This is a genomic window from Oscillibacter sp. MSJ-31 (assembly GCF_018918025.1).
Lineage (GTDB): Bacteria > Bacillota > Clostridia > Oscillospirales > Oscillospiraceae > Hominicoprocola.
In genome coordinates this window covers 110554-167177 of record NZ_JAHLPT010000002.1, presented here as the reverse complement: position 1 = coordinate 167177, position 56624 = coordinate 110554, and the positions used below count along the sequence as shown (strand labels likewise).

The 56624-nt window shown below is 48.5% G+C and carries 61 protein-coding genes (2 of these 61 only partly in view); 17 read left to right on the top strand and 44 right to left on the bottom strand.

The genetic code is table 11. From position 1 onward, the window contains the following. From KQI17_RS02660 to KQI17_RS02635, 6 genes are all read right to left on the bottom strand, one after another. Positions 1 to 1601, bottom strand: partial view of an AAA family ATPase gene (locus KQI17_RS02660; protein WP_216494685.1) — the 5' portion only. It extends 214 nt beyond the left edge of the window; the window shows 1601 of its 1815 coding nt (coding positions 1-1601); the start codon lies at positions 1599 to 1601; the stop codon falls past the left edge of the window. Between the two features lie 22 nt (positions 1602 to 1623). Further along, positions 1624 to 2451 (bottom strand): hypothetical protein, encoded by an 828-nt coding sequence (locus KQI17_RS02655; protein WP_216494684.1) that lies wholly within the window; start codon positions 2449 to 2451, stop codon positions 1624 to 1626. A 100-nt stretch (positions 2452 to 2551) separates the two neighbouring features. Next, the gene (locus tag KQI17_RS02650) at positions 2552 to 2968 is read right to left on the bottom strand and encodes a single-stranded DNA-binding protein (RefSeq protein ID WP_216494683.1); all 417 of its coding nucleotides are present in this window, start codon (positions 2966 to 2968) and stop codon (positions 2552 to 2554) included. Between the two features lie 770 nt (positions 2969 to 3738). After that, positions 3739 to 4422 carry a hypothetical protein gene (locus KQI17_RS02645; protein WP_216494682.1) on the bottom strand — a complete coding sequence of 228 codons (684 nt, stop codon included), beginning with the start codon at positions 4420 to 4422 and terminating at the stop codon, positions 3739 to 3741. Between the two features lie 65 nt (positions 4423 to 4487). Beyond that, positions 4488 to 5051: a sigma-70 family RNA polymerase sigma factor gene (locus tag KQI17_RS02640; protein ID WP_216494681.1), complete on the bottom strand. Its 564-nt coding sequence runs from the start codon at positions 5049 to 5051 to the stop codon at positions 4488 to 4490. 15 nt (positions 5052 to 5066) lie between these two features. Next, positions 5067 to 5489, bottom strand: a complete 423-nt coding sequence (locus KQI17_RS02635) for a zinc-finger-containing protein (RefSeq protein WP_216494680.1) — start codon at positions 5487 to 5489, stop codon at positions 5067 to 5069. A gap of 287 nt (positions 5490 to 5776) precedes the next feature. Here KQI17_RS02635 and KQI17_RS02630 point away from each other — a divergent pair, with 287 nt between their 5' ends. Further along, positions 5777 to 6724 carry a helix-turn-helix transcriptional regulator gene (locus KQI17_RS02630; RefSeq protein WP_371821940.1) on the top strand — a complete coding sequence of 316 codons (948 nt, stop codon included), beginning with the start codon at positions 5777 to 5779 and terminating at the stop codon, positions 6722 to 6724. A 116-nt stretch (positions 6725 to 6840) separates the two neighbouring features. Continuing rightward, positions 6841 to 7653: an SWIM zinc finger domain-containing protein gene (locus KQI17_RS02625; RefSeq protein ID WP_216494678.1), complete on the top strand. Its 813-nt coding sequence runs from the start codon at positions 6841 to 6843 to the stop codon at positions 7651 to 7653. A 101-nt stretch (positions 7654 to 7754) separates the two neighbouring features. Here KQI17_RS02625 and KQI17_RS02620 read toward each other — a convergent pair whose 3' ends face one another. Further along, the gene (locus KQI17_RS02620; protein ID WP_216494677.1) at positions 7755 to 9425 is read right to left on the bottom strand and encodes an exonuclease domain-containing protein; all 1671 of its coding nucleotides are present in this window, start codon (positions 9423 to 9425) and stop codon (positions 7755 to 7757) included. Positions 9426 to 9637: 212 nt separating this feature from the next. Between KQI17_RS02620 and KQI17_RS02615 the strand changes: the two genes are divergently transcribed. Next, positions 9638 to 10039, top strand: a complete 402-nt coding sequence (locus KQI17_RS02615) for a CFI-box-CTERM domain-containing protein (protein ID WP_216494676.1) — start codon at positions 9638 to 9640, stop codon at positions 10037 to 10039. 132 nt (positions 10040 to 10171) lie between these two features. On the opposite strand, the gene KQI17_RS02610 is transcribed toward KQI17_RS02615, so the two are convergent. Beyond that, positions 10172 to 14110: a SpaA isopeptide-forming pilin-related protein gene (locus KQI17_RS02610; protein WP_216494675.1), complete on the bottom strand. Its 3939-nt coding sequence runs from the start codon at positions 14108 to 14110 to the stop codon at positions 10172 to 10174. A 159-nt stretch (positions 14111 to 14269) separates the two neighbouring features. Between KQI17_RS02610 and KQI17_RS02605 the strand changes: the two genes are divergently transcribed. Continuing rightward, positions 14270 to 14809 (top strand): hypothetical protein, encoded by a 540-nt coding sequence (locus KQI17_RS02605; RefSeq protein WP_216494674.1) that lies wholly within the window; start codon positions 14270 to 14272, stop codon positions 14807 to 14809. 134 nt (positions 14810 to 14943) lie between these two features. On the opposite strand, the gene KQI17_RS02600 is transcribed toward KQI17_RS02605, so the two are convergent. From KQI17_RS02600 to KQI17_RS02520, 17 genes are all read right to left on the bottom strand, one after another. After that, positions 14944 to 15723, bottom strand: a complete 780-nt coding sequence (locus tag KQI17_RS02600; protein WP_216494673.1) for a CAP domain-containing protein — start codon at positions 15721 to 15723, stop codon at positions 14944 to 14946. A gap of 58 nt (positions 15724 to 15781) precedes the next feature. Next, complete coding sequence (locus KQI17_RS02595) at positions 15782 to 15970, bottom strand: hypothetical protein (RefSeq protein ID WP_216494672.1); 189 nt, start codon at positions 15968 to 15970, stop codon at positions 15782 to 15784. 13 nt (positions 15971 to 15983) lie between these two features. Beyond that, positions 15984 to 16763: a class D sortase gene (locus tag KQI17_RS02590; RefSeq protein ID WP_216494671.1), complete on the bottom strand. Its 780-nt coding sequence runs from the start codon at positions 16761 to 16763 to the stop codon at positions 15984 to 15986. Between the two features lies 1 nt (position 16764). Then, positions 16765 to 17898 carry a hypothetical protein gene (locus KQI17_RS02585; protein ID WP_216494670.1) on the bottom strand — a complete coding sequence of 378 codons (1134 nt, stop codon included), beginning with the start codon at positions 17896 to 17898 and terminating at the stop codon, positions 16765 to 16767. Positions 17899 to 17964: 66 nt separating this feature from the next. Further along, on the bottom strand, positions 17965 to 18396 hold the full coding sequence (locus KQI17_RS02580) for a hypothetical protein (protein WP_216494669.1): 432 nt from the start codon (positions 18394 to 18396) through the stop codon (positions 17965 to 17967). A gap of 5 nt (positions 18397 to 18401) precedes the next feature. Continuing rightward, positions 18402 to 19427 carry a hypothetical protein gene (locus KQI17_RS02575; RefSeq protein ID WP_216494668.1) on the bottom strand — a complete coding sequence of 342 codons (1026 nt, stop codon included), beginning with the start codon at positions 19425 to 19427 and terminating at the stop codon, positions 18402 to 18404. Continuing rightward, positions 19414 to 21363 (bottom strand): VirD4-like conjugal transfer protein, CD1115 family, encoded by a 1950-nt coding sequence (locus KQI17_RS02570; protein ID WP_216494667.1) that lies wholly within the window; start codon positions 21361 to 21363, stop codon positions 19414 to 19416. The genes KQI17_RS02575 and KQI17_RS02570 overlap by 14 nt, the downstream gene beginning before the upstream one ends. Further along, positions 21329 to 22462 carry a hypothetical protein gene (locus tag KQI17_RS02565; protein WP_216494666.1) on the bottom strand — a complete coding sequence of 378 codons (1134 nt, stop codon included), beginning with the start codon at positions 22460 to 22462 and terminating at the stop codon, positions 21329 to 21331. Before KQI17_RS02565 ends, KQI17_RS02570 begins: the two co-directional genes overlap by 35 nt. Positions 22463 to 22680: 218 nt before the next feature. Then, complete coding sequence (locus tag KQI17_RS02560; RefSeq protein WP_216494665.1) at positions 22681 to 23313, bottom strand: DUF6100 family protein; 633 nt, start codon at positions 23311 to 23313, stop codon at positions 22681 to 22683. A 7-nt stretch (positions 23314 to 23320) separates the two neighbouring features. Beyond that, positions 23321 to 23851 (bottom strand): DUF5697 family protein, encoded by a 531-nt coding sequence (locus KQI17_RS02555; protein WP_216494664.1) that lies wholly within the window; start codon positions 23849 to 23851, stop codon positions 23321 to 23323. Positions 23852 to 23975: 124 nt separating this feature from the next. Further along, a complete protein-coding gene (locus KQI17_RS02550; protein WP_216494663.1) occupies positions 23976 to 26870 on the bottom strand; it encodes a VirB4 family type IV secretion system protein in 2895 nt (964 codons plus the stop codon). A 13-nt stretch (positions 26871 to 26883) separates the two neighbouring features. Beyond that, on the bottom strand, positions 26884 to 28230 hold the full coding sequence (locus tag KQI17_RS13515) for a C39 family peptidase (protein WP_253285651.1): 1347 nt from the start codon (positions 28228 to 28230) through the stop codon (positions 26884 to 26886). Between the two features lie 81 nt (positions 28231 to 28311). Continuing rightward, positions 28312 to 29397: a hypothetical protein gene (locus KQI17_RS02540; RefSeq protein ID WP_216494662.1), complete on the bottom strand. Its 1086-nt coding sequence runs from the start codon at positions 29395 to 29397 to the stop codon at positions 28312 to 28314. A 26-nt stretch (positions 29398 to 29423) separates the two neighbouring features. Beyond that, positions 29424 to 30134: a conjugal transfer protein TrbL family protein gene (locus KQI17_RS02535; protein WP_216494661.1), complete on the bottom strand. Its 711-nt coding sequence runs from the start codon at positions 30132 to 30134 to the stop codon at positions 29424 to 29426. A 157-nt stretch (positions 30135 to 30291) separates the two neighbouring features. Continuing rightward, the gene (locus tag KQI17_RS02530; protein ID WP_253285662.1) at positions 30292 to 30582 is read right to left on the bottom strand and encodes a hypothetical protein; all 291 of its coding nucleotides are present in this window, start codon (positions 30580 to 30582) and stop codon (positions 30292 to 30294) included. A 321-nt stretch (positions 30583 to 30903) separates the two neighbouring features. Further along, complete coding sequence (locus tag KQI17_RS02525) at positions 30904 to 31530, bottom strand: hypothetical protein (protein WP_216494659.1); 627 nt, start codon at positions 31528 to 31530, stop codon at positions 30904 to 30906. After that, on the bottom strand, positions 31530 to 32480 hold the full coding sequence (locus KQI17_RS02520) for a helix-turn-helix domain-containing protein (RefSeq protein ID WP_216494658.1): 951 nt from the start codon (positions 32478 to 32480) through the stop codon (positions 31530 to 31532). Before KQI17_RS02520 ends, KQI17_RS02525 begins: the two co-directional genes overlap by 1 nt. A gap of 771 nt (positions 32481 to 33251) precedes the next feature. Here KQI17_RS02520 and KQI17_RS02515 point away from each other — a divergent pair. The 3 genes from KQI17_RS02515 to KQI17_RS02505 are packed head-to-tail and all read left to right on the top strand — an operon-like array spanning position 33252 to position 36140. Then, positions 33252 to 33470, top strand: coding sequence for a helix-turn-helix domain-containing protein (locus tag KQI17_RS02515; protein ID WP_216494657.1), 219 nt, complete (start codon positions 33252 to 33254; stop codon positions 33468 to 33470). Positions 33471 to 33522: 52 nt separating this feature from the next. Further along, on the top strand, positions 33523 to 34770 hold the full coding sequence (locus KQI17_RS02510) for a site-specific integrase (protein WP_216494656.1): 1248 nt from the start codon (positions 33523 to 33525) through the stop codon (positions 34768 to 34770). Continuing rightward, positions 34695 to 36140, top strand: a complete 1446-nt coding sequence (locus KQI17_RS02505; protein ID WP_216494655.1) for a site-specific integrase — start codon at positions 34695 to 34697, stop codon at positions 36138 to 36140. Before KQI17_RS02510 ends, KQI17_RS02505 begins: the two co-directional genes overlap by 76 nt. Before the next feature lie 35 nt (positions 36141 to 36175). Here KQI17_RS02505 and KQI17_RS02500 read toward each other — a convergent pair whose 3' ends face one another. Continuing rightward, positions 36176 to 36493 (bottom strand): helix-turn-helix domain-containing protein, encoded by a 318-nt coding sequence (locus KQI17_RS02500; RefSeq protein WP_371821939.1) that lies wholly within the window; start codon positions 36491 to 36493, stop codon positions 36176 to 36178. 173 nt (positions 36494 to 36666) lie between these two features. Between KQI17_RS02500 and KQI17_RS02495 the strand changes: the two genes are divergently transcribed. From KQI17_RS02495 to KQI17_RS02450, 10 genes are all read left to right on the top strand, one after another. After that, positions 36667 to 36966, top strand: coding sequence for a helix-turn-helix domain-containing protein (locus KQI17_RS02495; protein ID WP_216494653.1), 300 nt, complete (start codon positions 36667 to 36669; stop codon positions 36964 to 36966). Between the two features lie 225 nt (positions 36967 to 37191). After that, positions 37192 to 38220 carry an AAA family ATPase gene (locus tag KQI17_RS02490; RefSeq protein WP_216494652.1) on the top strand — a complete coding sequence of 343 codons (1029 nt, stop codon included), beginning with the start codon at positions 37192 to 37194 and terminating at the stop codon, positions 38218 to 38220. Between the two features lie 67 nt (positions 38221 to 38287). After that, on the top strand, positions 38288 to 38578 hold the full coding sequence (locus KQI17_RS02485) for a hypothetical protein (protein WP_216494651.1): 291 nt from the start codon (positions 38288 to 38290) through the stop codon (positions 38576 to 38578). Then, on the top strand, positions 38575 to 39090 hold the full coding sequence (locus KQI17_RS02480) for a recombinase family protein (protein ID WP_216494650.1): 516 nt from the start codon (positions 38575 to 38577) through the stop codon (positions 39088 to 39090). Before KQI17_RS02485 ends, KQI17_RS02480 begins: the two co-directional genes overlap by 4 nt. Then, on the top strand, positions 39080 to 41041 hold the full coding sequence (locus KQI17_RS02475; protein ID WP_216494649.1) for a recombinase family protein: 1962 nt from the start codon (positions 39080 to 39082) through the stop codon (positions 41039 to 41041). The genes KQI17_RS02480 and KQI17_RS02475 overlap by 11 nt, the downstream gene beginning before the upstream one ends. 12 nt (positions 41042 to 41053) lie before the next feature. Beyond that, entirely contained in the window at positions 41054 to 41893 is an 840-nt protein-coding gene (locus tag KQI17_RS02470) for a hypothetical protein (protein WP_216494648.1), read from the top strand. Beyond that, entirely contained in the window at positions 41877 to 42278 is a 402-nt protein-coding gene (locus KQI17_RS02465; RefSeq protein WP_216494647.1) for a hypothetical protein, read from the top strand. The genes KQI17_RS02470 and KQI17_RS02465 overlap by 17 nt, the downstream gene beginning before the upstream one ends. Beyond that, positions 42275 to 42538, top strand: a complete 264-nt coding sequence (locus KQI17_RS02460) for a hypothetical protein (protein WP_216494646.1) — start codon at positions 42275 to 42277, stop codon at positions 42536 to 42538. The genes KQI17_RS02465 and KQI17_RS02460 overlap by 4 nt, the downstream gene beginning before the upstream one ends. A 6-nt stretch (positions 42539 to 42544) precedes the next feature. Beyond that, positions 42545 to 43294, top strand: a complete 750-nt coding sequence (locus KQI17_RS02455; RefSeq protein WP_216494645.1) for a metallophosphoesterase — start codon at positions 42545 to 42547, stop codon at positions 43292 to 43294. A 74-nt stretch (positions 43295 to 43368) separates the two neighbouring features. Beyond that, the gene (locus KQI17_RS02450) at positions 43369 to 43689 is read left to right on the top strand and encodes a helix-turn-helix domain-containing protein (RefSeq protein WP_216494644.1); all 321 of its coding nucleotides are present in this window, start codon (positions 43369 to 43371) and stop codon (positions 43687 to 43689) included. Positions 43690 to 44129: 440 nt separating this feature from the next. On the opposite strand, the gene KQI17_RS02445 is transcribed toward KQI17_RS02450, so the two are convergent. The 18 genes from KQI17_RS02445 to KQI17_RS02360 form a co-directional block, all read right to left on the bottom strand. Continuing rightward, positions 44130 to 44768, bottom strand: coding sequence for a helix-turn-helix domain-containing protein (locus tag KQI17_RS02445; protein WP_216494643.1), 639 nt, complete (start codon positions 44766 to 44768; stop codon positions 44130 to 44132). Then, positions 44734 to 45426 carry a DUF3990 domain-containing protein gene (locus KQI17_RS02440; RefSeq protein WP_216494642.1) on the bottom strand — a complete coding sequence of 231 codons (693 nt, stop codon included), beginning with the start codon at positions 45424 to 45426 and terminating at the stop codon, positions 44734 to 44736. The genes KQI17_RS02445 and KQI17_RS02440 overlap by 35 nt, the downstream gene beginning before the upstream one ends. Before the next feature lie 165 nt (positions 45427 to 45591). Then, positions 45592 to 46137 (bottom strand): GNAT family N-acetyltransferase, encoded by a 546-nt coding sequence (locus tag KQI17_RS02435; RefSeq protein ID WP_216494641.1) that lies wholly within the window; start codon positions 46135 to 46137, stop codon positions 45592 to 45594. A 36-nt stretch (positions 46138 to 46173) separates the two neighbouring features. Next, positions 46174 to 47007, bottom strand: a complete 834-nt coding sequence (locus KQI17_RS02430) for a hypothetical protein (protein WP_216494640.1) — start codon at positions 47005 to 47007, stop codon at positions 46174 to 46176. Between the two features lie 29 nt (positions 47008 to 47036). Beyond that, a complete protein-coding gene (locus KQI17_RS02425; protein ID WP_216494639.1) occupies positions 47037 to 48638 on the bottom strand; it encodes a hypothetical protein in 1602 nt (533 codons plus the stop codon). Continuing rightward, positions 48632 to 49345, bottom strand: coding sequence for an ABC transporter ATP-binding protein (locus tag KQI17_RS02420; RefSeq protein ID WP_216494638.1), 714 nt, complete (start codon positions 49343 to 49345; stop codon positions 48632 to 48634). Before KQI17_RS02420 ends, KQI17_RS02425 begins: the two co-directional genes overlap by 7 nt. 67 nt (positions 49346 to 49412) lie before the next feature. After that, positions 49413 to 49913: a hypothetical protein gene (locus KQI17_RS02415; RefSeq protein WP_216494637.1), complete on the bottom strand. Its 501-nt coding sequence runs from the start codon at positions 49911 to 49913 to the stop codon at positions 49413 to 49415. 23 nt (positions 49914 to 49936) lie between these two features. After that, the gene (locus KQI17_RS02410; RefSeq protein WP_216494636.1) at positions 49937 to 50536 is read right to left on the bottom strand and encodes an isoprenylcysteine carboxylmethyltransferase family protein; all 600 of its coding nucleotides are present in this window, start codon (positions 50534 to 50536) and stop codon (positions 49937 to 49939) included. After that, on the bottom strand, positions 50533 to 51060 hold the full coding sequence (locus KQI17_RS02405; RefSeq protein ID WP_253285650.1) for a hypothetical protein: 528 nt from the start codon (positions 51058 to 51060) through the stop codon (positions 50533 to 50535). Before KQI17_RS02405 ends, KQI17_RS02410 begins: the two co-directional genes overlap by 4 nt. Beyond that, positions 51053 to 51412 carry a DUF3795 domain-containing protein gene (locus tag KQI17_RS02400; RefSeq protein ID WP_216494635.1) on the bottom strand — a complete coding sequence of 120 codons (360 nt, stop codon included), beginning with the start codon at positions 51410 to 51412 and terminating at the stop codon, positions 51053 to 51055. Before KQI17_RS02400 ends, KQI17_RS02405 begins: the two co-directional genes overlap by 8 nt. A gap of 22 nt (positions 51413 to 51434) precedes the next feature. Next, a complete protein-coding gene (locus KQI17_RS02395; RefSeq protein ID WP_216494634.1) occupies positions 51435 to 52037 on the bottom strand; it encodes an alpha/beta fold hydrolase in 603 nt (200 codons plus the stop codon). A gap of 42 nt (positions 52038 to 52079) precedes the next feature. Continuing rightward, a complete protein-coding gene (locus tag KQI17_RS02390; protein WP_216494633.1) occupies positions 52080 to 52493 on the bottom strand; it encodes a YjdF family protein in 414 nt (137 codons plus the stop codon). A gap of 215 nt (positions 52494 to 52708) precedes the next feature. Next, entirely contained in the window at positions 52709 to 53632 is a 924-nt protein-coding gene (locus KQI17_RS02385; RefSeq protein WP_253285648.1) for a class I SAM-dependent methyltransferase, read from the bottom strand. Continuing rightward, positions 53610 to 54509, bottom strand: a complete 900-nt coding sequence (locus tag KQI17_RS02380; RefSeq protein ID WP_216494632.1) for a hypothetical protein — start codon at positions 54507 to 54509, stop codon at positions 53610 to 53612. Before KQI17_RS02380 ends, KQI17_RS02385 begins: the two co-directional genes overlap by 23 nt. Positions 54510 to 54529: 20 nt before the next feature. Next, positions 54530 to 55273 (bottom strand): CPBP family intramembrane glutamic endopeptidase, encoded by a 744-nt coding sequence (locus KQI17_RS02375; protein ID WP_216494631.1) that lies wholly within the window; start codon positions 55271 to 55273, stop codon positions 54530 to 54532. Positions 55274 to 55312: 39 nt separating this feature from the next. Continuing rightward, positions 55313 to 55579, bottom strand: a complete 267-nt coding sequence (locus tag KQI17_RS02370; protein ID WP_216494630.1) for a hypothetical protein — start codon at positions 55577 to 55579, stop codon at positions 55313 to 55315. A 173-nt stretch (positions 55580 to 55752) separates the two neighbouring features. After that, entirely contained in the window at positions 55753 to 56247 is a 495-nt protein-coding gene (locus KQI17_RS02365; RefSeq protein ID WP_216494629.1) for a cysteine hydrolase family protein, read from the bottom strand. Between the two features lie 258 nt (positions 56248 to 56505). Further along, on the bottom strand, positions 56506 to 56624 hold the end of the coding sequence (locus KQI17_RS02360) for a hypothetical protein (RefSeq protein ID WP_253285647.1). Its footprint extends 427 nt past the window's final position; only the last 119 of its 546 coding nucleotides appear in the window; the start codon falls outside the window, past its right edge; its stop codon occupies positions 56506 to 56508.

Genomic DNA, 56624 nt, shown 5'->3' with positions numbered 1-56624 from the left:
ACAACCATGGCCATCTTCGTGGTCTCCTGCTCATCTGTGCAGCCGGTGACATTCATTACTCGTTTAACCATCGTGCAGAGGTCAGGAGAATTGATATCGTAGATCAGATCCATACGGGAAATGATGCTTTGATTCATGTCACGGCATCCAGCATAGTCGGAGTTAGTTGTTACGACGATGACGGCATCGGGATGACGTTGTACGCGTTCTCCGGTCGGCAGCGTGATGGCCTGACAGTTATCAAGCAGGGAGTTCAGGCCGACGAGAACGCCGGGATTTGCGATACAACTCGGTTCCTGTAGCTCACAGACATATCCATGTCGAATGGCCTCGATCAGAGGCGTATCCACATATCGGATATGCTGGCCGCGCTGTTCTTCCTTTACTGCAAGACGGCCGACGGCGATTTCAACGAGCTTCTGAAGAACATCGTCCTCTGTTTTGCTGTCATCATACTCGCCCGTGAGTGCCATATAGACAGAAGGCGGATGCATGATGATGTCAGAAATTCTGGGGAGTTCCTCATCAGCGAAGACATGGCCTGACTCACCCTGATCAGCATCGGGAATGAATTGCCCGATCAGATCTGAGATTTCTGTATTGGCGCTGCAAGTCATCAGAGTGTAGGGTAGATGGAGCCCTGCAGCGATGGCTTGTGCACCCATGGTCTTGCCAGTGCCAGCTTCACCGCGAAACAAGAAGTTACGCATGGGTTGGCTGCTGGTAGTTGTCAACTTTGCGTGCTCGCAGACACGAACAACTTCCTTGGGAATGATGTACCAGTCAGGGAGCTTAGGCACCATAGCCTCCTCGCGCGCTGAAAGAGTGCGCTGAGAGAGGGTGAACTGTGCCACGAAGTCTCCGAGGCTATATACCTTCGCCTGTGCTGTGCTTCGAGCGCCAACCTTCAAAATTGAGAAGTCACCGTAAACTGATCCGGTAGGAGCATAACTGCCGTTATCGATCGCCAGTTTCGACAGGTTACTGATGTTACCGGAAGCGGGGATTGCTACCTTGATGCCGGCTTGACCGACATTTACTGCATTCTCAATCCTGCGATACATGTTGTCGCAGAGCGTGAGTGCCGTTTCAAAGGCAGAGTCCATATTTGGCCAGCCCTGACGGAAGGCATCCTTGAAGTCGGAGAGACAATCGCGGAATTCAGTGTCTTCTTCAAAAAGAGGCATTAAGGCGAACAGCAAAGCTGAACCGGAGCAGTTTCCAATTCCCAGTGTGTAAGGCGTAGAATGATCCGATCCATTTGGAAAGCGGCCGGAGATGAATTTGCCGGTTCCGGGATTGAAGACAACGCAATCCGTCTTATTGGCGGAGATGTATTCAGCAATGCGATAAGTGCTGTCTTGATGTCCGATGGCTCCAAGGCCGGTGGTGTCATTACCGGCTTCCGTTTCTGAAACCAACTTTGCATAAGCCAGTAAAGCACGCAGAGATGGCGCGTGCAGTGACGCCTTTTTCACAGATCCGACAGCATTGTATTTAGAGTGGCCGAAATCCTTTCCACCGGAGTATTTCGGGTCATCGAACGGCTTTGGCAGCTCCATCTTGAAGGACCAGCTTTCAAAGAGTTTGCTTTTACCCATATCGGTTTTCCTCCATTTTCAGTTACCAGGCCAGAATTAACCCTTCCGGCCCAATTGATGCTTTGATGTCATCCTCGTAAAGCAACTGGCAAAAATCATCCCAAGTTATTCGCGGTGGAAAACCAACAATGGATTCCACGACTTGCTCTGCGCCGGAAGCTGTGATTGCAACGCTTCCGTCATCTTTTATGAGCAGTTGTTTGTGACCTTGAGAATTGAGATCATCAATAATCTCAGCAATGATTTTTTCGCCTTGATCGAGATACCAGGTCTTAGCGTCTGTGCGATCCATCAGTTCTTCATCCAGAAGATCATCTGGCTCACCTTTCAAAATAACCTTGGTTTCCGATGCTTCAGAGAGCGGCACTGCTTGAAGCAAAGTGATTGACAGTTTCCCACTTTTATCAATTTCTACATCACCGTAATTGAACGGATCCGCATTTGAAATGCGAATACGCCAAGTACCACCTTGGCTCAACTCCTCAAGTTGCGGTCTTGGATACCAGATCCAAGCAACCATGGGATAAGAGACCTTGAGATGCTCAGTGATCCGACAATTGAGTTGGCGAATGAGAAATAGATCCTGCGGGGATAGAGGTGATACTGATAGGCCTTGTGGCCTTGTTTCCTGGGAGGACTTCTCTTTAGAGACAGAAGGCTCCTTCCGCTGTGGCTTTTTCCAATGGTGGCTTTGCATTGCAGAAGCAATTGTGAAAACCAGCCACAGGACAGCGATTATGACTGCGAGCCATTGAAAGACAGGCTTGCGAATCGTAATGCTAAGGAGAAGCGTTGGAGTCAAAAGAAGTTGTAAGAGCGTTGTAAGTTTTCTTCGGCGCATAACCGCCATATCCATTCATCCTTTCATTTTGTGATTTCAGTGCAAAGAAAAATGGGACTGTAAGTACGCTCACACTTACAGTCCCAAGGGGGAAAAACACATCTTTGCATCAAATGGGGAGTTCGTCGTCATCACCAATGTACTCCTCGTCGTGGACTACGCCGGGCTTGTTGGTACTCTGACTGGCAGGAGGAGCTTCTTCACTCTTCGGCTTACTGCCTACGAAATGCCAATCGAGGATGCCGACATCTGCGGACATGCAGGTGATGCCATCCCGATTCTTGTATTCGCGGAGAGTCAGATTACCGTTGATGTGGATCATGCGACCTTTGCCCAGACCGGCCTTGCGGATACGCTGTGCCATGGCCTCGCCACCGGTGCAGTTAAAGAACGAAGCAACTTCCTGCGCTCCGAATTGCTGATTTACAGCAACGCGGAAAGTACAGAACTCATTGTTGTTCTTTCCTGTTTTGAACTCCGGCTCGTTGACAATGCGACCTTCCAGGTTCAGATTTGCGAATGACATATGATTCATCCTTTCTGTCTGATATACAGACACTAAAATATTCCAAACGCCGTTACCAGCGTATTGGTCTGACTTATGCCTTCACTGGCATAAAAAAGCAGCCTCATCATGCCGGCTGAGAGCCAGCAATATGAAGCTGCAAATAGCCTGAGTCGTTTGCTCAAGGCTGACTGCTTAATAACTCCCACAGGGAGATCAAAGTACTCTAATAAAGACATAGTCAGAGTACCATGAGGCAATGATCGCTTCCACGCCACCCAAATCTATGCAAGTGACTGCGTAGAAATCCGTTCGTAGCCCAGCAGGATACAAGATGGTTTCATTGAATTCGGGAGAGATTGTGAGTACTGTTCATGCACATTCTTCCGCACATACAATCGGTACTCGCTCCCTTGCCTGAGATTGCTTCTTCCATCGAGTAGGAGATGAACTGTTTCTCCCTCGGAGGTTGTGAGGCACAACTCATGACGCTTTCGGAGGGGAATGGCTCGATAGAGAGAAATGGTGCCTTCATACACCACGAAATGACCTGCAGCAGCAACACTGTAAAGCGAAACTGCTTTCAATATGCCGGCGGCAAGTAAAGCGAGTGAGAGCATTAAAATGGTACGGTCTTTCGTTGCGATTGTCCAAACGACCCCGAATACACTCAGCACACTGATGCAACCGACGAACGTCCAAATTCTCCTCGTTATGGGCTCTGGAATCTTGTGAATCATGATTACCTCCAAAATAGTAGGCGCCCACGAATCGTGAGCGCCTAAGTTAGTTCATGCTAGCTCCAGCAGGACTCTGCGCTGGAGATACAGGTTGGATATGGCCTCCAGAACGGCGTCGCGATGCTTGTCATTCTTTTGAGCATTTGCGATGCTCTCCTGATCATCACTTTCTGCAGCATAAATGCCGGAAATGACTTTGTCAGCGGTACTGACATCTTGCAGATTCTTTGCAAAGCAGCAGATGATCTCTGACGTGCTCAGCGGGGTCTGCTCAATAAGATTGATTACACGAGCTTCATCTTCGGTGGTTTTAGGCGACTTCAGTAGGCGGTGAGCATCGGTGATCGTGATGCTGCCTTTTACCCAGAGCTTTAATACACTCCATGCTTTTCGTCCGCCGGCTATATGATAGGGGATTACAAAGGCGTCAGAGAGCATGTTGTAAAGAGCGTCTGAACCCGAGTATCCCAGACCGCAGGCAATGAGTTTCCGTTTCTTCAACATATTAAGCAGCATGTCGAAGTCTGGCGCAGGTCCATTGAAATGTTCCATTTGCTTCTCAAAGAGATTCTTCAGCTCCCGATAAGTCATAACCTCCCAAAGCAGTGTAGTCCAGATGACAAATTCAGGAATTGAAATCGGGTGCAGGCGGCCGAGCTTTTGAATATAGGGAACCAGACGGCCATCTTCCTTTCGAATGCGATAACTACCAACTGCAGCGTAAAAAGTCATCATAATCCTGACCTCCTATTCAGTCTTTCTATTTCCCTTTACGCCATCCCCATGAAAGCAACAACAAATCACAGAGCAAATCTCATGATTTCAGGGTTATCCATCAGCTTGGAGCGTGCACGAGAGATCCATGCATTCACGTTATTGACGGTGGTATCGTATTTGTTTGCAATTTCTCGGGTAGTGTAACCGAGACTCTTGAGTTCAATTGCTTCAATACCGCGACGTGCAATGCCGGAGTATTGTTCCTTACACGCGCTGAATGCCTCATTTAGATCCCGCAGGTAAAGGCCGTCATCAAAATCGACGAACTGCCCGAAATAGTCCAATGCATAGAAATCGTTGTCAGAGTCGGAAATGTGGTCATGCCTATGTGAAGAGTGATTGTTCTGCTTTCTACAGTGATCAATCAGGGCGTTGTAGACATACCGGCTTCCGAAAGGTGCGAAGTTACCTATTTCTGCATTGTAGTCCATGGCTGCCCGACACAAGGCTTCGCATCCAATTTGGTAGAAGTCCTCATAGGATTGTAGGGCTAGTCCATTTACCTTGATTCTTGTTTTAATCGTTCGCTCTACAATATCTAAATTCTGAGCAACCAATTCGCGCTGATAATCCGTCATTTTCTTCATAGTTAAACTACCTCCTTAGCTGACAGCACTCTGACTCTGGGCCAATAGACTGTCACATTTTTTGATGAGTTCGTTGCAGCGGTACTCGGAGAACATTCCAATGTGTGCATCTCTCTGGGGAATGCAGAAGAAATCTGCCATCCAGCGGTATGCTTCCTGCCGTTTCATGAGTCCGGACTGCCAGAGGCGGTCGAACTTGCGATGTGCCCGAATTCGTAGATTTCGAAGATCGCCATTGGCCAGCGGGCCCATGGGGATTTTGGTGCCGGGATAAATCCCTACGTAGGACTTGCAGCAAGGATAGTTCCGACAGACATAGAGCTCGTCCGTTCGCCGTGGATCTTGGTAGATCTCCGCTGCCGGTCGGATATCGGCAACCGCTCCGCAGTAGGGGCAACGTATCGCGCGCTGCGTTCGCTTTGCTCTTTTCTTTTGCATCGTCAAAGCCTCCTTTTTGAGCTTTCTCACTTCGAGTACACATAGAAAACAAGGGGGTACCCCCCATTTTCATTTATGAACATTTTGTAAACAATCTCGATAAAGAAAAGCAGCTGCCGATTATTGGCAACTGCTTATTCACAAAGCTGTGTTTTTCTGATATAGTTGTCCTGTTAATAGGACAGGTTCTGAGGTAGAGTGAATACAATGACTGATATGCCACAGGCGGAAAGGGATGTGTTGCTATGCCGCGCTCATTTAATCAGAAGCTGAAACCGTTCTATGTGATGAACTATCTGCTTGAAAATACAGATGAAGAACACACTGTATCTGTGAACCAGATCATTGCGCATCTGGAGGCGCAGGGTATTTCTGCTGAGCGAAAGAGCATCTATAGCGATATAGAATCGCTGCAGGTGCTTGGTGTCGATATTGAGCGCGTGGACAGCGGAAACTATGTCGGCTACTATGTTGCGAGCCGTACCTTTGAGCTGCCGGAGCTGAAGCTCTTGGTGGACAGCGTTCAGTCGTCTAAATTCATCACGCATAAGAAGACCGCATCACTCATCAAGAAGATTGAGAAGCTTGCCAGCATCCATGAGGCACAGCTCCTCAATCGCCAGGTTTTCGTGAAGAACCGGATCAAAACGATGAATGAGTCCATCTACTACAATGTCGATGAGATCCACAACGGCATTTCGAAGAATAAGAGGATTCAGTTTCTCTATTTTGAGGAAACAGTATCCGGTGAGCGCAATTACCGGCACGGCGGCGCGTACTATTTGGTGAGCCCCTTCGCCCTGACATGGGACGATGAGAACTACTACATGGTGGCTTACGATTCTGACGCCCGGATGATAAAACACTATCGCGTTGACAAGATGGAGAAGATCTCGGTAACGGATGAAACGAGGGACGGCTTAGAGGCCTACAACGCGCTCGATATGGCGGTGTATGCCAAGAAAACCTTCGGCATGTTCACCGGGCACGAGGTCAATGTCACAATGCGCTTTGATAACCACTTAGTCGGTGCGGTTCGTGACCGACTGGGAAGAGATGTCTTCATCGTTGCGGATGGGCCGGATCATTTCACCGTTCGCGCGGATGTGGTGGTGAGTCCCCAGTTCTTTGCATGGGTCTGTGGCTTCGGCGCGCAGGCGGTCATCACAGGGCCGAGCGAAGTGGTCGAGCAGATGAAGAAACATGTGGATGCCATTGCTGCACAGTACAAATAAGAAAGAGGCGCTTCGCTCGAAGCGCCTCTTTTCTGTTGGGAGGTTTATGGGACAGCTCCCTATGTAGAATGTGTAATGTAAGGAACAATACACATTGGCAAGGGAGGCTTCTAACTATGTATAAGATCGGATTTACAGACTTCTCGGAAGAGTATCGAAAGGCCACAGAGGAGGAGCACTTCGGCTGCCATGAGATCGCGCCGAGAAAGTCTGTCGTTTGCGTCTATTTCCCGAGTCGGAACATGAAGTTGTCTTACTACAACGACTCTTTTGACCTCAAGCGCGGAGATCTCGTTTTTGTCGAAGGTAAGCTGGAAGGTCTGCGCGGCCGCGTGGTGGATGTCACCTATAACTTCAAGATCAAACTCTCTGATTATAAGCGCGTCATCAGTGTCGCCGACACGAATGTGAGGGGTGAGTTCTTCTTTGCTGGTTCGCATTTCGTCACATTCGACCGCAGCACCCTTCCGTATGATAAGGTCGTTACTTGGTTCAAGGCACCTGAGAAGGAGGATGAAGTGTTCGTTTCCGGCAACGACGACAGCGGCTTTCCGCTGAGCAATCTCGGTGCCATGAAGATCAGCAGGAATGCTGCGGATCGCGGCCACGATTATTACAGGGAAAATCGGGTGCGATACCTCTCCTTGGACGGAACTCATGTGCGTGGTATTGTTGAAGGGTCACGGCCTTATGAGGTAGAGTGCGATTACATCGACGGCGAGATCAGAAATCTGGTTTGCGACTGCTTCTGCAGTGAGCCGTGCAAGCATGGGTTCGCGGTCATGCTGCAATTGAAGGAAACGCTGGAGCTCATCGAAAAGCACTATCCGGAACGCTTTGAAGAAATGCGGTACTTCGCATCCGTCTGCAAGGGAACGCTGCTGGACTTTGCGATGGAAGGCAAGGAAACGGGGAGCATTGTGTTCTGAGGCACAGAAGTTACGGCCTTTGCAAGTGATATCAAGTTGCCGACGATAGAATACAAAAAGGCACTCGCTCATTGTGTGAGCGGGTGCCTTTATTCGTTCCTTCAGCCGGTTGCCTCGTTGGGTTCTGAATACTTTACGCCCTGGGAATCATACAGCTTCCTGTCATGGCGCAGGATGTAGTCGAAAGTGTCCAGCAAGGAGAGAAACAGCCGAGGCTGACGATGGTAATTCCAGTCGTTGTGGGGCGTGTGGAGCAGGTTGATGTGGTAGACGATGTACGGCGTAGAACTTAAATCTATCTTCCACTTTCCAGCAGGGGTGGAGAAACAGAAGAACTGACCGTCCTGCTCATATGGGTAACCCTGGTCGTGACACAGAACTTCAAGATCGTGGATCGACTCGCCGGTTCGCTTTTTGTTGGTGATGGGGATGGCGCAATCGATATCAAACTTGGCTGTCGGTTTGCAGAATTTGCAGGGCGTATGGCCGCTGCGGATCGCATCCTTATATCGGGAAAAGCCCGTGATATGGCTGAGGCCACGGAGCTTCTGGCAGCTACGCTTGTGGAAGGTCTGATACCCGGACGCGCTGAAGAATGCAAAACGCGGCTGTGTCAGCGTGTAGAAATCATCCTTTTCGGTATTGGACGTGAATTCCTCAGTTTCGGCCGCAAATCGCTCGGTTCGCGCCTGCACATAGCGGTCATAGGCGTGTTGCTCTTTGGCATTCATGGTTCTGTCAGGGATGCTTACCTTTAATTCCGTGGCCTTTCGCTTCGCAGTGTGCTTCTGTGTCGCGCTGAGCCAGGTGCCGGGCGTGGGACAGCAGAGCTTACAGGGTCGGCGGCCGGTGGAGGCACAGCCGTCATAATAAACCGAGCCTTTGATCGCCTCAGAAGTGCTGAGAATGGCGGAGCAGCCGCGCCGGTGGAATACGCGGGAGGAGTCGATATAGAGGTATTGATACTGTGTGCGATTGATCTGGTCGATGTTGTGATCACGAATCGCCTTGCGAATGTCCGCTTTCAAACAGTGTGGACAGGCGGTCAGCTTTTTTCGGAAGAAATACTTCAGGTCCGGATGTCCAGTCAAAACGGCGTCGGCAGGGATTTCGCTGCAGCCTGCCTTGTGGTAGAGGCCGGTATTCAAATCAAACTGATACGGGCGCAGCGCATCCGGTGTGCAAGGGGCGGCGGGAGGTGGAGTAACTTCTGGCTTTTTTGCTGCCTCGGCTTTGGGCGGAGAAGCATATAGGGACGCAGCAGGATAGTTGATGCAGCTTAGCGCCTGCTGCATGGCGCGAACGTCATTTTCAGACTGATGCTTAGGGCCTTCTGCGGTTAGACCGTAATTTGCACAGATCTTATATGGGTTGCCGGATTTCATTTCCCGTGCGCTTAGAAACGAATCAACATAGTCGTCTAAGATGACGATGCGCTGGGGCACCTTGCGTTTCAGCACGAGATTGTAAACGGATTTGAGAATGTTCTTGGAGTCCTCGAACCAGAAGCAGATGATATCATCATCACGGAGCCAGTCTTGGAGCTCAGTCAGTACGCGGTAGAGGCTGTTTGCGTAGAGAAAATCTGTGGCTGTGGCACCGGTATACGCCATGTGTTTCCACTTGTGGAACGAGTTGTCTCTGGGGCGGATGCGGGAATAAAATAGGTCAAGACAATGCCATTGCTCATCCACTCTCATGGCAGCAATTTGTGTTGGGCAGATGTGATGGATTCGGTTTTCAATCCACTCAATATCCATCAATACGAACATGAGGAAGCTCCTTTCTATCTGGATTCTACATTCAGCTTAAACCATGAGGTGTCCTATAAAAAGGACAACAGCACAAAGCAGGACGACAAGTTGTCCTGTTTATCGTACAGCATCTGTTGTAAACTTCGAGCATAGACCGCAACCGAATGCATGGCGAAGGCAGTTTCTGCCTTTGTCATACGCGGACTAATACGAAAAGGGAGGCTGCATCTATGTGGGATGATGAAGAGTTCGAGTATGAGGATTTTTGCGAAGACTTCTATGAAGAAGGATATGAGGAAGGATATCGTGACGGCCGCAACACAAGACACAGCAGTTCCCGAACACCGAGCGGTTCTGGCTCCGGCGGCTGCTACGTTGCAACGGCTGTGTATGGCTCGTATGATTGCCCGGAGGTCTGGACACTTCGCAGATTCCGAGACTACTATCTTGCACGGCGATTCTGGGGTCGTTGCTTTATCCGCGCCTATTATGCGGTGAGTCCGACACTGGTTCGCTGGTTTGGTGATACGAGTTGGTTCAAGCATCTCTGGAAGGGAAAGCTCGACCGCATGGTATCGGATCTTCAGCGGCAGGGATATCAGGATACACCGTATGAAGATACCCCGTGGTAATAACGAAAGAGGGACTCCCTGTCGGAGTCCCTCTTATTGGGTTTAAGTTGTTTCGTTCCGGAAGCCGTTTGGGTGATTCTGGGGTTGCTCCCTTGAGTGGGAGAGTAGCAAGAATAGACCGCCCGAGTCGGCTTAATAGCCGGTCTTAGGCAGCTTAGCACTCTGGAAACGGCGAACGGTTGTGATCCAAGTCACCTTGGCCGTCTGCCATTCGTTGAGGTACTTGCCGCCGGCATCCGCGCGGTTGATGATCTGGTAACCATTGCTCACAGTACCCAGAACCTGCACACGCATGGTGGGTTTTGTGACAGATGCAAAGCCACTTGCAACGGTGCCAAACTCGAAGCGGACGTCCGTGACATATTCGCCCTGCACCAAACCCAGAGTAGCAGCATTCAGCGTGAGCGAATAGTTGTTGGAAGTCAGAAGGTTGCTGGCGAGCGTTCGGTAGTCATTCAAGTTGGTCTTGAATGTGACCTTGTAGTATAGTCGCTGATTATAAGTGCCGGTGGAAATGCTCATGCCGCGCACTGCGTCAGTCGGGAGCCGATCGTGCCAGAAGAAGTTGTTGAGGGCAACATTGGAAGTGTTGGCAATTCCGGAGAAATCATAAGTCATGATCTGCCCGGGCTGCACTTCGTAGTTGCCGGTCTTCTTAATGGTCACACCCAGCTTTGCGGGCTTATTGTAGGAGGAGAGCTTGATAATCTGGTTAGGATACTCGATCTCGGCCTCCATTTTCTCACCACTGAGCTGATAGTATGCGGGAGCTTTTACCTCCGAAACATAGTAGCGGCCGAGAGGCAGAGGATCCGACGCAGCGACGCCGCGTGCATCAGTAACGACGTATCCGACAACAGATCCGGAACGCGCCTTCGTAATCTCATAGACGGCACCCTTCAGTGCTGCGCCGGCAATATCACCGGTGACAGGATTATCTTCAGAAGCATACTTGCGTACCTGAATCTGGCCGGTTACAGCGCTATTCTCCCATTCGATCTGCGTGCACTTGCCAGCTTCCACATAAACAGTTTTATACTGCTCATCGCGAATATAGCCATCGGCAGCTTCCAACTCACGGATATAGTATTTGCCGGGAGTGAGTTCATCGCGGACATAGGCGTAGCCGTCTTGGCCCGTTTCTACTTCCATGATTGGGTTCTTACCAGAATCGTAAATGACGAACTTAACGCCATAGATGCCATTTCCAGTGTTTGCATCAACCTTATGGATCATGATAGAACACATGCGCTGATTGGTGATCTCTACCGTTGTGGTCTCGCCATCCTTAACGCAGGCATTGACGGGGGTGGTGTCGAGCGCATAACCGTTTGCCGCTTTGCGTTCAACAATGGTGTACCATCCACTTTCCGCGTTCGGAATACTGATGACGCCATCTCGGTCGGTGGTGTAGGTGCCGATAATCTCACCATTCATCTTGCGGATCTCAAACTTGACATTCCCAATTCGCTCACCAGTGTCTTCGTCGGACTTGATGATTTGCAATCCACCGGAAGGGGCATTGTAGAAGGTCAAGGTTTGGAGGTCGTTGGGGTTGATGACAACAGTCTGACTGCGAGTGTTCTCATCGATGGTGTAGCCAGGGAGCGTCTTGGTTTCTGTAACAACAAAAGTTCCGATCAGTCCGGAGATCAATACCTCTCCATTCTTATCGGTTCTGTAGATGCCGTTGGAGCTGATCTGACCGTTCTTGTCAGGAACAAAGCTGCCGTCAGCATAGGTTACTTTGAATTCGACACCCTCTAACGGCTTATGGGTGATACTATCCAGCTTCACGATGCGAAGTCCGCCCAGCGGCTGGTTTCTGAACTCTACGGTGACAATTTCATTAGACTTGACATTGACCGTCTGAGGCGTGTCATCCAGCAGGTAGCCGTCTCTTGTGCGCGATTCCTTGATGATAAGCGTCGTACCAGGTGCAACATCCATAATCGTGAAAGTACCTGCGCTGTCCGTCACATATTTGCCATTGGCTTTGCCAATGAAGTTTCCATCGGAGTCGGTAACAATGAACTCGACATCGGAGATCGGTTCGTTCGTTGCGGCATCGACCTTTTTCACTAAAACGCCACCCTTGGGCTGATTCCTGAATTCAAGCGTGGTGACTTCGTTGGATTTGACCTTGACGGTCTGCGGGGTATCGTCGAGAATGTAGCCGTCCTTCGCGCGGGTTTCCTTGACAACGAGCGTTGTGCCGGGGGCGATGTCGGTAATCGTGAACGTGCCTGCGCTATCCGTCACGAACTTGCCGTTGGCATTGCCGATGAGATTGCCGTCGGAATCCGTGACAAGGAACTCCACATCGGAGAGGGGAGCGCCGGTCACGGCGTCCACCTTTTTCACGAGCACGCCGCCCTTGGGCTGGTTGCGGAACTCCAGCGTCATGACGGCATTGCGCTTGATCTTGATGCTCTGTGGGGTATCGTCCAGGATGTACCCTTCCTTGGCCCGCACCTCTTTTGCGATGACTGTCATGCCGGGGGTCAGGTCATCAATGCGGACGGTGCCTGCGCTATCGGTCACATACTTTCCGTTGGCGTTGCCGATCACGCTGCCATCCGAATCGGTGATGAAGAACTCCACATCGGAAATGGGCGCGCCGGTCACGGCGTCCTTTTTGATGATCAACAGAGAGCCCATCTTATCATTGCCGAAGGTCACGGTGATGACGTCCTGATCCTTACCGGAGAGATAGACCGTTTCCGTGGCGTCGGTGATCACATACCCGTCCGGAGCAGAAATTTCCTCGCAGACGTAAGTGCCTGCTTTGAGGCCGGTCACAACGATGGTGCCATTGCTCGACGTGCGGTACTCGCCGATAACCGTGCCACCCGTACCGGAGGTGCCGCCAAGGTAGCGGATTCTAAACCATGCACCTTCCAGCGGCTGATCGCTCTCGCTGTCCACCTTGCGGATGATGATGGCGGAAAGGGGAGCGTTTTCAAAGGTCAGGACTTTGCTCTCACCACCGGAGATGAAGCATTCCTGTGTGGCAGGCTCCTTGATGGAGTAGCCGTGCGGTGCTTCCAGTTCCGTCACTTTGTACCAACCATCTTTGACTTCGGGGAGAATGATCTTGCCGCTTTCATCAGAAAAATAGGTACCGAGGTCGTTCAGTTCACCGGTATCGGTGTGGTTGCTGGCATACCAGATCTGGAACTTGGCACCCTTGACGGGATCACCGGTGACGCTATCCACCTTACGGATCTCCAACGTCGGCTTGAGCGCGTTGAAGAAGGTGACGGTAGATGTCTCACCGGGTTTCAGCGCTACTTCTTGCGGGATGGGGCAGAGAATGACATGGTTGGGAACATTGATCTCCGTGACCTTGTAGCTACCCACAGGGATGCTCTCAAGGAAGATGCGGCCGTGGTTATCGGTCGTGGCGCTGGTAGAAAAGCTGCCGTCGATCTGCTCGATGCGGTAGGTCACGCCCTCGATGGGCTCTCCGTTGGCAATATTTTTCTTCAAAATTTCGAGGCCTGGCTTTTCATAGTCAACGAAAGCAACCTCGGAGGTTTTGCCGGGGCGCAGCGCCACGGTCTGCTCCGTATTGCTCACGATGTACGGCTCTGGTACGGATTCTTCCCGTACCACATAAACATCGGCGGGAATGGCCGAGAGAGTGGCGGAGCCATCCACACCAGTTGTGACAGAGGTGGAATAGTTGCCGGTGACGGACTTCACCGAGAACACCGTGCCGGCGATGGGTTTGCCGCTCATGGCGTCCCGTTTGGTGATCTTCATGTCGGGCAGCTTGTGGTTTTCGGCGGTCACGGTGTACTGCTTGTCACCATCGGTGGTATCGACATAGACGCTGATGGGCGTGGAGTCGGCGCAGTAGCCCTCCGGGGCCTCGGTTTCCACGAAGGACCACAGGCCCTTGGTGACGTCCTTTACCTCGATGATGCCGCTGTTTTTGGTCACATCACTGCCGACGATCTGACCGTCGCGATAGATCAGGAAGCGGGCACCATCTAAGCCGCGAGTGGTGCCGGCTGCGACCTTTTTTAAAGTGATGTCCGCATCACCTGCAGGAGGTGTAGGCATGTCCGGAGTGGGAGTATCATTCACCACCAGTTTACGAGGTGCGTAGTAATTGAAGAAGCTCTGACGCCCCTTAACGCTGGATTTCGCGTAGACCGCCCATTTTGCAGCTTCATCTTCTACCACAGTGGCGATGATGCCCTGTTCTGCGTATTCTTCAATTTGGCGCTGAAATTCTGCGTCTTCCTTGGCCTTTTCTTTCAACATCCAATCGATGTAGCCAAGATAGGTTTCATAGGTATCGGCGTTCGCGTAGCCGCCGCCGTCGATGTCACCATCGCCCTCACCCTTGAAGGTTTGGTGATCCCACACATACGTCTGCGCGGCCATAAAAAGGCTGCCTGGGATGTCACCCTTATAGTCCACGATGAATGTCATCATCCATTTGAAGTTTTCAAGCTGCTGGGCATCCAGTTCACCCATGCCACTTTGCGCCAGCGCCGTTTTCAGGACGGCGTCCGCGTCCGCACCGGTGGCAGAGGTATAGGTGTAGCTGTTCAGAAAACTGGCAGTACCCCAGCGGTAGCCATAGCCGCGATCCAGGCAGTAGAGCATTTTGCCTGCCGCCATCGGGGGCTTATAGCTGTAAGGCGTACCGTCATGGAGAAGCCGCGTTGTCCAGTAGTTTGTGTTGCTGGTAGGCTTGATGCCGGTTCCGGTGCTGGAAGCGGCAAGTGCAGAAGTCGGGAGCAGCGTCAATAATGTCATAATGACAAGAAACGCCGCCATGATCCTTGTTCTCAATGTTTTCAAGGTTAGTTCCTCCTTATTGTCATTTAGAAATAATGAAGAAGCAGACCGATTTTCGGCCTGCTTCACGTCGATGTGATTTGATTTTACTTGGCTGTCGGAGCATCTACCCAGCTTACGGAGTAGCCATTCCACAGGAAGAGCTGGACGCAGTACCAGCACGCCTCGCCATTGTCATTGACTCCTCTTGCAAGTCCAACGCCAATTTCAGCGTAGTTCTGTTCAAGGAGATTATCTCGGTGCCCGCTGGAGAGGTTCCACGACCACACGGCGACTTCAGATACCGATTTGCCTTGCAGAGCCCAATCTGCGATGCGGTGAATATTCTCACCTACATACGGGCAATCGGTAACAGAGATGTTTCGGCGTCCATCCGGTCTGGTATGAGAGTAGACACTGCTGGCAGCCATCTCATCGGCGCGGATCTGCGCCGCCTGCATGAGCTTGTCATTGACACGCAGCGCAGCAACGCCATTTTCTTTGCGTAGGGCATTGGTGCGGTCAACAATATCCTGCTTCATAGCATCTACATCGGCAGGGGTTACGGATTCTGGCTGCGATACCGTTTTGTCAGATTCCATCTTTTGGGGTGCGGTACCGGTGTAGGGCTTGTCCGTTTCAATCTGGACGCAGCGCGCATCGTTGTCCCAGTAGACGTTGAATCCGAGCAAGGTGCCAAGGTCGCGAAGCTGGTAGTAGTTGTGGCCGGCAATCAGGTAACCCTGAATGTCCACATACTTACCATTGACGCAAACCGGATGGTTGCTCAAGGTCGCTTGGATCGCTGCGCTAGCAGCGGCACCGGTTGCCATGACCAGTGCAACGCCAAACGCAAAGCCGACGAGGAAATTGAGTCTCTTTTTCATTACGATCACCTCATGAATTGAATTGACCCAGCCACTCTCCACAAGGCATGCGCAATTCTCAGCGAGTATTCAGCGCTTGGAGGCCAATCTGAAAGATCTCCTCACGGGTATGCCGCCCAGATAGCTCATAGTCCTTCATCTGCAGATATGCGTATTTTGGCAGCTGCAGCTTCACAGACATGAATGCATCTGCGGGCAGAGCCTTTGTTCGTCTCTCACGATTACGGGCTTTCTTGTTCATCATCATTGACGTCCTCCATTTATCTGATCTCCACAGCCTGAACGCACAGACGCAGAGAGGGCTGGTTTGCAATACAGGTAATCATTGTGATGCGGTTATCTCCCATCTCGTTGAGGTAGGAGTAATCGTCATTGGCGATGGTTGTGACGATTCTAACCTCATAGGTTTTTGTGCCTTGGTTGGTCTTGTAGGTTACAGTGTCGCCGACTTTCGCATTCTTCAGCTTGCCGAAGTATGCACACTTGCCGCGATTGTGACCGAACAGACCGATATTCCCATCATAGAGACCGGAGCCACTGTAATGACCGGCACCCTTTAACATAGATGCATCGCTCGCTCCCTCATACACTTTTGCATTCAGGCCAATGCGATTGATCGATACAGTGCCGATGCTGCCATCTTTCTGCGTCAGGTCAGCAACCGTGAGAGCGGGACGATACGGGAGCTCAATTGTTCCACCGGACACGATACCGGAACTGGTAAAGTCGGACTCCGGATACTTGACTGTACCCACACTGCTGCTGAGACCGTACTGAATACCATTGCCGAGATACGGATTATTCAGAGAGGATTCCAGAAACTCCTGAGAGAGGCCGTATTTCATTTCGGGAATGTCGTAATCGATCTGATTGCGAGCTCCGTACTGATAGGCGGCGTCATAGCGGTCTTCATAGTTCGTGCTCTTATAGTAATCAGGGTTCGAAGTGGTGGAGAAATTGTAATCTGCTGCGCTGGCATTCGTTGCAAGACCCAGCAGCAGGATGGAAGCCATACACAGGCAAAGAAACGGTTTTTTCATGTTAGTTGTCCTCCTCATAGTTTTCCGTGTCAGCAGGCGCTGCACCCACATCGACTTTGAACCAGTACTGACCGTTGACAGCGCCGACGGTGTGATTCGTGGTTCGATCGAAGTAGCGGATAGCGATGCTCTTGCCGAACAATTTACGAGCTACCTTTTCATCGACTTCGATCGCGAGAACAGCTTCAGGAGGATTCTTCAGCTGATCGATATGCAGCTCGGGCTTTTTTACACGCAGAAGAAGACGGCCGCACTTGTCGTATTCATTGCCTTTTCCTGTCGCTGCATATACTGTAGTGTTCTTACGAGGCAGGTAGACAATTAACAACACAGCGAAACCTGCACATGCGAGAGTGCCAATGATGACAGGCAGCAGCGCGATAAAGCCGGAATCTTCCTCAGCGATGGGAGTACCGAGATAGGTTACGGTGTACTGGATGCTGGAGACGCCGGACGAAGTGACCTTGCCAGAATACTCGGCGGTTGTGATATACCCAGTTGCTTTGGTTGCCTTCGCACTTCCGGAGTATGTGGCGACTGCAGAATAGGTTGCGGGAACTAACTCGTCGCCCACAAGAGCGGTGCTTTCCACCGTCCAAGTTACATTGGAAAGACTCAGCGTGCGGCCGTCTTTTATGACGGTCTTCTCAATCAGCCCAGAGTCGTTACGAGCGAGCCCTGTGTAGTTCTTCGTGGCTGTAACGGTATAATTGCTGCTGGTATAGCCTGCAGCTTCCGTCTTCAGAGTGCTGTGATTTAAGGCGAGAGTGCCTTTGGCGGTGCCGTCTTCATATTCAAGTGTGGGTTCCAACGCCGCCAAGATGTCTTCCAGATTCTTCGTAGCAGTGGTGACCGTGACAACCTCTTTGTGCATGGTCTCTTCGTTGAATGTCTGTTCCTTCTTCACGGTGTCGCTGTACACATACAGAATTCCATCGTGTTCGAAGTCCTTTTCGATGAGATCGCCGGGGTCCTGATCAGGCAGAAGTGTGAATACTTTGACAGCCAACTGCTGACCGTTAAGGTTCTGGTAGGTGATGTCATCCGGCACATATGAGGCTGCACTGGCGCTGACGCAGAGACTCATACTCATACAGAGCACAAGACTCATGATAGCAATCATTCGTTTTTTCATTGATTTATGCGGTGGGGGGAGTGGACCCACCGCTGACCTCCTTCATAGTTGATTTGGTAGAGGATATTACTGCTGCTCCTTTTGAATTGCTGCAGAAAGATGTGCTCTGCCGAGCTTATACTCGGAGATGCAGTTGAGTAAGATCTCCATAAGGTAGTCGCGATTGAGCTGCTCATTGATCCAAGCGCATTCACGATACATATAGATGCTGCTACTGTCAGAGAGCATAATGCTGTGCCATCCGACGACGGACTCGATGTTCAGCTCGTTGGCTGCTCGATACATAGCATCGGCGTTTTCCTGAGCAAAGAGGATCTTATCTGCCACAACAACGGATAGGATCGGATAAGTGCGGATGATTGAAACAAGGACGACGCATTCAATATCGTCGTCCTTATGGATTGCAACATAGGTGTCGCCATTTTCCTCAACGATATTCAAACAAGCGCGGATGACCGACCTGCAGTTCTCGTTGAGTTTTTGATTATTCTTCGTCATGGCAATTACCTCAATTTGGAGTGACGCCGGATGATTCGGGTGATCAGGCCAAAGGCAACCCCGGATTCTTCATCAACGCTACGAACCTGAAAACTGACGGTATCCAGCTTGCTGGGGATCTGCTTGGTGTGATAGAGCTTGGTTTTGGCGTTTGCGCCGGCCTGAAGGCGAACGAAGATGAGTCGGTCATAGACACCGGTGACAACGCCAAAGTAATTGGAGCCGGGTACCAGCTTACGAAGTGCCGGGAGGTCGGGGTTCTCGGTGGCAGCTTTGACAGAGAGTCGGACACTGAATTGGCCGGTTGCTTCATCTTGTACAATAGCCATCACGCGTGCAACAACAAGATCTCCGGTGGAATAGAGGTCAGTCACATCAGGGAACCACTCCCAAGAGAGCGCGGATGCGGAGATGACGGAATCAACCCCTACTGCCTCAACTGTAATTCGATTATTGCCGACACCAATGACTCGGCAGGCAACGCGGATGCCGACTTTGACACGACCGGTTGCATAGAATTTAGCCTGCCGTTGCAGCATCGCAGCCTTTCGGCTTGCGACTGCGGCGTGGTTCTTGAGATCTACGCCGACGAGGATAAAGTCAATGGTTGCTCCGAGCATCCTGCCAAGTCGCATACGATGCTCCAGAGGGATGTCTTCATTCTCGGGCCAATCATCCAAAAACATTTGCCGGCCGGGAATCAGAACGCGGATGCCTTCGTAGTCAACAACGCAGACAGGAGAATTGCCATCCATGGACTCAAGGCCACTAACAATGCCGGTCAGAACGAGCTTACGACGAGCTGCACCTGCCATGTAGTTCCACTTTACATCGTCGCTGTCAGCTGGCATAATGCCGCGTTCTTGGTCATTGATGGTCAGAAGATCATTGTCGCTGCGGATGGGTGCGATGGGCCCCAAAGCGGTGACTGTAGTGGGAGGCGATTCGGCGGTTTGTACCTCCTTTGCCTGAAGTTCAGGATCATTTTTTTTGCTGGGCATAGTTAAAACCTTCCTTTCAAATAGTCTCATTTATATCAGTGCGCTTTAGGCCAAGTGCTGCTGCGGCCGGATTCGTAGTAGGTGGTTTCTCTTCCACGAATTCCGATACCGGTGGCACTTCGGCTTTCGACGCATGTAAAATGGCTTGATTGGATTCAGATGTGGAAAGAGCCCGGCTGGCAGCTTCTTTCTTCCAGTCGGGCTCGTGATATATGGATTTTGTGCTACGGAGTTTTTTATACTCCGTGTGTTTTGAGTAATCGAAGCGATGGGCTTTCCAAACCTTCTGACCTCGAATGAATACCAGCTCTTCGTCTGGCTTAATTCGGAGAATTTCGTCAGGAGTCATCAGTTGACGACGGTCGAGAGAATTCGTTTCGCGGTAGGATGGTGTGTAGTTTGTGATGCGCATGGTATTGAGTTCTCGCATGGTACCTTCTATTTCTACGCTGGAAACACCGATGCGATCGCTGAAGTATTCCGCAGTGAGTAGGTCTGTGCAACCAAGAAATATGGTCGTATCACACGCACCGAGAATTTCCTGCCATTCGTCATCTGGATACCTGTTCTTCATCTGACCGATGTTTTGGAAGAAACACGCAATTGAGCAGCCACGGCTTCGGATCGTGCTTGCTTTTTTCGAAAAGTCAGGAATACTACCTGCGCAGTTTGGAAACTCGTCCAAGATGAATTTTACTTTCGTGGAAAGGCACCCGCCTTCACAGCGGCTGTCAGCGTAACGAATCAGGCGGATAAAGAGAAAGGCGAAAAAGAGAGTGGATAGGAATTCAAAGGTTTTGTCCTGATCAGATACAATGCAGAAGTATGCGCATTTTTGTTTCCCTGGCAATTCCAAATCGATCTCATTGTAGCTGGTGATGTTCTTAACTTGCTGCGCTTGCATTACCTGCAACTTACTGCCAAGACCAATAATCACGCTGGTACGAACGGTCTCACTGGATTGCATAAATAGAGAGAAGGGGGCGAAGGCTGGAGACGGAGGCATGACTTCGCCGGTAAATGGGTTGACATGTTCGCCACGAATCGCGTGCATCCTTTTGGTGAGGCTGCGCTCATTCTCATTGACCAACATATCATACACGGTGCCAAAATTGCGTTTTTCTTGCGGCATCTCTAAAGACACATAGAGAACCAGTGCCTTCAATAGATTGAGCTCGGCGTTGTACCAGAATGCGTCATGATCTTCGCCGGTGGTGTTGGAAAGCACAATATCAGAGAAGGTCTGAGCCATCAACTCGCTTGAGCCGACTTCACCCAGACAGTTCCAGGAATCACTATGATCCATCTCAATCAGATTGAGAACTTTCACTGTATAACCTTGGTCTCTGAGATACTCCGACATCGAATCATAGAGTTCAGATTTGCAGTCGGTGATGATGACGCTCTCATTCCTTCTGGCAGCTTGTAAAATGAGATTTCGCGATACGGATCTGGACTTGCCGGTTCCTGAGGCACCGCAGATTGCCATATTAGCATTGAGCCGTGTGTTCGCCGGAAGAGTGAAGACTTGACCACTCTGGGTCATGCCAAGAATATCTTGTTTTGTTTTGGAGCAGGATGTGATATCGAAACACTCAGCAGCTTCTTTATCCGTCATAAAGGCTGCCGTTCCATAGCTGCCATTACTGGAGATAGTGAGGTTGCGGTCACGATCGGTAGTACCACGCGAGCCCCAACCGAGCCGAAGACCGAAAACACATAGAAGAACGATGCCGATAGTGACAATGCTAAGAGCGATCAGTCCCTCAGGAAAGTGAAACAGTGCTGTGAATGCATCAATAATGTGCAAAGACGGAAGACCGGGGGAAACATGGTAATCGCTTCCGGCTGCTTTCCATTTGTTAATGTTGATGAGGAATTGAGCAATGATACCTGCGACATACAAAAGCAAAGAGATTAGCACGCTAAGGCTAGCGAGACTTGTTATTCTCTTTTTCCCATTCATACAGACCTCCTTCTGGAATTGCACGGACTTCAATTTTGGGCCCTAATATGAGTTGGAGCGTTTCAACTTGATATTCAAAACATAAGAGAATGGGGCTGTATTTGAAGCCAGACGGTGCAGCGTCGATGTTAAGCAGGGAGAGTAGGTCAAATTGATAGCCCAAAATGACGGCTCTCGAATTGTCCGGTGTGACAGCATCGTAAGATCTTGTGGGTGTAGGAGGTTCCTTAAAACCTTGGAGTGCTGCGTGATTTACTTCCTGCTGCCATTGAGGATCGCAAATTGTCTTGAGTTGAAAATCACCTCTATAACTGTTTTCTACAAAATAGCAGTTGTTATAAGCGTCTGATACCGTAAAGTAACGACTGCGCTGATTGACACTGTATTTAGCTATCTTTGGAGCCACGTTCAGACTGCTTGCTATAATGACTTGGCTGAAACTTCTGCATGCGAAACCGCGTGAAGTCAAAAGTGTATCGATTGATGCAACGGTGTTTTCCTCGTTGTTCTGCATCCAGTACATTCGCGTATGCCCGGTGTGATAGAGACAGTAACAGTGAGTGCCTCGGACAATGACACCGAGAATCCGCGATGATTTGGCTACGCTGTCCGCTTCGAAGGCTTGTATGCCATCGCGGAGCTCACCTGCAGAGTAGTAATAGGTTTTCTGAGGGTCAATCGGTATTGCTCTGTGATTGGGGGGCATGAGGGATGGCTTTCGATCAGGGAGGACCTCGGCTCCTGCATTCAAAGCCATCATAAGGCCGGTTGCAACTGCGTGGAGTCTCAGAGTTTTTTCAATGTTGATTCGATTGACAATGCCGCCATGCGGCTGTGAAAGAATGTATTCTAATGCGGACGGATCTTTGGAACTGATGTAGTCGAGCCCCAAATCGGTTAAGCGCAGTGAGCGAATGACTCTTTGACGATATACGCCTCGCCATACCGTTACATAACCACGTTCGATGGCACGATACTTGATGTGACGATTCCACCACACCGCACCTCCGATACGCTCAGCCAATTGTGAAGGAAACTCTCCGCAATAGCCAACAAACCAAAGAAATTCAAGCATCCGATCATTGACATGAGTAATCATGACTCACCTCCAGCTCGGAATAAACAGGCTGCCAAAAGACTGCCGACATAATGAAGAATCGCTGAGTAAGAATGCCGATTCGGTCTAAACCATAAAGACCCCGGATGAAAAAATGCCATGTTCAATACCCAAATCTGTCGGCGCAGGGCAGCATTTTTGAAAGTCGAGAAATCAATACCCATTTCTGATGCGGTTTTTTTGTGGGTTTGGGTATCTGATTACAGGAACATTTTAGCCCATAGAGGGAGCGTGTCCGGCAGCATCAGATAGAACTCGGTACAGTCGCGATCCGAGATTTGGGTGGTCTGAAGCACCGAGCAAAGAAGCCCACTGTCATTTGTCAGAAAGACTGATTCAATGACATCCAGATAGCGTTTCGTTTCAATGTTATCGTAGTCTCGTACTCGACGGATACCTAAGGCCTCATCATACCTGTGAACGATGCAGATCATGCACTGACCGAAGCGTTCAATTGGAGTTTCGCGTTGGAAGGAGACCAGACAGTTTCGAAGGGGGCGCGTAATAAAGAGCGTTCCATCGCGCGCCCTGCGACTGGGCAGAATAGCAGGAACGGTAATTTTAAGCCATTTGGGTTCTTCAACGATACTGATTGCGAGCGCAGAGGCGGTGACCTCGCTCGTTGGAGTACAAGGCCCCATTGCACGAGCCGCCAGTGAACGTACAGCCAGTGTGTTTAACTCGCTGGAACGCACAAGACTATAGAGCTCATGCTCAGGATTGTATCGCGGAGATTCCTCCAAGCGTCTGGATAATTTGAAAAGCTCCTGACTCATACCGTCATAATTGGTAGCAGTCTCCTGAAGCAATTGCTTAAATTTGTAGTTTTCCATTTGTACCTCACAATTCATAAATCTCAATTACCCCTTTGTCGCCGACATGAATCACATAGTCGTTCTTCATGCGGCGGTCAATCGTGGTAATATGCTGCAGATCACGGGTGATAAGGTATCGAATTGTCCCTGAAGGAATCTCCTCGCTGGCTTCATTGACCTGCTGAGCATTGCGACCGTTGAGTGGGATAAGATCATAGTTTTTGGATTTCGATGCGACTGTCAGAATTGCCGGCGCTTCGCCGGCGCAGAAATCTTGAGCTTTATCCTTGATGAGAATGAACGCCCAAAAACACATCACGCTATTCTCTTTGTCAATGCGCGATGCGGTGAACTTGCTTGATGCAAGATAAATAGAATCCGGAGAGCGATATGCAAGCCCCTCACGACTAAGCAGAGTCAAAATTTTTCCATACTGACTGTCAGAAAGATGAGAGAAGAGCTCGCGCATTTGCCCACGCTCTACAACACCGAATATTGCGAGTAACTGTGTGATCAGAGCCAATTCACGATTATGGGATTGCTTTGCAAAAGACATTTTCACACCTCCGAGTGTTTTCGCTTTCAAACATATAGCGCACTTTTTGAAATGATGTACGCACAGCGTTCTTGATATGTTGAACTGCAAATAACTGCGTTTCAAATCAAGAACGCTGTGCGAATTAGTTTCCTTGATGGGTTTGAAGAATCTGGCTGAGTTCGTAGCGGTCGGTGGTGATCAATTGCTTCTCAAGATCGGAGGCTTTGAACTCAACTGTGATATGGTTGCTATTGGTTGAGATCAGGCCGTTACCTCGCTCGAAGCGTGTGATATTCATAATCTCGGCATCGGTAAGTTTTAGGGCATCTTGCACGCGAATTGCTTCATCATCCTCAAGATTAAGGACAATTTTCGTTTTTGCGTTGTTGATGATGCCTTTACCGTATTTGCCGCCATCGAGAGCGAAAAAGTCATTTAGATCCTGCGTGGCAGCGATTGCAGCACCGCCGTAGCCGCGAATGATTTTGAATATTTCCAGGCAGAATTCTGCGGCCATGGAGTTGCTGCCTGCGCCTACCAGTTGCCAGATTTCATCGATGAAAATTGCCTTCTCCTTCGTTCGATCTTCCTTTGCTTTATCCCAGACAAAGTCAAGAGCGAGAAACATACCTACGGTAAGAAGATCGCCGGTGAGTTCTGAAATATCAAGGACTGTGTAGGGATTAGAAAGATCCACATTGGTTTGCTGGTTAAATGTTTTTGCGGAGCCATGCACCAGGCGATTGAGGATGTTTCCTAAACGCCTGGTCTCATCTGATGCCATGAGGATGTTATAGACATCTTCAAGCAAAGGCATTGTACGATAACGGGTTGAATCGTGCGGATCGATTAGAGAGTCATTGTCATGCGTGATTCCTTTCTCTGCGTAGGTTGTGATCAGTGCCTCGTCCAACAATTGCTTCTCCTCATGATTCATGTCGGGAATCAGAAGGCTGAAGAAGATATGCAGCTGTTGGATTTTTCGCGCCAGAATGGAGTTCTCATTGATTACACCATCGATGATTGCATTAGCTGTTTGGTCGATGCGACGGATCTCCATAATGTTGATACACTGCTTGGAGGCGGGGCTTATGGAAATAAATTCGCCGCCCACATTCCTACAAGCGCGTAAAAACTCATGGCCTTTCAGTGGCGCAATAATAAAGACCTGTGTACCCTTTCTGCGCATTCGAAGTGCCATGAGCTGCATGGTGAAAGTCTTGCCGGCACCGCTGGTGCCGAGAATAGCCATATTGGCATTCTTATAGACACGGCTGTTAAAGATATCGACAATGACCAAACTGTTGTTATGCTTGTTGACACCGAGCAAAATACCGTTCTCATCAGATAGCTCATATGAGGTGAATGGATAGCAGCTGGCGATTGTAGAAGTGAGCATGTTTCGCTTGCTATGCTCGAAAAGCACCTTGTTTAACTTACAAAACGGCATCACGGCGTTCATAGCCATTTCCTGACGGAAGCGACATACAGTGACATCCATATCCTGTGAGACCATCATTCGTTTGACCTCAGCGGTACGCCATTCGAGATTATCAAGGGAGTCTGCTGTAACTGTGATGAGGATCGTCGCATAATAGAAGTCTTCGTAATTGGCCAGACCTTGTTTGAGGAAGTAGCCGGATTTAATAGCTCCTTCGATGTCATCGTAATCTGTATTTGTGTCAGAGGTATCCTTGATGCGGCTGCGATTGATACGGATCTGCTGACCAAGCTTTGACTGAATCCTGTCTTTGGGTTCTCGCTTGAAAAAGAAATCTACATCGATACCCTCACCGGCATTGACCATAAAGGAAGTCCAACCGGCAACTACACGGCTGTTAAAGCCTTGAGAAGGGACGAATAGATAAGTGTGATAGATTCCATCCATCACAATATAAGAACCATGAGAAAGATCCACGCGTTCTGGTGCAATGACCTGAGGAACGGTGATTTCAGGCTCTGGAGCTTTGGATACGACCCGCTGTATTTGCAATTCTCTGATGCGATGCTCCAATGGAATCTGCTCACTGGTTTCACGATTGAAAACAGTGTAGAGGATCTCAAGCAGAAAAGCGTTTTCATCATCATGACTGATAACTGCATTGTCGCAGTGCTGGAAGTACTGGCGGGCAGTTCTTGCTGCAGTTTCCAGTGTGGATACGACTTCTGCATAGTCGCTCTTGCGGTTGTTGAATGTCGGTTCATACTCAAAGATCAGAAGAAAACGTCGTGTAATTGCCTCACGGGATCCGATGGTTTTAATCAAGTTATAGTAGTCCTGCTGTAACTCACGACACTTGGGATCTGTTTCTTTTGACATGTCATGCGCAATAGCGTTGAGGTGCTTGCTGATATCTGCTTTCTTAGTTACAACCTTGATTTGCAGCTTAACCGGACTGATTTTCAACCAGCTGGCAAAGGCAGCAATAATACTCTTTTGCTCTCTGGTGCTGCGGAGAAGAAAGTTAATCGGTTCCACCTCAAGAATCTTGATATACCGGCCATCTGATAGGTGAACGATGCCATTGCGAATGTCCTTCACGGGAATGAGATCTTCTGTATGCCCTTCTTTCTTTTTGGGTTTCGCTGGGTTAGATGGCTTCAGCCTTGCCTTACGACGCTTCTTGTTGTGCCTTTGCGGGACTTTCTTGATCTTGATACCTAACTGTTCAGGCGGCTGATGTGAAGTTGTTTGAGTCTTGCTTTTTATCTCGGTGGAGAGATTGGAAGCATCGCTACGGTACAGTATGCGCCTGCTTCTGAACCATCGGATAAAGGCAATCAGAAATTCCGAGAGAGAATCACCTTCTATGCCAATAACACCAAAGATGCCAAGAGGTAAGGTTACAAGACACAGGAGAATGATTCTTACTGTAAGCGAAAATGGAAGACGAATAATCGGAAGCCCGGTGAGGACAACTAAAACGGTAGCTTCAATCGCATTACGGATGCGAATGGAGCCACCGAACAGACGCCCAGTTGTTAGAAAGTTTGGCGGGATGTAATACACATCTCGCGTTTCCTTTAGTGTGCTCATCTTCTACGCCCCCTTAGTTACCGATAATCCAGAACGGACCACCAGCCCATGCGTTCTTGCTGGCTTCCTTGAGGATAAGAGATAAGTCCCAAGCTCTTTCAGAGCGCGAATAACTCGCGGGGTCTGCAACCAGTATTTTCCCATCGGCTGTGACTCCCCGAAGTACGATGAAGTGGCCTGAACTGGTGAAATGGCCCTTTGTCATAAGGGCAACAACAAGCTTACCATGAGAGAGCGCATCAACGATGCGTTGAGGCTCAGAGGCAGTGCATCCTTCCACATTCAAAGACCATGCTTCGGCGGCTTTTGGAATGAGATTGTGATATGAACCACTCTTACTGCACCAATATCCATTTTCATAAGACCACTGAGCCATGTGCGCGGGATCGACGGTGTCGGAAGTCAAGCTTGAAATGACGATAGACATGGCTGTAGGGCCACATCCGTAGCCACCGACATGATCAGTTCCGTATGGTGCATTTGCCCAGCGTTCGTCGAGCTGATTGTAATAGACAACCTGCGTGACACCATCTGTAAAGATGACACCTTCATAGGAAGCGCCCATACCGGAAAACTCCGTTGCCGACAGTGCTTGATACATACCATCGCCTAAAAGAACCGAGAGGTTCAACGCATAGTTACTTGCCAGAAGTTTCTGGTCATCAGTCAACTTGAAGATTTTATCTTGGAAGTAGGCTTCGCCGTTATACTGCACTTCGTATACGCGAACTGTGACCGCTACTTGCTTTGCAGTTCCGGTCTTAGGATCCGTTTCACCCTCGATATACCGCGTTTCATCTGAATAGGTGTAAGAGTACAGCTCGCTCTGATTTGCTCTGAGGATTGCTTCCATATCGGATAACGAGATGGAAGCAATCTCTGCATTTTTGCTTGCGCAATACATGGAGATGAAATAGTTGGCATTGAAGATAACATCGGATCCGTAGGGGTTATTGATTTCCATATCATCGCAGCCAGAACCGGCAAAGTTAGACTCAATACGAGTGAGCACATCGGCCAATCCTTCAGAGAGAATTGTGCTGATGCTATTGTTGAGCTCAACCATGTTTTGAATTAGAACTGTATCATCTACGATTGCATTCATTGTACCCGTACCGTCACCGAAGAATGATCCGAATATAACCGATGGCAGCATGGCCAGCATGATGAGCGGAAGTAGAAGGGCAGCAATAATCGGAATAATCCAGTCTTTTGCGCTCTTGGCAGCTTCAAGGGCTGCTCCGTGCATTCCGCCGGTAGCAGCCCCCTTTGCAATATTTGCGACCGCCTTTCCGGTTTTGGCTGCGGCCTTCACATTTGATTCTGCAGTTGTGTTCTGCGATTTGTTCTCTTCATTCATCAAACGTGATCCTTTCTTTTGGGTATTTGAGGCATTTGACTGACGATTTTCTCGTCATATTTGATTTTGCCAGAACTATCCTCATATGGGAGTGCGTTCAACCGTTGGCTGAGCGTATTGCTTATACCAGGACTCACCATCCGCAGTTTTGACGGTTTCATAGTCCCCAGCAGGCGTCATATACTGACCTGCGTTATACATAGCAAATTGTCGCTCTTCGCCACCGCCTGCGGGTGTTTCAAAACCGGTAATTCGGCCTCCGCCGATCTCGACATCGCGGAATGTAGGAGGTTGCGTGGGAATTGGGTTTTGTCCAACTGCAGATTCTTGGCTTGCACCTGCCGTATTGGTGGATTCAGAAGAAACCGCTCCGATCGGAGAACTGCCTACAAACGGAACGCTAGCCCCTGCAATCCCACCATCAATTGAAATGGCATCCTCGGAAGAATCTGATTCCGTTGAGGCGGCCGCGCATATGGTTGATCCCGAGTCGAAACCTGCGTGTGGCTGCGCGGGTGCAACGCTATTACCACTTGGCGAGTATCCAAGATAGTTGGAGAGCGCGCGTGCTGCTTTTGCGCCGGTGATGGAACCTACTTTTGAGATGTTACCAGTTGCAACAGCACCAACAACATCCGTTGCGAATTCACCGCCAGAATTTAGGCTGGAGCTGAACATAGCGCCTCCGACAATGCTGCTAAGACCGGTGCTGCGATCAACGGCACTGGCTGCCGCTGCATTTCCAACTGCGCGTTTCGCTATACTCAGCATCCCGTTACCACCACCGGTAAAGGCTTGCCCGGTAACGGTGGTATTGGTTGAATTGGAAGAACTTCCGCGATTGAAAATGCTGCCTATTGCGCCACCGGTTGCTTTCACAGCACCGCCAATTGCACGACCGGCGATCATCAATTCGGCAAGCATACTGCCGCCGGTTCGACCGACATTGATGCCGAGTGAAGTCATGAAACTGTCAATCTTCTGACTGATTTTTAGAAAGCTGACTGCACACAGGAACCAAATAAGCAAATTGCCGGAGACTTCCTCTTGGCTGGATCCCGCTATTGCACTTTCAACATCAGACTCACTGAAAGCAAGTGCGGAGGTGGATATGAGTGCAATCGTCATCATCGCACAGAGAATAAAGAGTGTTTTACGATGTTTCATATATAAGCCCCTTTCGCAGACTCGTCTTACCAAGATAAGGGGTTGGCAAGAAATGCACCAACCATGGAGACAAACAAGCGTAGACACCAAGCATTCATAATCAGTAGAAATAACTGTCCTCCAAGCATACGGCACCACGAATTGAAGATGTTGGAGGTGTTCTCCGAAGCCCCGGTAGCAAAGGCCATAGGAGCTGTAAAAACAAGAACACCGACCATGATGTAGCGCTCAGCAGCTTCGAAAAGAAGTTTGATATAGTTCCAACCGATGATGACGACCAGAATCGTAACAATTAGACTGACAGAGCCGTTGGCGAGGCAACCGACAATTACGGTGAGCACACTTCCAAAGTTTCCGAAATCAACACTAGGCAGAGCTGTATCGACGATCCACGAGTATGGTGTCCCGGCAATGCGCAGTGTAAGATCCACAATTTGATTGGCATAGTAAGCGAGAAAAATGAAAAGTACAGAACGAATGGCCAGCTTGATCGGATCCTCCGCACTGAGACCGATTCCTGAGCCATAAACCTTGAATAGCTGCCACACGAGGTTCAACAGAATAAAACCAATTGCTATGGCTACGAACACATCGTAGAGTGTTTCTGCGGCTGGAAAGTACCGAAGGAATACACTCATGTCACAGCCCAGTGCGCCAAGCACTGAGCCGTTGACCATGTCCAGTAAATTCATGATTTGGGTTGCGAGCCATTCAACGATGCTATCAAGTATTCCCATAGGGGTACCTCCTGATAGCAATTAGCCCTGCATGTCCCGGAACTCAAGCTCCTCAGGAATCATGCTTGCTGCGGCTAAAGTTGCCAGAACGCCGGCAACCATGCCGCCCAGAAAACTGATAATAGTCTTGTTCATATGCGGCTCCTTTCGGTTGTAATCAGGGTTTCCAAGTACCACCCTGGAAGAAGGGCGTGATATAAGCCATCACGAAGCCCAGTGAGTTAAGGATTGCCCAAGTGATGATGATGCGCTTCAACCATGCCCGCGACTCATCTACGGTCTTGCCAGACTTGGAAAAGTTCATCAATAGAAGTGCAATACTCGCAGTGACAATGGCGGCAATCGTTGAGATGCCGAGCACTTGTGTGTAAACATCCTGCATAATCTCACTGGCCTTGGTCCAAATGGTGTCATTGGCTGCGTAGGCACTTGTTGGCAGCAAAGTCATTGCTGTTGGAAAGAGAAACGTTGCGTAAAGCGCACGGCCTTTGTTAAATGCCTGCAGTTTCTTGCTGAGCTTGCTGCGCAAAGCAGCGATTTTGAAACTCATGGTGGATAACCTCCTTTTCATGTTTTGCCGTTCCAGGATGCAAAAAGGGCCCAGTAAGAGGTGATAGTGCGATCGACTTCTTACAGGGCCTTATGCCAACAAAAATACCGCCATCTCTGGCGGCCTCTTGTACGATATGCATTTTGGAACGATGACATAGTAACATATCGATAGTCTAATAGCAATCGAAATACAGTCTAAGTTCTGTCTAAAAACAGTCTAAGCTGTCGTGTCCGGCAAAAACTCTTTGATGATACCGATACAGTCACGGGCTGTGTATCCCCACAAAATGCGATCCATTGCATTGATGGCTGCGTTGAGGTAATTGTGATAAGATGCCGGTGACATCGGATATCCCAGCCGATCCAGTTCACGAATGATCTGTTCTCGGTTACGGGGCTTGGTCTTAGTGAAGTAGGTCTGATAGAGTACTTGAAAGTACAATTCACCGTGCTCTGGATCTAATTTCACGCCGTCCAGCGCTGCGTGGATGATCTCCAACATATTTTTGCTTCGTATAACGCTCTGAGCGTAGCTTTCCAGCTTTGTGTTGGATAGATCAATGCCTGCGAGCTCAGCGTTCAGCTCCAATGTGGACAGCTGGGTGCTGTGATCCAGTTCCATTCTGAGATTTAGCTCAGTTTCGGACAGATTAACGGCATAGGAGACTCTTCGATACTGCTTGAGCAGATATTTCGTGTTGTGGAAATGATTCGGCAGTTCCGTCCTACTGTTCAGATTGCTGAGCTTTTCCACACCGATATGGAGACCAGTCTGAATTTCCTCCTTGACCGCTTCTTTCTCAATAGCAAAGGCAGGCCTTGCGGGTTTCTTCGGGATCGGCATTATTGATCAACTCCTTGTTTTGGCATTTTGGGAGGCCCCCTATATAAACCAGTTTCCAGTTCTAACTTACCCCAGTCTAAAGAACTATAGAAGATTAAGGGGACTGGGCGGGCAAAAAAAGAAGACAAGGGCACACGAAATACTTGAATTCGCAGGGTTTTGCCGCCCTCAAAGATAATCGGCGTGCGTGGGACGCCGCTTTGGACACTAAACTCCAAATTTTGATTGTCTTCAATAGGTTCGACAGCTTTAGCAATTCCAAGGATTTCACCGATGCGCATGAGCTTTAGCTGTTCACAGTCTTCTCCAAAAATCATCTCCCGGAACAGACACGGAGAAATGACAGAGCCGCGTGAGCTTGAAAAACTCACGCGGCTGATGATACCGGCTTCTTCAATTTTCAGGATAAAACGGCCGACTCGCGATTTAGACCAGCCCCAACGCCTGGCTAAATACGAGTACGAGAGCAATGGCTGTCCGTTCATGTTGGCGTAATATACTACAGGCATATATTCCGAGCCTTTAACAGTGGGGTCATTCAAGATGGTGTGCAGCCACATATCCATGATGGCATCCAACTCGCTGAATATTAAATTGCCATTACGCTTGCATACGGAAATGAGCTTACGCCCTTCGGATAGAGGAAAAAAGAAGAAACCAGAACCCTTGTAACTGTAATAATTGTAATTCAGATGTACGCAATTCCGTTTCCAGTTTGCAATGGTGAAACGTAGGAGACCACTGTCTTGATCCAGCATTTCATAATCAAGGAGCCCGGCGTCTTTGAAGTAATCCATCAGCTCTATGGCTTGAGCTTTTGAATGAACACGGAGGATGCGGGGCAAAGCAGATACTCTACAGATCCACTGTCCCGGGCCTTCCATATACCATTGGTCACCAATATGTTGGCAATTGCTGCGGAAGTTTGCGTAGGAGTATAACGCCATCAAGCTAAATAGGCGTAAGGTTCCCTCATTACGAAAGTCTTTGTGGTCGAAGTGATATCGAAACCACCTTTTCAGAATGCGAGACTTAGGAAAGCAGACAAGCTGCTTATTCTGTGTGCAAGACACGCCGTACACCTCCCTTCGAAAATGGTATAAAGGCAATCTCAAGTCCTCTGGTCTAAAGGATCACAGGCATTTCAGCACTCGTCCCATTCTTGTGGGCAAGCCGCCCCTCGGTGTGTGGCCTAGCCGGGCGGGGTATCATTATTTTCCCATGCTGTCATCGCTCTGGGCTTGTCCTCGGCCCTTAACACCCGCTACGGTGGCTCAAACATGGTAACGTCTTGAGATTGTATGAACTTTTCAAGGTGCAAGTGCCAGAGATAGATTTGAGGGTGTTGGTCGGACGATTATCAAACCGTAATTACCCTCTCGTAATAAATGGAGAAAAGAAGGGAGTAAACTGGCCCCCTTTTTCGAAATATTTTTGAAAATTGCAAAAAAAATTTCCGGTAGCTCAGTGAGGATCTGAGTTGCCGGAATTTTTTTGAGTTTTTTGCGTTTTTGGGGGCCAGATTTATAGGGCGTTTTCTCCATTTATTATAGAAAGGTTTTTATACAGTCTGAGAAATGGCTCTTCGTATTCTGTGTGACTCGAACATAGTGCGCTGTTGTTACTGCTGCATCAGCTTCGTAATACAGAATGAATAGATCATAAAGAGGCTGTTGAGAAACCGTTTGTATGATTTATGAGTTGAAAGGACGGTAATTGAAATGTTGGAATCTACCTATAAAAAGTATGAGGAATTGCCCCTGTTTTTGAATGCGAAGATGGTTGCCCGTATTCTGGGGGTTTCTGATTGCAGCGCATACGAGCTGATGAAAGAGGAAGGGTTCCCCTCTATGCAAATCGGACACCGATATGTAGTCCCGAAGGATAAGTTTATCCAGTGGGTAGATCAGCAGACTTGCGGCCTGCAGGCTGACGCATAATACAAGGCCAGGGAGACCTTTCCCTGGCCAATAGAATACTGAGGAGGGAGTTATGGCGAAGTCAAGTAAAAGACCATCGGGCGATGGATTGCTTCGTAAGCGAAGTGATGGAAGATGGGAAGGTCGCATTGTTGTCGGGCATAAGAAGGATGGCAGCGTAATATACAAGACCGAATATGCAAAAACTCAAAAAGAAGTTCTGCAAAAACTCCATCAAAACATTGAACGATATCGTGATATTGATCTTTCAGAGGATTGCCGGATGACTCTGGCAGAGTGGCTTGATCGATGGCTGAACGACTATATGGCAAACAGTGCCCGCGAATCGACATTGGAGGGGTATCGACGCTATATGAAAACCTATGTCAATCCTATCCTTGGCAACAAACAGATCAATTTAATTACAACGTTGGATGTACAAAAAATGTACGCCAAGATCAGAAAGCAGGGCCGAGTTAAAAATCACCCAGAGTATGGTCATCGCCTAAAGGATTCGTCTGTTCGAAAAATCCATATGATGCTGCACCACGCGATGGATACTGCAGTGCAGACTGGGCTGATCGCAAAGAATCCTACTGAAGGAACGGTAGTGCCTAAGAATAACTATCCTCCGAAGACGGTGCTTGATGATGAACAATTGGATCGATTCATGGAAGAAATCAAGAAGGATCCAATCTGGTATGATTTCTTTTATACCGAAATGACGACAGGGATGCGGAGAGGTGAAATTTGCGCCTTGCAATGGGATGACTTTGATGAAGAATGTGGAACAATCAAAGTGCGGCGGTCTTTTACAACAGGACGCAATGGTAGGAACACTATTGGAGATACGAAAACCTTTTCAGGGAATCGAACAATTCTCTTACCTCAAAGCACAGTGCGAGTTTTAGCTGAACGTAAGAAAGAAGCGCTGACAAAGTGGATTTTTCATAATCCTGTATTTCCTGAAAAAGCTGTTGCACCAGAAGCGGCATACCGCCAAATGAAGAAAATCTTGGTTAGCGCTGAATTGCCTAACATCAGATTCCATGATTTGCGCCATACATTTGCGACACATGCCATTTCAAGTGGCGTCGATGCTAAGACACTGTCAGGCATTCTTGGCCATACCAATGCTTCTTTTACGCTAGACACCTATACTCATGTTACAGGAGATATGCATCGTAAAGCAGCGGAAGTAGTTGGGGATCTTTTGGGAAATATTGTTGGAGAGGAGTTAGCAGAATGGGGCAGAGAAGAAAAAATGGGAACGGAACACTGTACCAACGCAGTGATGGGCAATGGGAAGGCAGGTACATAATCGGGTATTCCGAAGATGGATCTGTCAAGAAAAAGTATGTTACTGCAAAAACAAAAAAAGAGTGTGCGGAAAAGCTGAGCAAAATCAAAGAGGAAGTGGGCTTGCGGTCGGATAAGTTGGATCCTGAAATGGCATTTTCAAGTTGGATTGAAATCTGGTATGAGCTCTATTGTAAGCCAAAACTTCGAGTAACAACTCAGAAAAACTATGAGAATTTCATTTACAATCATATCATTCCGAATATCGGCAATATCTCACTGAATCAGATTACGCAGGCAAAGGTTCAGCAGTTTTATTCTAAGATGAAGAAGAATGGTCGGATTACTCACCGGGATGTATATGGAAATGGACTTTCTGATCGCTCTGTCAGGACGATTCATGCCATATGCAGATCGTCTTTAGAAAGAGCGTGTGTTGAGAATCTCATATCGGTGAATCCGACAATAGGATGTAAACTTCCACCTAAAAAGTCAGGCGAGATGAAAGTGCTTTCAGCGGCAGAAGTTCGCCGTTTTTTAATACAAGCTCGGGTTGAGGGAATGCTGCCATTGTATTTGTTGGAACTCTCAAGTGGCTTGAGACGTGGTGAAATAATAGCGCTACAGTGGAAAGATCTTAATTTTGAAACTGGAGAACTCCGGATTGATAAACAAGTCTATCGAGTGGATGGGGAACTCATGGTTATAAAGCCGAAAACTAAAGCTTCAATACGAACAATCATTCTGCCCGAGAGCGTTCTTCGTGTTCTGCGTGACTATCAGCTTACAGTTGCATCGAAATGGATGTTTCCTTCTTTGTATGATGATAACAAGCCACGGGATCCTCATTCTCTGGGAACGAAACTGCATGGAATTCTTGAAAGGGCTGGATGTAAACAGGTGAGATACCACGACTTGCGCCACACCTTTGCTACGCTCGCATTAGAACAAGGAATGGATGTAAAGTCGTTATCTGCTGTGTTGGGACATGTGTCCTCAGATATTACACTGGACATTTACGCACACATTACAACGGATATGCAAATTGAGGCGGCGCGAAGTATCGATAGGAGTATCGGCAAGGCGAGTGAATTGGATTCAAGATCAACAGTAAAGGTGGATGACAAGCCTAAAGATGATTTCAAACCAGTCCTTAATACGACCAGAAGGCATCCGGGTACAGGGTGCATCTCGGAAATCAATGATCATTTATATGAAGGCCGTTGGTCACCAAAATGGATTGACGGGAAGAGATTATCTCGCAATGTCTATGCAACAACGAGAGAAGAATGTGAGTTGAAACTTGCGCAGCTGATTCGCGCAAGTAAAGAGGAACTTGCAATGCTAAAAAAAGCTAAAGGCAAAAAGGGAAGACACACTAAAAAGCAATAGGAATGGAAAAGAGGAACTGTAAACTACAGTTCCTCTTAGTCATTCTGATTTGATTTTACGGTGTGGGCAAGGAGCATGTTCAAAGCGTCCTGCTTTGCTCGTTCATCAGCCTTTCTCGAAGCAACCAGCAGACTGAGTTCATATTCCGACAGAGTGGAATCCTCTATATCTTGCCTTCCAAGCAGATAGTCAACTGTTACACCAAAGATATCTGCTAGTTGGATTAGAATGTCGATGGAAGGTTGCCGGGAACCCGTTTCATATCGAGAATATACAACGGAGGACACGCCTAAAACGGAGGCTACTTCAGCCTGTGTAAGCCCTTTGCGAGACCGGATATCTTTTATGTTCACAGGCATGACCTCCTCCCCAATGTTGCTTATTTAATTATACTACCGGAACGGAATGCGACGTATTACCGTATTGGTAAACGGCTCATTGACCGAATACCGAATTGGTAGTAGCATATTCCGTTGGGGTAATTGCTTCGTGTCTCTTCGCACTATCTCGGAATGCGGAGGCATACATGAACCTGAAGGAAATACGAATCAATCGCAAACTCAAAGTACAAGAGGTATCAGACTATCTGTGCTGCTTGCCATCTGTTTACAGCCGTTATGAAAACGGCAAACGAGAGCCATCCATCGATATTCTCCTGAAGCTTTCTAAGTTGTATAGCGTTTCGGTAGACTATTTGATTGGGAATGATGAGGTTGTTGACACGAGCATAACCGAAAATGAAGTTGTAATGATAAGGGCCATGCGTCGGGCGGATAAGAGAGCCTTGCAAGATGCGCTTGCATTATTAGAACTACATAGCAATTAAGAAGACCTAAACAGAGAGGTGCAAAGTGACAGAAGCTTTGCTCTCTGGATCGTGAAAGAGCACCGTGTAAGCGGTGCTCTTTCTGCTAAGATCGCAAGGGCGCACGCATTTTTAAGGGTGTGCTTTTTGCGAGGTTAAGGGCGAGAATAGTGCGATCTTAAGTTCAACTTTTGCCGAATTGGTTTCATAGGGAGTGTGTTGTTGCCGAAATGGCGATGGCGGTAGATGAGTGGCTACATCATAATAGAAATGATGTATGACCAGTGTCTTTTTGGGAAGTGTGAGGTTGGAATGGAAGACTCTGTTTACGAGTATTACTCAAATGTCATCGCCGAACCGATTGAATGGTTGTGGTATCCATATATTCCGCTTGGAAAGCTAACTGTGATCCAAGGTGATCCGGGTGAAGGTAAGTCTACATTTGCGCTGAATATTGTGGCACGAATTACGACAGGACAGGCTATGCCGGACGGTTCACCCACCTCGGGACGGCATGTTGCAATCTATCAGTGCGCAGAGGATGGCATTGCAGACACAATTAAGCCCAGACTCCAGCAAGCAGGTGCAGACTGTGAAAGAGTAGCATATATCGTAGATGACGATATTGCGCTGACACTTGAGGATGGAAGAATCGAAACGGCAATCAGAGATACGCATGCAAGCGTGTTTATTATCGACCCTATTCAGGCATTTATTCCCCCTGATACGGATATGCAAAGCGCAACGAAGATGCGCTCGGTTTTGCGGAAACTTGCGAGTATTGCAGATCGCTATAAATGTGCAGTAATCCTGATTGGTCACATGAATAAAGGAAGTGGTGCTAAAACACTGTATCGTGGGCTTGGCTCCATTGATATTGCTGCCATTGCGCGCAGTGTGCTTATGATATCGAGAGACGAGAGCCGGCCAGGAATCCGGTATATATACCCGATAAAGTCAAGCCTTGCCCCAGAGGGTCCAGCGGTTGCCTTCTCATTTAAGGAGCAGGGTGGGATTGTGTGGCATGGCAGATACGATTTGAATACTGCAGAACTCATGGACAGTATCACAGTCAAGACAACCAAACGAGAACGAGCGCGCGCAAAATTGATTCAGCTTTTGGAGAATGAAGATCGACCTGCAAAAGAGATATATGCCGGGTTGGGCGATATTGGCGTTGGCAGCCGTACTGTTGAGAAAGTAAAAAAAGAACTCCAAGTCACAACTTACCGTTCCGGAGGAAGTTGGTATTGGAGTTTGCCCAAGCCGAAATAGTCAACTCTTAATGAGGATTACAAGGAGATATGAGATGAATTTGGTTTGGAAAGTCTATTACTATAGCATGACAAGACATGAGATCCGGCCGGTAAACGTGTTTGAACATGGACGGTTTAGAGAGGAAGTTCTGAAGCATTTGCGTCAGTACGAGGAGAAAGATGCGTTTGCCGAGGAATTGCGGCGTTCGCTTTTTTACTATTACTGCGGGAAATGTGAATGGGAAGTTATCATCGGGCCATGGTGCGATGATCAAAATAGCAAGGAAATCAAAGTGGACGTTTATATGCAGATTATGAATAACTGGGATATCTTTGTGGACTATGTATGGAATTCAAAAAGGAAGCCGAGAGAATGAGCATTATCACGGGAGTAAAGAGAGACTATCGGATTGGTGGCTATGTGAAAAGAGCAAAACTGAATCTGCGCAATGAAAGAGAAATCCGAGTATTTCATCAAAATGTGTTTAAGCGGCGTTTTGGTGACTTTGAGGATGGCGAACTCGTCGATGTCTATATCGATATTACCGGCTGTAAAGAAACAGTCAAACGCCCTGAAATGTTGCGCCTCATGCGGGACTGTGCGGATGGCAAAGTGAATCTGATTTTTGCGGAAACGAAAGGATATTTGGCGGCAAATACACGGGAGTTTTGCTATTGGCTCCATTTCATTTTTAATCTGAGCGACCGAGTGGACATCATAACGGATGATGACCAGTTCAACATTAACACTGTCATAAATGAAGACAAACAGCGGGAGGCGCTGATAAAAATGGCTGAAGACTACATTTATCTTAATCCGCCAGACCATCAAAAGTGGTTAAAAGGAGTGGTTTCCGCCATCGCAGACTTAGGAGAGGATGGAAAATGACATGGCGAATGAAAAGAATGTGCAGCCGGGAATTCGTGATGGCGAACAAGGAGAAACAGGTGCACAGTTCCCCGTGTGGCGACCCCAGGATGCTGATCGGGAATACTACCGCTATGAGACAAAAAAGCGGATCCAGCATTATTCAGTTCCGCCACAGACGATTTTTCGGCCGGCAAAGCCTACTCCAACTATTCGCGACGAAGAGCATAAACGGGTTGCCGTTTATGCTCGCGTAAGTACAAAAAGCAAGGAGCAAGTTTCCTCTATTGAGAATCAAACAAAGTACTATACAGAAAAAATTGCCAAAACCCCTAATTGGGAGTTGGCGGAAATATACAGTGACGAAGGCAAATCGGGTACTTCAAAGAAATGGCGTCCTGAATTTAAACGGATGCTGGAAGACGCGTCAAAAAAGAAAATGGATCTTATTGTCTGCGCTAGCGTATCTCGATTTGCTCGAAATATTTCTGACTTGATTGAAGAGGTTCGAAAACTCAGAACAACAAACCCGTCGAATCCAGTTGGCGTATATTTTGAAACCGAAGACTTATATACACTTGATCCAAACATAAACGAGAGGCTTCAAATGCAAGGCCTTTTTGCTGAGTGGGAATCTGGCAATAAGAGTCGTCGGATGATTCTGTCCTATGATCAGAGAATCTGCACAGGACAGTTCCCTTTATCTGATTTGCTTGGCTTACGACATACGATAGAGGGGGGCTTTGTTATCGAGCAGGAAGAGGCGAAAACGGTAAAGTATATCTTTTTAGCTACCTTATGTGGGCACACCGCAGGAGAAATTGCAGATGTGCTGACGGATAAACAGCGCCAAACCCTTCGCGGGCGCACCGAATGGACTGCGCCAATGGTGAAAGCCATCATGGAGAATGAGCGGCGTTGGGGGGATCTCGAAGTAAGAAAAAGGGTTGTTATTGATTACAAGGAGAAAGTTACAGCGAAGAATGACGGACTTAGAGAAGGAGCTTATATTCCACATTACCATGAGGGAATCGTTTCCCCCGAAATCGCTAGAGCTGCACATATGATGCGGGCCAGTAGATATAAGTTCGGAAGTGTACCAGATGTCTATGTGATTGATAATGGAGCTCTAAAAGGCTTTGTTAGTATCTCACCAATATGGAGCGGCATTGATAATCAGGCATTTCAGGATATTTCTCGACAAGTATATAATGAGAATGAGTTTGAAGAGTTGGAGCATCAAGCAAATATCGTAAACGGAATTGAACACAGCAACGTGGCTTCTATGTCTTTGAACGATTATCGTATCGCACCAGGCGTTATGTTCATGACTCGCAGCGATCCGCAGCTTACATTTTCTCGGAAAACCCTGAAGTTGAATGGGGCCTGTTGGGATAAGCTCGACCAGCAGAAGCATATTGAGTTCTTGTATCATCCTGTATTAGAAGTGATAGCAGTCAGAAGCTGTACTGCTGCAAATCCCAATGCGGTAGCGTGGGATGATAAGAAATCAGGTTTGCAACTGCGCACTTCAGCATTCTCAAATGCCGTGTATGATAAGCTCGACTGGATGAGAAAGTACAGATTTAGATTTAGAGGAGTAACCCGTGTCAGAGGAGGCGAAAGAATCATTTTCTTCTTCCTTGATGAACCGCAGATTTTAATTGGAAAGGACAAAAAGAAGATTGATGCAAGCAACGCCTCCGATTCAACTGCTAAGTATATTCCCTATAGGGAAAGTGATTGTAGGAAAACGGCCGACTTTGCTGCTCGTGTTGCTTATCCGGAGAACTGGCAAGGTCAGTTTGGCGTTAGCTACGATATTAAGCAACAAAGGAGCAAAGTCCTTGATACGGTATCTTCGGCAGATATTCGTAACCATGGTACAAAAGTGATCAATCCCTTTATTGGCATCATTCCATCTCGGGGGGAGATTGCTGATGAGTTAGATCAAATCTATGATGCGATGTAATCGGAGGACAATATGGACAACAATCAACTATCTCTTATTGCTGCTACTGAAAGCACGATTACAGAAGAAAAGACAGATGGGTATACGCCCAAAGAACAGGAACTGATTAGACAACTGGTCCAAGAACGATTGGGCAAAAAGAATGCCATCGAGTTTGAATCTCTCGATGACTATGTTGTTCCGCCTAAAATGTTCTTTTCCATGATCAAAAAGCCAGCAGTCAGCATTCGTGCAAATAGGATGGAATTCAACATGTCAGCAATCCGACTATTTGAGGGGGTGCAGCATGTACTCCCTATGCTAAGCGAGAATAAGAAACGGATGGTTGTGGCAATTTGCGCTGAAGAGGAAATATCTTCAATTGAATGGGCTAGGTTTAAGAAAGACAAGTGGGTTAATCGTTCGATTTCATGTCCGGAATACGTTCAGAGTATCTATAAAATGGTGGGATGGAATAGGGAATGCCGGTATAAAGTTTATGGCAGACTTGCCAACTCTGAACGTGGGCTTGTGCTGGTGTTTGATCTTACGTCGGCTGTTATGTTCGATCCATTACCTGAGGAGTACTTTGATAAGAGATCTGGTAAGATGAAAAAACGCATCAATAAGTATTATCCTGATGAAATTCGAATGAAACTCGGAAGAAGCTATTCGGACTATGAAGCACTTCAACAGCGAAGTAGTTTTGAGTCACTATCTGGGTATATGGATACTAGCGGTGACATCGTAACCTCTACAGTTTCTGATGAGATGGCGGCTTCTATCAGTATTCAGGAACAAGAAAAGAAAAGGGAAACTCTGCTCGGCTCGATAATTGGAAATGGAGGCGACAGTGATGGCAGAAGCAACTAATGACAATAGAATGTATCCGATAGAATTGACACTGCAAGGGGCACGCTGCTGTATTAGCGTGAGCAAAGGGGTCATAAAAGCTTTGGGGAAGCCAAGTCATGTATCAATTAAAATCTCGGACAACCATGATTCCTTGAGCGTTTTCCCTTGCGACGAGGATGATGTGATGGCGTTCAGAGTTCCGGTAAAACTGTTTACCGATCATAAGTGCGTAATGAGGATTAACAGCAAGCGATTTGTTCATGGGATTATGAAGACAAACCAGATGGATATTTCGAAGACCTATGTTTTATCCGGAGAGTATCTTGAAGAGAAGAATACGGCAGTCTTCTCGTTAGTGGAGGGAGTCAGTCTTCGGACATTGAAAGGCTTGGAGCGGACATGAATGACGTAATCAGAGAGTGCTTAGAAAGTAAACCGGAATTGCTAAAGCGTTATGAGCGTAATGAAGCACGATATGTGTTGCAGCTTCCAGAAAACTACGTTACAATTAGCATAAACTTAGGATTTGGAAAAGCCGAGTTGGAAAGTCTGATTCTTGCCCTTGCTGAGCTTGATTTGACAATTGATGAGTGGTTCTGCTTTAAGCTGAAGGATTGGATTCTGGCAGACAGACTATCCAAAGAAGACGATAGCGGAGAATAAGAATCTATGCGGTACTATGTTGTTTCTGATGTACACGGATATTATACGCAGATGAAGTCTGCCTTGGAAAAGGCAGGCTTCTTTTCTGATGATACTCCACACAAGCTGATCATGCTCGGTGACATATTTGATCGGGGGCACGAAGCGAAGCAGGTTCAGCAGTTTGTGCTGGAGCAAATGGAGCAGGACAGAGTGATACTCATTCGAGGCAACCATGAAGACCTGTTCGTAGAGCTTGTGACCGTTGATGGGGGGCTTCCATACAGTCATCACAAGTCGAATGGTACCTACGATACAGCGCTTCAATTGACTGGATTTGATCCGGTGATGGCATCGATCCGAAATTATGATTTTGCTGACGCAGCAAAGAATACGCCATTCTACAAAAAGATTATCCCGGCAATGCTCGATTACTTTGAAACGGAGCACTATGTTTTTACTCATGCATGGGTCCCGAGCATTTCGAACAGGGATAAGAGCTACAGCTATATTGCTTCGTGGCGAGAGGCTGATGAAGCCCATTGGGCGCAGGCAAGATGGTTCAATGGGATCGATGCTGCACAGACCGCTGACGAAGAGAAGACAATCGTCTGCGGACACTGGCATACCTCATATGGGCATAGGAAATACGAAAATAAGGGGAGCGAGTTCGGGGATGACGCTGACTTCGCACCGTACTACGGGCCGGGCGTAATTGCGATAGATGCTTGTACGGCACATAGCGGAATGGTAAATTGTCTTGTGATAGATGATTAGCGTCGTGGCAAGACCGGATAATTCGAGAGAATTCAGAAGGCAGAAAGAGTATCATCTTCGCAGGAGTGTTATGTATGGCAAAGAAAACGGTAGTTATTATGCCGCGGACACGAGAAATTCTTGCACAGATGGGCGAGCAGATTCACCTTGCTCGTCTGCGACGTAAACTAACTTTAGAATTGGTAGCCGAGAGAGCTGGAATCAGCCATGCTACCCTTGTCTCGATTGAGAAAGGAGCATCAACAGTATCCATTGGTGCCTATGCAGCTGCCCTCCATGCACTGAATAATATGGATAGGGACTTGTTGCTTGTAGCCAAAGACGATGAACTAGCCAGAAAACTGCAAGATTTGGGGCTGCCTGTAAGGAAACGAGCACCTAAGAGAAGATGGTGACGACCTAGAGTTGTTCGACATTAAAAAAGGACCTCTCCGTCAGAGTTGGTCGGGGAGATCCTTTCATTATGGATATGGTTCATGGTGGGGAGGATTCGGGGAAATTGGCAGATTGAAATGATGGGGAATGGTTCGATATCGCTGGCCCAGATCGGCTCGATACCGCACCGCACCGAAGCCAGAGGAAAGCCGGAGATGCCATCGAACAGGCTCCCCATCGTAAGTTTCCGTGTTGGCTGAGTTATTTCATATAGAGTATTTAGTTTTGCATCTGGCAGCAGCGCTTACCTGAGCAGCCGCGGATAATCTGTTGTGCCATACGTTCTTTATCCATGTCAGTTGCCCCTTCTGGATGAAATCATGGTTTTCCCTTAACAGCTATTACATTCCCGTAATTCGTGTAGTTTTTTAAGGGAAAGACTACCCTTTTTGTTACGGACTTACGTTTCCAGAAGATCCTCCATCGTACAACCGAGGACTTTTGCGAGGCTAAGAACAGTCTCCGCACTGGCTTTGTTAATGTCCTTGTTGCGCTGTTCGTACATTTGAATTGAGCGAAGACTGACATTGCTTCGCTTGGCAAGCTCTGCCTGCGTGCAGCCATAAAGCGTGCGGATACGTTTGAGGTTGGTATCAGCGAAGTATTCGCGCACTTTAGCATCGACAATATCAGCGAATTTAGTGACATCTGCTTCATGAAGGGGGGAATACATCTGCTGCAAATCTTCAAACGAAAGAACCTTAAAAATATCACTGAATTTTCTTCCGGAAAACCATTGATAGTAGGCGACTGCCCAGCCGATCCAATACTCTCTGGAACGGCTGAAATTCGCTTGAGGCTTGGCGGTCGGCGCTTTGCCCGTAGTCTCAACGAGAACATCAACAGCAGTTTCAATCCCGCTTTTCCCCAAAAGGTATGAAGGTTCACCATTCTCAATCCGATTACTGACGGAACTGACGGAAAACAGCTTTATAAAGCTATCTCCGGCAACTCCACACGCGTTGATAGCATAATCAAAAGCATCGCCCAGTAATGCCTGCGCGTTACTCAGATAGATTTCTTGGTATGCGTGGGTCATCGTTTTGGATGCCTCCTCTTATGATATCAAGGATATACAGACCATCTGTTTCCTCTTCAAGTATATCCGAATAAAGTTGGTCGGCTTCATCATTTCGAGCCTTGCGGCGAACATAATATTTTTCCTTTTCCGCAATAGAAAATCCATCGTAATGCAGCAGCGAAAAGGCGTATTTAGACTTGATGACAATCTGTTCGCCTAACTTGCCAAGTCGCATAGCGTTTGCGAGTTGCTGTACGGAAATTCCGTTATTTAGGAAAGACGCAGCAAAGTCAAAATAGGAGTCATCGGCACGGTATCCGATGATCAGGTCGTAGGCATTGACGTTGACGCCGAAATTGTCAATCAGATATCGTTTTGCCCGCTGTGCGGCTGGGCTTTTGATAGAAAACAGACGATGCGCTACCAGAACAGCAATCCAGTTCAAAATCGTATAGTCTGGATTGTTCAGATTCAGAATTTTCAGGTATTCTGTATCAAGACTGTAACGATTGACGAAGCCGTTACGCAGAGAGGATACAGCCCATTCTTTGGCGAGTTCCTCGCTTTCCGTGCAGTAGAAGCCCAGTCCGAAGTCATTGTTCTGCTTACCCAACCCAAAGGTTGGAGATTCTACGATCTGTTCGGAGCCATGATATAGGGTAATTTTCTGATTCATCTCCGCATCCTCCTAAGTATCACTGTAAAAATAGTATCACCAAAGTGATATAAAATCAAGCAATATTTGTAGAGAAAAAAGAGAGCATTTCTCGCTTGAAAAATGCAGTTTCTTCAGACGAATATTTCCAAGAGAAACTTAGAGATGCTTCTACGGTAATTGCTTTCATCTCATATTTCCCTCTATGTGGTCGTCTGCTGTGTTCAGTTCGAGATTCATCAGGTCAAAATCAATATATTCTCCATTGATTTTGAAGAAACGAGGAAACGTACACAGCTTCCGAAAGCCATACTTCTCATACAGATGGATGGCGCGGGCATTGCTGCTGCGCACCTCCAGATTCAACTGCTCGAAGCCGTTCTCCTTGGCAAAGGCAAGAACAGCTTCCGTCAGCGCAGACGCCGCACCGCAGCCCCACCACGCTTTTTTCAGACTGACGCCAAACTCTCCGCGATGGCTCATACGCCGGGGCTTGCGGTTCAGGCTTGCCGTGCCGATGATCTCGCCATATACCTTGGCGAGATACTGCACATTGTCCGCTGATTCGCACTGCGAACGCAGATAGTCTTGCTCCGTTTCAAGGTCGAGCGGCACTCCCTCCGCACCGAAGCTGAGATTTTCGGTTTCGCCGCCCACGATTTTCAGATAATCCAAGAGTGCTGCGGCATCCTCTGCCCGTGCGCGCTCTATGACAAACAAGCTGTTATTCATCTTTAGGACTTCCTTTCTTCGTATTGGCTGCCCGCATCATCCGCGAAGCCCCGCCGCCTGCATGATAGCCTCCACCGGCTCTACCGGGTCGCTGCCCCAAGTGATCTCTACATCTTCACACCCGGCACTGTCCAGCAGCTCCCGTGCTTCGTCAGTCAGAAGTTTCCGGTAGGCTTCGTCCACCAGCTCCAGCTTTTTCAGGCAGTCGGTCAGGTCATTGTTCCTTGCAGCCAGCCATGTGGAGGCGGCGTCGCTGATCTCATCCGTACCAAGGCCGGTGTTCTCGCCCCAGTCCAGCAGCTTGGCCGCCTCCTGCACGGCCAGCAGCGAAGAACCGGAGGTTCCGATGGTCACATTCCGGTCGATCTCATCCAGAATGGGCAGCGTCAGCACCGGCGGCACATCTGCCAGGGCATCGGCTGCATCGGAGGTGGAGCATGTCACGCCGTCCTCAGAGATCGTGACATACAGCTTTTCTTGTGCCACATCGTAGAGGAAGGTGCCTTCTCCCAGCAGCGTATCGTCGGCATCATGCGCACTGACGGTAAAGAGGACGGAGCAGTTGTCCTTTTGGGAAAGCTGTACAATATCGTCCCCGGTGAAAAGCCATTCACCGGCCTTTAACAGCGAACCATCCGCATTTTCACATACCTTTGTAAAGCTGCTGCCGCCGTGCAGGGCGATAGAGCTGGCATCATCGCGCTCCAGCTTGACATACACGCCAAAGCCGTCGGATTCGGCGGGCGCGTCTGTCCCGGATGGGGTGTTGTTCTTCGGCTCTGTCGGACTGGTACACCCCGTCATAAAGACAGATACCAGCAATACCGCTGCGGTCAACAGCATTGTGATTGTGTTCTTGTAGTGTTTCATAGTTCCTCCTAAAACTTGTTGTTTTTCCATTAAAGAGCTGAAAAGCGGGCAACACCTTTCTTCCGCAGCCAAAGGTAGGCCAAGACGGATAAGAAAAGATTTGCAGCCACAAAGCAGCTCATATATCTGCAAAAGCCCAGCATCCATCCGGGCAGGAGCATAAATCCCACGAACAGCAGCACGATATATCCGAAAGCGCCAAACAATGTGATCATGACCGCGCCTCCTTGCTTGATGGGCACGATCTCATTTGTCCATGTCAATGTCGGCATTTTGACACCAAGGAGCAAGCCAACCAGCGCCATGAGTAGTACAAAGGAGCCTTCAAAAAGAAGAAGCACCAGCAGCTGCATCGGATGCAGGGGATAAACTGCCGCCGTGCAAACAATACACAGGAGCATGGGCAAGCCGGTTAAAAGAAGCTGCATCTCGATTTTTGCCTGAAAAATCCTCCAAGGCTCCACCGGTAGAGATTGCAGAAGCCATAGGCTTTTTCCCTCCAAGGATATAGAAGGTGCTGTCGTTAAATTCATGGACGCAAAACCGCAAAACACCACGCCGAGCAGCAAAGGTACACTGTCTGGCGTTTCAGCAAAGATAGCATCCAGCACGGCGAATAGCTCGCTACCCTTCCACAGCACCGCAATCCCGCAGACCGGCATCAGGAATGTGCCAAGACCACAGTTGAGCATATAGTTGGGATTTGCGGTGAAGCGGGAAAATTCCCGGCACAGTAGTGCTGTGTTGACGCTTCGGTGCCTGCTGTGCGTCTCCCGGTATTCTCTGCGTGCCACTTTTCCCGTAGCGGTTGCAATCCGCAAAAAGCTGCGGGAAAGCAGTACCCACATCAGTGAAAACAGCACAGCAACCGCCGCAGAGACAATTGCGGATGCCCGGACATCGCCAATTCCAACACTTCCAAACAGGTACACTGGATAGGCAGCGCCTTTGATCCGTGCGCCATAAACCGTGGCATTTGCCAGTAAATCCTGAATCATGCCCTGTGCCTTGAAATACACAAAATAATATGCGCCGATAACCACCAGCGAAATAAGAACCGTGATCAGGCTCTTGTGCTTCAGCTTCCGGCTGATTTTGGCCACGATCCATCCCAGCACACAGGATATGGTCAGGACAAATACAGAAATCAGCAAGGTTATCAACAAGCCGCCCAGAACTGCCGGTAGCGTAACACCCGCCGTGACCCAGTAAACAATGACCGCTGGGAGAATGACAACAGCAGAATACAGAAGTCCCATCAGGTAGACGCCGAACAAGCGTGCGCCCACCAATGCCGAAATGGGAATTGGCATAGACAGAAGTAAATCATTGTCCTTCGGCAGATACAGACCCGCATAGGTGTTGAACACGCTGCCAAAAGCGCCCAACAGTACAGCGATCAACCCCATCAGCGCAAAATACAGCCAGTTCATTCCCGCCGCAATCAGGGGAGCGCACAGTTTCACAGCGAGGAATGTAAAGATTCCGCCCAAAAGCCCAAAAACCAGTAAAGCGAACAGGAGAAAATGCAAGCCGGTCGAAACTTTGGAACGAGCCTTGTTCTTTTTGGCATCGTAATAATAGACTTGAAAGATTTCAAGCAGCTGTTTCTTCAGCAAAAGCTTCAGCATGATTCTTCCTCCAGCTCCAAGAATACATCCTCCAGAGAATCGTCGCCTTTTACTGCGTCCATGGTACCGGAGCGAATCAGCTTTCCGCCCTTGATGATCGCCACCTTGTCGCAGAGCTTTTCCGCCACCTCTAACACATGGGTAGAGAAGAAAATCGCACCGCCTGCATCACAGACCTCCCGCATCATCTCCTTGAGCAGATGGGATGCCTTGGGGTCGAGTCCCACAAAGGGCTCATCCATCAGGATCAGCTTCGGCTGATGCAGCCATGCAGAAATAATCGCCAGCTTCTGCTTCATGCCGTGGGAATAGGCGGCGATGGGCTGCGCCAGATCGTCCGTCAGTTCAAAAAGGTCTCCGTATTTACGGATACGCATCTGCCGGTCTGCGGCGCTGACATTGAAAATATCCGCAATGAAATTCAGATATTTGATTCCTGTCATGTAATCGTACAGATCAGGATTATCAGGGATGTAGGCAAAGCTGCGCTTACATTCCAGCGGCTGTGTCCGGATGGATTTTCCGTCAATATAGATTTCTCCGGTGTCAAACTGCAAGATGCCCGCCACAGATTTCAGCGTCGTTGTCTTGCCGGCGCCGTTATGACCGATAAAGCCATAGATTTCGCCGGGGGCAATGTGCAGATTCAAATCGTCTACAGCCTTTTTGTCCCCATAATTTTTTGATAAGTGTTCAATTTTCAGCATACTATTCTCCTTTGCCGCAATACCTTAATGATTCTTTAGAAGCGTTTTTTATAGTTTCTCTTGCCCTCTATTGTCTGGCAAAAGACTGCCGGTAGACAGGCAGTACCCGCTTCCAGAATACCAGTCCATTGACAAGAAGCAGCGCACCGAAAAGGCACCTTGCCGCCCACTCCGGGCAAAGAAGGGCGATGCCATTCATATCCCCACCGCCGAAAAAGCCGCACAGGACACTTAGATACAGCGGATCGAGCAGCAGAAAGGCAATCGTTATGTAGTAAAGCACCGCACGAAGCAGCTTGCTTTTGGCATGGCAGATGCTCCTTGCAAGTGCCGCGAGCAGGTATCCGACGCAGAAAGTCGCCAGCGCACCCACAAGGCAAAAGATTCCAAGCTGCATATTTGTCATATGCTCGGCATATATGTCGATTTGCACGCCAAGTCCCATAAGCCTAATTTGCTTAAACACGCCGGTGAGCAGGGCATACAGCAGATGTGCTCCCTCGTGAACGAGGTAGTAGGCAGCAAGTGCAGCCAGAATTCCGATGTATTGTCGTGTTCGTTTTGACATGATCTGTCCTCCTGAAAAGGTCTTTATTTTCTGCCCCAATACCGGGACACATGGCGGCAATACTCCTGATACGGCGCGCCAAAGGTGTTCACAAGGTATCGCTCCTCCTGCAATATCTGCAAGTGGAGCATGACGATGGCAAAGGCAGAAAAACTGAGCGTCAGCAGGTTTCCGTACAGCAGCAGGACACCGACATACATGAGGTCAAAGCCGAGGAACGCCGGGTTGCGGCTGAAACGGTAAATGCCGGTGGTGACAAGCTCCGTTTTATCCTTGTCGGGAATACCCGCCCGCCAGCTATCTTTCATGCACAGAACGGAAAGAAGAAAAATGCCATCGCCCAGTATCCCGACGCAGAAGCCGGTAAACCGTGTGTTCGCGGGAAGATAGCCCCAACCGAAAGCGATGGAGAGAAGTTGTGCGATGGGCGCACCCAGCGTCGCAATGCACATCAGCACTTCAACCGTGTGAATGGATTTTTCCTTTCTGCGCCCGATCTGCCGGGTCTGGATACCGCGGTGCTTTTGTGCCAGCACCTTTGCAAAATAAATGCCGTAGAAAACCGCCAGTACGAGAAGCGCCAGTAAAGCATAGAGGTGCCTGTCCTCCAAAGGGATTCTCATGTTTCCTCCGTCCTTTCCACTGCCTGCGCAGTCCAATACTGGATGCCCCAATGTTCAAAGTCCCATTGCTCCATATAGGTGTTGCACTCGTAGTCGATGTAGTAAAGCATTCCGTCGCACGGGACGAAGTTGGTGGGATAGTAGTCGATGTTCAGTCCAGCCGGGTATAGCAGGCTGCACATGGCCTGTACCTGCGCAAGCCAGTCGGGTTCCATCCGTCCCTCTTTGAGTAGCTCCGCCACCGTTGCCCCAGCGATGTATTCCTTCAAAATGCGCTCCTGCGGGGCATCCACCGCCAGAAGTCGGGGCATTGGGATTCCCAGCTTGCGCAGCGTCTCATAGTCCCGCAACTCAGAGCGCAGCTTGTCCCCGAACGCATAGTATTCGCAAGGCTCATGGTGGATCTGTTTCAGAACATATTGCGTCGTTCTGTTTGTAACAAGATAGGAGTAGCCGCCTTTTCCTTTCCCAAGGAGCTTGATTACGCGAAATTCTGCGTTGTTTACCGCCATTGCATCAGACATTGGCCTGCTTCAACTGCTTCAGGTTTTCCAAGACAAACGGGCTATTTGCAGCGATCTGCCCCAGTGTCGGGCATTCCTCCATTTTTCTGCAGTCTGCGCAGGTATCCAGTCCCTTTTCGCGGACACAGTTATGTACCGGGCAGAGCTTGTCGCAAAACGGCGTTTTTGCGCCTTCCATTCGGCAGCCGATGCAGTTGATCATCTCCGGCGTGATCGGAACCCCGTTGAGCTTTGTCCACAATTCAGCGGTTTTCTCACGCAGGGCGTTGTCGTTTGTAAGCGTTGCGATTCTGGCGTCGCAGGTTTCACAGTCCAACCCGCAGCAGCCGATCAGTTGGTTTGTGTTTTTCATAATCCCCTCCGTAAATCGGAATTTATTTGGATGATTTTATTATCCATTCATCAAGGAATTTCATTTGTTCATCCGTATGAAACCAATGCTCTCCATTTTTCATAATAGAAAGTGTTGAATTCGTTCTCTGTGCAAATTCAAATATCGTTCCATAAGCGGTAAGATTATCTTTTTCACCATACAAAATGTGCGTCGGGATTTTCCATATAATAGGATTTTCTCTTACATAGCAAAGATAATCCCATGAAAGGGTCTCTCCAAAGGTTGTCTGAATTTCTTTTTTCTCTTTGAGTTCATCTTCTGTAACATTTGCCCAAATCATCATATCAGCAATAAGTCTTTCCATATCTACAACGGGCGAAATAAAATATGCTTTCTCTATTTGCTGATTTGCTAAAGCGTTGATAGCAAAATACGCTCCAATGCTATTGGCGATTATTTCAACAGTCTTGTAGTTTGTATAAATCGAATTAAAAAGTAATGGAAATTCTTCTTTTGCTTCCCATGGAAACTGTGCAGTATAGTCAAGACCAATCACATCACAATCACTAAAGAGCGGCTTGTAATGAATAGCTTCTTCAGCATTTTCACCTTTTCCGTGTATATAAATAACTGCTTTATCCACAATAGTTATCCTCCACAAATTCATGGTTGTCAGATAAAATGTCTAATGGCCTCTGTGCTTTTCTTTCCGCTTTTGCTGTTTCAAATCGAACTGACGCTGTTTCTCTGCCTCACGCTGCTGCCTGCTGATTTGTTTTCGTTCCATTTTGATTTCCTCCCGCTGCATCTGCAACGCTTGTTGGGACTTCGTTCCGATGCCGGAAACGCGCATCTGCTTCTTCACTTCACGCTGCCTTCTTTTGGGGTTATCTGCGGTCTTTTTCATTTCAGATGCAATCGCAGCGCTGAACACCAACCTGTCATAGTGCTTGAGAACGAACTCCCAGACTTCATAATCTTTTGGCTCTGCGCCAAAGGTAACCTTACATACAGACAGCTTGCCGTTTTCCATCCGCTCAAAAACGCCGACCCAGAACGGCTCTTCAAAATACACCGTCAGTTTACTGACTGTGTCCATAAGAATCCCTCCTAAAATAATTGTTGAACAAAGAATGGACAACCCGGAGGGGCAGGTTACTTACCCTATTTACATAGGACGGCCGGGCTACCTACCGGCTCTGGTACACCTCGTTGGTGTACGTTGCGTTTTTATCTTTGTCAGTAACATGATAAAGTTCTGCGGTAGAATACACAGATTGATAGACCCCGATCCGTGCCTCGCCTCCATAGAATTTAATTTTTCCTGACCGCAAGGCAGTAATTGACATGCTCAAAGGCTTTCAGATCTGCCCCGGCCTTGTCGATCACGTCCCTTTGAATATCATCCGGTGTCAGCAGTTCATAGATCAGAAACCCATGCTTCTCCAGCAACTTTTCAAGCTCCGCATAAGAAAACGCCGACTTCATCGGTTCACCGCCTGCTTTTGCCATCATAATGGTGTTTTGCACACGCTTTTCGGGCGCGTCAAAGAAGTATTCGTCCGGATAATCAAACACAAGGGTGCTGCCGTCCGCACAGATCGAGGACAGTGCAGAGAGCATCGTGTCGATTGCTTCTGCCGAAAGGTAGTAGGTCACACCGAGCCATGAGAAAAAGGATTTTACAGACGGGTCAAAACCGGCAGTAATCAGCCGTTCCGCCAAGCTGTCCTTTGTAAAATCCACGGGGACAAAGGTGAGATTGTTCGGTGCTGTCCAACCGGCACGGGTGATCCGTTCCAGCTTGTCCGCCTGCGTCAGAGGATGATCGACCTCGAATACCCGGTACTTCGCTAAAAACTCCGGCTCTCGAAAGGCGAAGGTGTCCATACCTGCGCCGAGGATAACATATTGCTTTGTGCCGGTCAGAACGGCGGTTTTCAAAGCCTTCTCCGTGTAGGCTGCACGGCAGAGCGGCGACGGCGCGATGTGCGTATTTATGAGCTGGCGCAGCAGCTCCTTCGGTGTCTGTTCAGCAGGGGCGATCTCCGGCTCAAGGAACTGCGCTCCGCCGAGAAGATAGCTTTGAACGGCGGCATATTCTTCTGCTGTCATCAGCTCTTTGGCAAGGAAATCCCCGAAAACCGGATGCTCTTCATTTTCTGCATGAAACGCCCGTCCGAAGGAACTCATCAGGGCGGTAATGCTGGCTTTGTTATTCATTCCGTTGACCTCCATATTTTTCTTCCATTTCTCTCGTATGAGCATGAAGCAGCGTTAGCGCCTGCGTCTGGACACAGGGCAGTGACCTTTGATCCGTGTCTGCAAACTCGCGCTTAATCCGCACAGAGGCAATCGCGTGAGCGTCGTCTGTTTTGTTCTCATCCGCTTCCGATAAGAACTTTTGCAGCAGGCTCAAATCGCTGGAATAGTGAAGCTCCACCAGCTTTGCCCGGTATTCCAGCTCTGCGTGGGTGATCTCCGGGAATCGTTTCATATCTACGGTGTGCTGCGCTTCATGCTTCAGAAGCGAAACAAGAAACCGTTCGCTCTCAAAATCATACGCCTGCTCGATGCAGTTGATCGTGCCGTCGGGCGAAGCCCAGCCGCCCGTACCATACCGGCCGAAGGTCAGATAATCCATCCAGCCCCGAAACACGAAGTCTTTCAGAATGTTGACCGTATATTCTGCCGTTCCGTCCGGAAGTTCAACGCGGTAGGTAGTTGGAACCGTATTCCGCCAGACATAAGGGCCGTAATATCCCTGCGTTTTTCCGAAAAAAGCATGATAGCCCTCCGACCCAAACATCGATTGAAGCTGCTCTGTCAGGAGTCCGTCGCCTGCATCCGGTGTATTTAGAAGTGCTTTCAGCCCTGTCCGCAGTTTGTCTGCGGCCTCCGCCTCCGGTGAGCCGCAATAAAAGGTGTTCCGAAAATAAATCTGATACAGACGCAGGATGTCGTTGAGATTGTCAGGTATTTCGTATGTGCGGTACTTCTGATCTTCAAAAATCGCCACATACGCAGGAAGAATGTCCTTGAATTCCTCGTAATTGCGCATATAGGCAATCGCGCCTTTTATATCTCCATTCACAAAAAACTGGCTGATTTGCATATCGTTCTCCCTTATCCACGTCAATTCCTTTTTGCCTGCTGAGCTTTCGGGAGCGTCCGTGTCAGGATCAGCGTATAGGCGACCGTAATGACAATCAGAGCGGCGAGATGGAGCAGGTGCGTTTCCGTGGTAAGATTCATATCATTCGCAAAAGTGCCGAGCGTGTTGATGGCGGAATGGACGAGGATGCAGGGGAGCAGGCTGCCGCCGCGGTAAAAGATCGTGACCAGCAGAAAACCGACCGCGACGGCAAAAACGATCTGGCACAGGTTATTGACCAGAGCCATACCGCTGCCGTTGAACAGGTTGATGATATGTCCGATGCCGAAAGTCATACTGGAGATAATAACGGCGGATTTGATATTATCCTTTGCAATGGCCTTAAACAACAGACCCCGGAAGATCACTTCCTCCAAGAAACCAACACATAGCATACACACGATCCGACAGGCCGTTTCAGCCGGTGAATAATTGAGGGCGAAGCCGTTCCAAAGGTTTCCCGATGCCAGAATTACAAGCGGCACATAGTAGAGAAACCGCCGTGCAGGAACGGGCGATTTGCAAAGGCCATACCGTTTCAGCAGGTTATTCTTTCGGATGAAGGTGAAAAGAACGACCGTCTGCAAAACGCAGAAAGCGGCGCTTGCCGCGTATGCGACCCCGATGGCATTGTTCAGCGGATTCGCCAGCGATTGCAGAACGCAGTAAACCACGATCCATACAATCGCAAAGGTCAGCTCGTTTTTCTCATATAGCTTTTTCATGTCATTTCCTCCTGCACCGCATATAGCTCAAGCGCTGCTTCATCTATTGCCCCGGATTTTCGTCCCATCCATCTGCTGAATGTAAACTGTTCCTTTCGCGTGATGTGCTTCCACATAGATGGAATATGTCCCGCTCTCAAGGATATTTACGGTAAACTCTCTCACGCCCTTGCCGTTACCGGCGTATAGAGAACTTTCATCCGGTTCCTTGATCTCCATGTAGATAGAGCCTTTTGTGGTTTCAAATTGAACCGCAAGCGTATCGCCTACGCGGAGTTCCATCGTGAACCGGTCGGTTCCGGTCATACGGTCAATGTCCAATCGGTAGGAGCCTGTCTCTGCCGTGCGGCTGCCAACAAAGCAGTCTCGGCCGCAAGCAGTCAAAGAGACAGCAAGCCCTAAAATGCAAAGGGTGAAAAGTGTGATGGTCAATGATTTCTGTTTCATTTATTTACCTATCGGAATATACTAAATGATCTTTACCTTTTGACGACCTCGGAAAGCTCTAAGACCTCGCAGCCCTTGCTCTCATAATAGGTCAGCAGTTCCGGCAGTTTCTTTTTATCGTAACTCGTGATGCAGTCAGACAAAACATGAACGGTGTAGCCGCTTTTTGCCATATTGTAGCAGGTGGATTTGATGCAGGCTGCGGCGTCCGCACCAACGACGTAAAACTCGGAAATCTCATGCTCCTGAATAAAGGCGGTAAACGCCTCGCTGGTCAGGGCGTTGCTCTTTACCTTCGTAAAGATATGATTGGATACGACGTTCAGCTCTGGCACCAGCTCTGCACCGCGGGTACCGGGCTTGAAGGTTCTCGTTCCCGCAGAAAGGTTGTTGTGCTGAATGTAAACGATCCACAGTTCCTTTTGCTCTGCCCAGTCAATCGCTTCGTTGACTTTTGCAATGATTTCCTTATAGTTTTTCGTGATGTCATTTTGCAGGTCGATCACGACCAATGCACTGTTTTTCATATTGTAGTCCTCCATAAATTTCGTGTTCCGCTGTACGGCGGCGTTTACATCAGGGAAGCGGATTCTTCCGAGCCTCGCTGCTTATGACAGCAGTTTAAACGCCTGCTCCAGCAACCAGTCTCGGCCTTCCAGAAAATCGTATCCCAGCAGCGCCTCTATCTCTGTCGGTTGACCGTATAGCCAGTCGCAAATATCGACATTCTGCAAATAAAGTGGCAAGAGAAAGCACAACAATCATTCCTCCCAATCGTTTTCTATCTATTTATAAGTTCTATTTCGATTGATCCGCTTGAAAAAGAGAAAATAAATCAGCAAACCATCAATGGCAAAATCATAAATGCGCAGACGGTCAAAGAGCAAAACACTGGACAAAATCG

Bases quoted from the DNA above. Each gene is read 5' to 3' on its own strand.
- KQI17_RS02415 (WP_216494637.1), bottom strand. From the start codon at position 49,913: ATGTCAAAACGAACACGACAATACATCGGAATTCTGGCTGCACTTGCT.
- KQI17_RS02575 (WP_216494668.1), bottom strand. From the start codon at position 19,427: ATGAGACTATTTGAAAGGAAGGTTTTAACTATGCCCAGCAAAAAAAAT.
- KQI17_RS02630 (WP_371821940.1), top strand. From the start codon at position 5,777: ATGAACTATCTGCTTGAAAATACAGATGAAGAACACACTGTATCTGTG.
- KQI17_RS02410 (WP_216494636.1), bottom strand. From the start codon at position 50,536: ATGAGAATCCCTTTGGAGGACAGGCACCTCTATGCTTTACTGGCGCTT.
- KQI17_RS02385 (WP_253285648.1), bottom strand. From the start codon at position 53,632: ATGGAGGTCAACGGAATGAATAACAAAGCCAGCATTACCGCCCTGATG.
- KQI17_RS02480 (WP_216494650.1), top strand. From the start codon at position 38,575: ATGAGCATTATCACGGGAGTAAAGAGAGACTATCGGATTGGTGGCTAT.
- KQI17_RS02515 (WP_216494657.1), top strand. From the start codon at position 33,252: ATGTTGGAATCTACCTATAAAAAGTATGAGGAATTGCCCCTGTTTTTG.
- KQI17_RS02405 (WP_253285650.1), bottom strand. From the start codon at position 51,060: ATGTCTGATGCAATGGCGGTAAACAACGCAGAATTTCGCGTAATCAAG.
- KQI17_RS02620 (WP_216494677.1), bottom strand. From the start codon at position 9,425: ATGTTCGTATTGATGGATATTGAGTGGATTGAAAACCGAATCCATCAC.
- KQI17_RS02430 (WP_216494640.1), bottom strand. From the start codon at position 47,007: ATGAAACACTACAAGAACACAATCACAATGCTGTTGACCGCAGCGGTA.
- KQI17_RS02425 (WP_216494639.1), bottom strand. From the start codon at position 48,638: ATGCTGAAGCTTTTGCTGAAGAAACAGCTGCTTGAAATCTTTCAAGTC.
- KQI17_RS02495 (WP_216494653.1), top strand. From the start codon at position 36,667: ATGAACCTGAAGGAAATACGAATCAATCGCAAACTCAAAGTACAAGAG.
- KQI17_RS02510 (WP_216494656.1), top strand. From the start codon at position 33,523: ATGGCGAAGTCAAGTAAAAGACCATCGGGCGATGGATTGCTTCGTAAG.
- KQI17_RS02490 (WP_216494652.1), top strand. From the start codon at position 37,192: ATGAGTGGCTACATCATAATAGAAATGATGTATGACCAGTGTCTTTTT.
- KQI17_RS02400 (WP_216494635.1), bottom strand. From the start codon at position 51,412: ATGAAAAACACAAACCAACTGATCGGCTGCTGCGGGTTGGACTGTGAA.
- KQI17_RS02650 (WP_216494683.1), bottom strand. From the start codon at position 2,968: ATGTCATTCGCAAATCTGAACCTGGAAGGTCGCATTGTCAACGAGCCG.
- KQI17_RS02610 (WP_216494675.1), bottom strand. From the start codon at position 14,110: ATGCCTACACCTCCTGCAGGTGATGCGGACATCACTTTAAAAAAGGTC.
- KQI17_RS02470 (WP_216494648.1), top strand. From the start codon at position 41,054: ATGGACAACAATCAACTATCTCTTATTGCTGCTACTGAAAGCACGATT.
- KQI17_RS02570 (WP_216494667.1), bottom strand. From the start codon at position 21,363: ATGAATGGGAAAAAGAGAATAACAAGTCTCGCTAGCCTTAGCGTGCTA.
- KQI17_RS02455 (WP_216494645.1), top strand. From the start codon at position 42,545: ATGCGGTACTATGTTGTTTCTGATGTACACGGATATTATACGCAGATG.
- KQI17_RS02535 (WP_216494661.1), bottom strand. From the start codon at position 30,134: ATGGGAATACTTGATAGCATCGTTGAATGGCTCGCAACCCAAATCATG.
- KQI17_RS02555 (WP_216494664.1), bottom strand. From the start codon at position 23,851: ATGTCTTTTGCAAAGCAATCCCATAATCGTGAATTGGCTCTGATCACA.
- KQI17_RS02370 (WP_216494630.1), bottom strand. From the start codon at position 55,579: ATGACCGGAACCGACCGGTTCACGATGGAACTCCGCGTAGGCGATACG.
- KQI17_RS02595 (WP_216494672.1), bottom strand. From the start codon at position 15,970: ATGATGATGAACAAGAAAGCCCGTAATCGTGAGAGACGAACAAAGGCT.
- KQI17_RS02420 (WP_216494638.1), bottom strand. From the start codon at position 49,345: ATGCTGAAAATTGAACACTTATCAAAAAATTATGGGGACAAAAAGGCT.
- KQI17_RS02615 (WP_216494676.1), top strand. From the start codon at position 9,638: ATGTGGGATGATGAAGAGTTCGAGTATGAGGATTTTTGCGAAGACTTC.
- KQI17_RS02390 (WP_216494633.1), bottom strand. From the start codon at position 52,493: ATGGACACAGTCAGTAAACTGACGGTGTATTTTGAAGAGCCGTTCTGG.
- KQI17_RS02435 (WP_216494641.1), bottom strand. From the start codon at position 46,137: ATGAATAACAGCTTGTTTGTCATAGAGCGCGCACGGGCAGAGGATGCC.
- KQI17_RS02525 (WP_216494659.1), bottom strand. From the start codon at position 31,530: ATGCCGATCCCGAAGAAACCCGCAAGGCCTGCCTTTGCTATTGAGAAA.
- KQI17_RS02560 (WP_216494665.1), bottom strand. From the start codon at position 23,313: ATGGAAAACTACAAATTTAAGCAATTGCTTCAGGAGACTGCTACCAAT.
- KQI17_RS02645 (WP_216494682.1), bottom strand. From the start codon at position 4,422: ATGATGACTTTTTACGCTGCAGTTGGTAGTTATCGCATTCGAAAGGAA.
- KQI17_RS02450 (WP_216494644.1), top strand. From the start codon at position 43,369: ATGGCAAAGAAAACGGTAGTTATTATGCCGCGGACACGAGAAATTCTT.
- KQI17_RS02580 (WP_216494669.1), bottom strand. From the start codon at position 18,396: ATGACGAAGAATAATCAAAAACTCAACGAGAACTGCAGGTCGGTCATC.
- KQI17_RS02375 (WP_216494631.1), bottom strand. From the start codon at position 55,273: ATGAAAAAGCTATATGAGAAAAACGAGCTGACCTTTGCGATTGTATGG.
- KQI17_RS02625 (WP_216494678.1), top strand. From the start codon at position 6,841: ATGTATAAGATCGGATTTACAGACTTCTCGGAAGAGTATCGAAAGGCC.
- KQI17_RS02655 (WP_216494684.1), bottom strand. From the start codon at position 2,451: ATGGCGGTTATGCGCCGAAGAAAACTTACAACGCTCTTACAACTTCTT.
- KQI17_RS02380 (WP_216494632.1), bottom strand. From the start codon at position 54,509: ATGCAAATCAGCCAGTTTTTTGTGAATGGAGATATAAAAGGCGCGATT.
- KQI17_RS02600 (WP_216494673.1), bottom strand. From the start codon at position 15,723: ATGAAAAAGAGACTCAATTTCCTCGTCGGCTTTGCGTTTGGCGTTGCA.
- KQI17_RS02590 (WP_216494671.1), bottom strand. From the start codon at position 16,763: ATGAAAAAACCGTTTCTTTGCCTGTGTATGGCTTCCATCCTGCTGCTG.
- KQI17_RS02540 (WP_216494662.1), bottom strand. From the start codon at position 29,397: ATGAAACATCGTAAAACACTCTTTATTCTCTGTGCGATGATGACGATT.
- KQI17_RS02640 (WP_216494681.1), bottom strand. From the start codon at position 5,051: ATGAAGAAAATGACGGATTATCAGCGCGAATTGGTTGCTCAGAATTTA.
- KQI17_RS02565 (WP_216494666.1), bottom strand. From the start codon at position 22,462: ATGATTACTCATGTCAATGATCGGATGCTTGAATTTCTTTGGTTTGTT.
- KQI17_RS02440 (WP_216494642.1), bottom strand. From the start codon at position 45,426: ATGAATCAGAAAATTACCCTATATCATGGCTCCGAACAGATCGTAGAA.
- KQI17_RS02445 (WP_216494643.1), bottom strand. From the start codon at position 44,768: ATGACCCACGCATACCAAGAAATCTATCTGAGTAACGCGCAGGCATTA.
- KQI17_RS02485 (WP_216494651.1), top strand. From the start codon at position 38,288: ATGACAAGACATGAGATCCGGCCGGTAAACGTGTTTGAACATGGACGG.
- KQI17_RS02505 (WP_216494655.1), top strand. From the start codon at position 34,695: ATGGGGCAGAGAAGAAAAAATGGGAACGGAACACTGTACCAACGCAGT.
- KQI17_RS02460 (WP_216494646.1), top strand. From the start codon at position 42,275: ATGAATGACGTAATCAGAGAGTGCTTAGAAAGTAAACCGGAATTGCTA.
- KQI17_RS02465 (WP_216494647.1), top strand. From the start codon at position 41,877: ATGGCAGAAGCAACTAATGACAATAGAATGTATCCGATAGAATTGACA.
- KQI17_RS02530 (WP_253285662.1), bottom strand. From the start codon at position 30,582: ATGACTTTGCTGCCAACAAGTGCCTACGCAGCCAATGACACCATTTGG.
- KQI17_RS02635 (WP_216494680.1), bottom strand. From the start codon at position 5,489: ATGCAAAAGAAAAGAGCAAAGCGAACGCAGCGCGCGATACGTTGCCCC.
- KQI17_RS02475 (WP_216494649.1), top strand. From the start codon at position 39,080: ATGGAAAATGACATGGCGAATGAAAAGAATGTGCAGCCGGGAATTCGT.
- KQI17_RS13515 (WP_253285651.1), bottom strand. From the start codon at position 28,230: ATGAATGAAGAGAACAAATCGCAGAACACAACTGCAGAATCAAATGTG.
- KQI17_RS02365 (WP_216494629.1), bottom strand. From the start codon at position 56,247: ATGAAAAACAGTGCATTGGTCGTGATCGACCTGCAAAATGACATCACG.
- KQI17_RS02550 (WP_216494663.1), bottom strand. From the start codon at position 26,870: ATGAGCACACTAAAGGAAACGCGAGATGTGTATTACATCCCGCCAAAC.
- KQI17_RS02585 (WP_216494670.1), bottom strand. From the start codon at position 17,898: ATGAAAAAACGAATGATTGCTATCATGAGTCTTGTGCTCTGTATGAGT.